Source organism: Curtobacterium sp. MCBA15_004 (assembly GCF_001865055.2).
Classification (GTDB): Bacteria; Actinomycetota; Actinomycetes; order Actinomycetales; family Microbacteriaceae; genus Curtobacterium.
The window spans coordinates 57,054-113,110 of the sequence record NZ_CP126266.1 but is presented as its reverse complement, the minus strand read 5'-3'; the positions used below and the strand labels follow the sequence as shown (position 1 = coordinate 113,110).

Below are 56,057 nucleotides of genomic sequence, written 5' to 3'. Positions count from 1 at the left end.
TTCCTCAGCGCGCTCGAGTACCACCGCTGGCACAGCCCGGTCGCGGGGACCGTCGTGCGCGCCTGGGTGGAACCGGGCACCTACTACTCCGAGGCGGACTCGCAGGGCACCGACGCCGCCGAACCCCAGCTGTCGCAGGGGTACCTCGCGCACGTTGCGACGCGGGCGATCGTGCTGATCGACGCGGACGACCCGGCGATCGGCACCGTGGCGGTCGTGTTCGTCGGGATGTCCGACGTGTCGTCGTGCGTGATCGGCGACGGCGTCGAGGCCGGTGCCCGGATCGGCAAGGGCGACGAGCTCGGGTGGTTCCAGTTCGGTGGGTCGAGCGTCTGCGTGCTGTTCGGTCCCGGCGTCGTCGAGTCGTTCTCCCTCGGGGCGATCCCGCAGGCACCCGACGAGCAGCCGTCGCTCCTGCGCGTCCGGTCGCACCTCGCGACCGCGACCCGCGCCACGGCACCCGGGGCCCGGGGTACGGCCGCTGGGTGACCGCACGCCGCGCGGTGCGTACAAGGGGGACATGACGCGCGTGGCTGTGGTGACCGGTGGATCGGCTGGACTGGGACGGGCGACCGTCCGCGAGCTGGCGGCGCGGGGGTGGGACGTCGCGGTCCTCGCCCGCGGCCGGGACGGCGTCGAGGCCGCGGTCGCCGAGGTCGAGGCCGCCGGACGCCGGGGCCTCGCGCTCGTCGCCGACGTGGCCGACCGCCAGGCCGTCGAGGACGCGGCGACCCGGGTCGAGGCCGAGCTCGGCCCGATCGACCTGTGGGTGAACGGCGTCATGGTCGGCGTGTTCGGCACGTTCATGGAGACCGCCCCCGAGGACTTCGAACGGGCCCTCGACGTCACCTACCTCGGCGTCGTGAACGGCACGCGCGCTGCCCTGTCCCGCATGGTCCCGCGCGACTCCGGGCACGTGATCCAGGTGGGTTCGGCCCTCGGCTTCCGCGGCATCCCGCTGCAGGCCGCCTACTGCGGCGCGAAGCACGCGATCGTCGGGTTCACCGAGTCAGTGGTGTCCGAGCTGCTCGAACAGGGCAGCAGGGTGCGGGTCTCCCGCGTCGACATGCCGGCGCTCAACACGATCCAGTTCCAGTGGGTGCAGTCGACGCTCCCGCACATGGCGCAGCCCGTCGCCCCGATCTACCAGCCGGAGGTCGGCGCCCGGGCGATCGCGGCCACCGCGGAGCGCCCCCGACGCCGCACCTGGGTCGGCGAGTCCACGGTGTACACGATCCTCGGCAACCGGATCAGCGGACGCTTCGCCGACTGGTACGCCGCGAAGACCCTCGTCTCCGGCCAGCAGGCCCCGCAGAAGGACGGCGAACAGCTCGGCGTCAACCTGTACGAACCGGTCCCGGGCGACCACGGCGCGCACGGCGTCTTCGACGACTCGGCGCACTCGTGGTCCCCGCAGACCTGGTGGGTCGAGCACCGTCGGCTCGGCAACGGCATCATCGGCGCGGTCCTCGGCGCTGCCGGTGCCGTCGCGATCGCCGCGGGACGACGCCGGTGAGCCGCTCGGCAGCCGCCACGGTCCGCCGCGGGGTCGAGGGCGTCCGGGTGGCCGTCGGCCTCGTGCACCTCGTGCTGGCCGGGCGACGCGGCGCCGTCCACCGCGGACTGCACGGCGTCCTCGCGGTCCGGCAGCTCGGCCAGGCGACGGTCGTGGCGCGGGTCGGCTCGCCCGAGGCCCACACCGCCAGCGCGGTCGTCGACGTGCTGCACGGCGCGACGATGGTCCCGCTCGCGATCGCTCCCGGGTACCGCCGCTTCGCGGTCGGCCAGGCCGTGCTCGCCGTGGTGCTCGCGGTCGCCGAGGTGGCGGCGGTGGGTCGCGGGCGTCGCTGACCCGACCCGAACGGCGCGATGCGCCGCAGCACGCCCACGTCATCGATGCCCGACCCCCAGATATCCGACATGATGGGCTGATGGTGGGGCGCATCGACGTGAGCGGGTGGGAGCACGTCCGCGTCGAACCGCGAGGCGCGACGAAGAAGGAATGGCTCCGCCATCCGGAGGCGAGCTCCAATGATCCCGCATCCGACTGGCTCTTCAAGGCAGTCGTCGACCATGCGGATGGTTCGCGTCAGGCCGGCGACTTCACGGAGGTCATCGCAGCGCGCGTCGCATCGCATCTCGGCCTCCCCGTCGCGGAGACCGAACTCGCACGTCGTGATCGGGTCGACGGCGTCATCGTCCGGAACGTCCAGCCCATCGGCTTCGACATGATCACCGGTCGGCTCGCCATGCTCGACGCACTTGGGGTCACTGCGCGGGGCTCCGACCGCGACCGGACTGCAACCCGAGGGCACAGTTTGGACAACGTCATCGAGACGCTCGCCGAGTACGACGTGCCACCCGGCGCCGTCTCCTGGGATGGTTGTTCAGCGCAGGACGTCATGGTCGCCTACTTGCTCCTCGACGCGTTGATCGGGAACACAGACCGACACGAGCACAACTGGTCCGTGCTCAGGAATCGAGACCCCTCTGGGCGAGATCACTTGGCTGCCCTCTACGACCTCGGCGCATCGATGGGTTTCCAGCTCACCGACGAGCGCCGAGCTTCGATACTGAGCGCGCCCGAAGGCATCTCTCGGTTCGTCGAGCGTGGACGCGCCGGGCGATTCGACGGTGACCGAAGAACAACACTCCTGGATCTTGCCGTCCGTGCGTCCCATCGTTGCTCCTCCACTGGCCGAGACCGGCTTCTTGCCATGGTCGATTCGATCGCTTCAATGGATCTCGACAGTGGGGTTCTGGACCTGGACGGCATGTCAGAGGTAGCTCGTACGTTTGCCTCGGCAGTATTGAGCACCAACAGAGGGAGGATCAGCCATGCTCCGTGGACATGACGGTGTTCCGACTTCGACGCTCCTCGTCCTCTGGCAGAAACCGGAGAACAGGGCAATGGTGCCGGTGGCCAAGCTCTCGTACGACGCGGACCGCTACTTCTTCGACTATCTGCCCGCAGCGAAGACCGAGGCGAGCTTCAGGCCCTTGATGGGGTTCCGGGACCTCGACGAGCACTACGAGAGTGACGAACTGTTCCCGCTGTTCCACGAGCGCGTGATGGACCCGGCGCGCGACGATTTTCGGAGAGTCGTCGAAGGACTCGACCTCGACCCGGACAGCGCTACGCCCTGGGAACAGCTTTCGCGTTCCGGCGGCGGTTCTGAGGGCGACACTCTCCAGGTGACGCCGATCCCGCACGAAACCGCAGAGGGTTGGGCGTGTCGAACGCTCCTGTCCGGCCTGCGGTACTTCGAGAAGAAGTCCGTTCAGACCCAACAAGGGCGAACGAACCCGTACTCGTCATCCGATCACGAGAAGGTGCTCGCCAGCATCCGGCCCGGTGACCACCTTCGACTCAGGCGTGAGATCGGCAACAGCTACAACCCGAGCGCAGTGCTCGTGTTCACCGAGGACGACCACGTAGTGGGTTACCTGCCCGACTGGCTCGCCCGCTTCGTCGGTCCCGTGCTCGATGAAGAGATCATCACAGCGCAAGTCGACCGGGTGAACCCGAGTCGAGCAGGCTGGCATCTTCGCCTGCTGGTCACCGTCGCCAGCACCGAATCCTTCGACGTAGCCCTGGATCGACTTCGAGGTGGGGCCGCCCTTCAGTACTGACGGGGTCCGGTTCGTTCGCCGGGTGGGAAGGTTCGGGATGGACGGAACTGCGCAGACCGCACAGGCACCGTCCGCTCCCACGCCCGCGGCGTAGCGTCCGTGCCATGAGCAACGACGACGAGAACGTCCAGACCGGCCCCGTCATGGACGGTGCCGACGAGGCGACGAACCACGAGAAGCTGCGCGGACTCATCGAGCAGGTCGACCACGACCACCGCGGCGAGGGCGCCGCGGCGATGTCCGACCACCTCCGCGACCGCATGGACGAGACCGGGGTCGAGGACGAGGACGGCGCGGCCACCGAGGACTGACGCCGGTCGCCGGACGGGAGGCGCGACTCACGTCACCGGCGCGCGGAACGTGCGCAGGGCCTCCAGTCCGGCGTCGTCCACGCCGCAGCGCGCGGTGAACGCAGGCAGGTCGAAGCCGTCGAGGGCGGCGCGGAACGCGCCCTCGACCGTGGTCCCGTGGGCGGCGCAGAGCGCCTCGATGCGCCCCTCCGGGTCCGGGACGCCGACGCTGGCCCACAGGGCCGGCGCGTTCGCGACGGTGGCGAGGTGGTCGGCGACGATCGCCTCCGGCTCGACGTCGGCGAGGGACAGCAGCACGAGCGCGACGATGCCCGTGCGGTCGCGACCACCGGCGCAGTGGAAGAGCACGCCGCCCGGTGGTGCCTCGACGATCGCCCGGAGCACGGCGCCGGTCCGCTCGGGCAACTGCGCCAGGTGCTGCCCGTAGTACAGCGGGGTGCCCACGATCCCGGACTCCCAGAACGGCTCCCAGAAACCGGGCTCGTCGTCGAGGCCGTCGTGGTCGACCGTCACGGTCGTGAGCCAGGACGGGCGGGCACCGCTGTCCTTCGCGGTCTCGGACGGCGCGCGCAGGTCGACCACGGTCCGGATGCCGAGGTCGTGCACCGCCCGCCATCCGTCGGACGTGACCCGGTCGACGCTCTCCGAGCGGAACAGGCGGCCCGAGGGCGTCGTGGACCCGTCGCGGCGGGGCAGCCCGCCGAGGTCCCGGGCGTTGACCAGGCCCTCGACGGCGACGTCCCGCGCCCGGTCGGACGACGGGCCGGGGCCGGGCAGGTCGTGGTCCACGTCAGACCCGCAGCGCCGCCACGTCCGGGTCGAGGTCGCCGAAGCGGTGCGCCGTGATCGACACCGTCTGCTCGCGAAGGTACGGCAGCATCTCGACGAAGCCCGACTCCACCACGGGTCCGTCGTGCACGGTGACGTCGACGCTCGCGCCGAGGGCTTCCTCGAGCGGGAGCGGGTCACCGCCGACGAGCCGGATCCGCGCGCCCGGGCCACCGAACGCCGACGAGGACGGGCGGTCCTGCCCCGACGCGAGCACGAGGTCGATCGCGTCCTGCGGTGCCTCGTCGCCGTCCCAGTCGCGCTGGAACACGGCACCGGACGCGGCGCGGCGCAGGAACTCGTCGTCGGACTCGACGAGGTGGTCCACGACGTCGAGCGGTGAGCGCGCCGAGGCGAGCAGCTGCGTCAGGGGACCCGGCAGCGGCCGTGCGGTGCTCAGCAGGACGTGGGCGTGCGCGGCGGTCGCGGCCACGAGCGTGCGGACCAGGTCACCGGTCGGCGACCCCTCGGCGTGCCGGACGACCACCGACTGCGGGCGCCACCGGATCACGTTGCGCTCCACCACCAGCCCGGCGGTGTCGCGGGAGGTCCCGAAGACGGCCTCGCGGGCGCGCACGTCGCTGCGGGCGCCGGCGCGGACGCGGTCGAACTCCTCGAAGGACAGGCCGCTCCGGGAGGCCTCGACGACGGCCGTCACGCGCGAGGACAGCCCGGTGAGCTGGATGCTCTTGTGCACCGTGCGGGGCGTCGGCTCCCACCGGCCGAGGGCGGCGAGGGCGAGGGGGCCGTCGGGCGGCGTGCCCGGGCCGACCGCCGAGGCCTTCCACCCGCCGAGCGGCTGCCGACGCACCTTGGCGCCGGTGGTCGGTCGGTTGACGAACAGCGCGCCGGCCTGGACGTTCGCGGTCCACTCGGCGATCTCGTCCGGGTCGAGGGCCTGCAGCCCGGCGGCGAGCCCGTGGTCGGTGCCGTTCTGCACCGCGATCGCCTGGGCGAGGGTCTCGGTGCGCACGATGCCGAGCACGGGGACCGGCGCCGCGGTCTGGTGCAGGTCGCTGCCCGGGCGGACGCCGTCGCGGATGCCGGGCGACCAGAGCCTCCCGGTGTCGTCGAGCGGGGCGGGCTGGACGAGCCAGGACTCCCCCGGGCCGAGCTCGGTGAGGTGCCGACGGGCCGCTCCGTCGGGTTCGGCCACGAGCGGACCGACCTGGGCGGACGGGTCCGTCGGCCAGGCCACGCGGAGCGTGCGGGTCGCGTCGACGAGCTGACGACGGAAGCGCTCGCTGTCGCCGACCGAGCCGACGAGGACGACGAGCGACGCCGACGTCCGGCGCTGCCCGGCACGACCGAAGGCCGACGTGACGACGTCCTGCACGGCCTGGTCGAGGTCGGCCGTCGGTGTGACGACGATGCTGCTCGTCGCCGTGGTCTCGGCGCTCAGCGGCAGGCCGGCCCGCCACCAGCGGAAGGAGCGCGCGGTGTCGGTGGTGCCGGTGAGGAGCACGCGGTCGACCGCGGGGTGCGCGACGAGGTCGCGTCCGAGCTGGTCCTCGTCGATGGCGACGAGCTGGAGCAGCGAGTGCGGGACGCCCGCGTCCCACAGCACGTCGGCGAGCACCGCGCCCGTCCGACCCGCGCGCGGTGCCGGCTTGAGGACGACCCCGCTGCCCGCGGCGATCGCTGCGAGGACGCCGCCGGCGGGCGACGAGACGGGCGACTCCCACGACGGCAGGACCACGGTCAGCCGGGGCGGGACGAACCGTCCGCCGTCGCCGTCGAGCTCCGCGAGCCGTCGGGCACCGTCGGCGTGGTGGTGTGCCAGGTCGACCGCGCGGCTGACGTCGGCGTCGGCCTCGGCCAGGGTGGCCGCGGTCTCGGCGACGGCGACCTCGACGAGCGCGGTGCGCCGGGACTCGAGCGCGTGGGCGATGAGGTCGAGCAGCTCGGCACGGTCGGACGGGTCCTGCCGACCCCAGTTCGCACCGGCCAGCGCGGTGCGGGCGACGATCCGCTCGAGCTTCGACCGATCGGCGGTGCGGGCCGCGCGGAGCGTCTGGACGCCGAGCGGAGACCGCGGCACCCGGGCGAGCAGGTCGGCCGCCCACGCACGGTTGCCCGCGGTCGACGGATCGGTGTCGGGGACGTTCGCGAAGGTCGCCTGCCACCGGGGCGCCCCGGGGTCGGCACGGCGGTCCTGCGTCCGGTGGCTCGCGGGGACGGTCGCGGCCGCGGCGGCGACGAGGTCCCGGAGTCGATCGGCATCGGAACCGGCGTCGGCGTCGCCGTGACCGTCGGGTGCCGTCGCGAGGTCGCGCAGGCGTCGGGCGAGGGTCGGGACCGCGGCGTCGAACCGCTCGGGGTCGACCACGGGGACGCAGACGACGACGTCCCCGACGTCGGCCCGGACGGCGTCGACGGCGGGGCCCGGGGTGCCGAGGAGGGTCGACACGTGCACCCCGTCGGTCACCCCGCGGCGCTGGGCCAGGACCCACGCGGCGGCGGTCAGCAGCGGGTCGTCGGCACCGAGACCGATCCGGACGGCGTCGACCCGCTCGGGGTCGAGCGCCGCGTCGACCAGGCGGAGCCACGCCGCGTCGGTGTCGCGCGCGCTGCTCCAGGTCGCCTGCGGCTGGTCGTGGAGGACGGCGTCGACGTGCTCCCGCGGGCCGTCCGCGCCCCGGACGATCCGCACGGTGACGGGCGCACCCCCGCGAGCACGACGCCCCTGGGCCCAGGCGGTGACCGCGTCGAGCGCGCCCGCCGAGTCGGGCAGCGAGGTCGGCAGCACGAGGGTCCCGCCGAGCCCGGCGAACTCGTCACGGTCGAGCACGGCGCGGAAGACCGCGACGGTGAGGGCGAGGTCGCGGTGTTCGCCGACCTCGAGCGTCACGCCGGACCCCGGGCGGCCGGACGAGGTGGTGGACACGGCGGTGCGGTACAGCGGCACGAGGCGGTCGACGGCGCGGGCCACGGTCTCGTCGAACGCCCACGCCGACAGCTGCGGCACGACGACGCGGACGGCCGTGGTGACCTGGTCGACGTCGTCGCGGGCGAGCAGCTCCGACAGCGCCTGGAGCCGTCGGTCGCTCTCCGCGGTGCCGAGCACGGCGTCGCCGAGCGGTGTGACGTCGAGTCGCGCACCGGGCCCGGCTGCCTTCGCGAGCACGCCCCCGAGCTTGGCGGGAGCCGCGTCCACGACGAGGTGTCCCGCGAGACGCCGGAGGATGCGTCGCGCGGTCGGCACCACGGCCCACGGCGCCATCGTCGCGAAGCCGCCGCCGAGCGTCACCGCACCGCGCAGGTACCAGGCGAGCGGCTCCGGGACGTCCTGGCTGAGCTGCTCGAGCGTCCGGGCGGCGACCCGGGGGTCCTCCGGTCGGACGACGCGGTCGAGGAACGCCCGCGTGAAGTGGAGCCCACGCTCGTCACGCAGGACCTCGGCCAGGCGCAGGGCACGCGGGTCGGTCTTGCGAGCAGCGGACGCCGCAGTCCACCGTCGCGCGAGGGCGACGGCGTCGTCGGTGCAGTCCTGCAGTCGCGCGCTCGGCATGCCCCTGATCGTATGCCGCCCCTCCGACCCCACCTCGGAGGCTCCTGGACGAGCCGTCCGGGTCGTCCGAGCGGATGATCCTGGTGAGCACCGCTCGGCTGGTGGATACGCTGATCGGCATGTCGACGGAGGGCAGCGGCGGCCACGACTGGGCCACCTGGGACGCGTACCACGATGCTTGGCGACGACTCGACCGGGCGCTCGACCACGCCGTGCAGGAGGGCGCCGGGATCTCGGTCCCGGAGTTCGAGATCCTGATCGGCCTGCACCGCGCACCCGACCACAAGCTGCGGGTGCGCGACATCTCGAGCGGGATCGGCTGGGAGAAGTCGCGCGTGAGCCACCAGGTCACGCGCATGGTCGCGCGCGGGCTCGTCGTCCGGGCCGACTGTCCGCACGACGGTCGCGGCAGCTGGGTGGAGATGACCCCGGACGGCCGGCGCGCGGTGCTCGCCGGCATCCGCGCGCACACCGAGGCGCTCGGGGAGCTGTTCTGGAGGCCCGTGGGGACGGACGCGGACACGCTGCGGTCCGTCAGTGCGCGCCTCGAGGACGCGATCGGCCCGGACGAGCACGAGGCCGTCGCGGGCTGACCGGTCGACCGGTCAGCGCGAGGATGCGCTCCGCGCGCGAGTCCGGTCCACGCGCGGCTCCGGTCCGCCCGCGAGTCCGGTCCGCGCGGGTCAGAGGGAGACGCCGGCGAGGGCGCCCTGCTCCCCGCGCAGCCGGACCTGGACGCTCCTGATGTCGTCGCGCGGGATGTCGGTCGACGCGGACAGCCCGCGTGCCTCGGCGCCGGCGGCGGACCACGTCGCCACGGTCTGCGTCGTCCCGTCGGACCGCACGACCACGAGGTCGTACATGACCGAGCCGTCCGCCGACCACTCCTTGCCGCCGTACGAGCACCCCCAGTCGAAGCGCGTTCCCCACTGCTCCCCGCTCACCGCGAGGTCGACGTCGAGCCCCTGCGAACCGGTCATCGTGTAGCGGTCCCCCGGTCCGGTCGCGGTGGGCGACGCGGCCGCACGCACCGTACCGGTGCGGTCCCCGGCGGTGCCGACGGCGAGGCCGCCGAGCACGGCGGCGACGACCGCGAGCCCCGCGGTCGCGGCGACCCAGACCCGGCGACGCCGCCGACGGTGGCGGACGCGGTGCGCGACGGCGGCGAGGCTGCTCTCGGGGAGCGGGTCGGGCCTCCCGTCCGGCTCCGCGATCTCGACCGCCTGGTCGGCGGGGAGCTTGGCGAGGAGGCCGGGCAGGCCGACCAACTCGGCGACGGCGGCGGTGCAGCGCACGCACGTCTCGAGGTGCCGCTCGTACTCCAGCCGCTCGTCGGCTGGCAGCGAGCCGAGCACGTAGGCGGCGTCCCACTCGGCGTAGCGGTCGTGCGCGGTCGGGTCCACGCTCATCGGGTCACTCCTCGTTCCTGCAGTGCGAGCCGGAGTGCTCGCAGCCCGTAGTGCAGCCGCGACTTCGCGGTGCCCTCGGGGATGTCGTGCCGTCGTGCGATCTCGGGGACGGTGTGTCCCAGCCAGTAGGCGTCGACCACCACGCGACGGTGGTCCGGGGTCAGCGAGGCGAGGGCGTCCGCGACCACGATCCGGTCGAGCACGGCGTCCGTCCGGTCGGCCTCGGCGCGGTCGACCGGGTGCTCGGTGCCGTGCTCGCGGCGGTTCCGGGCGGACCGGGCGTCGTCGACGACGAGGTTCCTCGCGACCGTGAACAGCCAGGCGCGGGCGCTGTCGGGGGCCCGTTCGAGCACCGCCGGCCGCTGCCACGCTCGGACCATCGTCTCCTGGACGACGTCCTCGACGATCGAGCCGTCCCGCGTCAGGTGCCGGACGTACCGGGTGAGCGCGTCGCCGTGCTCCCGGTACAGGGTCGCCAGCAGCTCGTCCGCGGAACGGCTCGTCATCGTCACTTCGCCAGGTCGAGGGAGAACTCGACGGAGCCCTTCCCGTCCACGGTCACGAACCCGAGCGACGGGGCCTGGACGCCGTAGTCGGCGAAGGTGATCGGCACGGAACCGACGACCTGGACCGTCCCGCCCTTCGCGACGGCGACCTTCGCGTCGGCCGTGACGGGCTGCTGGACGCCGTGCAGGTCCATCGTCCCGGTCAGGGTGACGTCCTGCGCGGTGCCGTCGAGCGCCTTCGAGACGTCGACGGGCTTCGTCAGCGTGAACGTGGCGGTGGGGAACTTGCTCGTCTCGAGCGCCTTGTCGCGGAAGTACGCGTCGCGGGCCGCCTCGGGCGTGCTGATCTCGCCGACCTGCACCGTGACGGTCGCCTTGGTCAGCGAACCACCGGCGACCTCCGCCGTGCCCTCGACGTCCTTCGTGCGACCGACCACGTTCACATCATTCCCCTGCAGGACCTCGTGCACCCGGTAGCCGGCGTACGACGAGCCCTGGCTCTTCCAGGTGCCGTCCGCCTGGTCGGACGCGAGGGAGCCGGCCGACCCGGAGGCGGCGGCGCTGAGCGTGGGCGCGGCCGCGGCCTGCCCGTTGACGGTGTTCGCGTAGATGACCGGGCCGGCGATGGCGGCGGCGGCGCCGATGACGACGACACCGGAGGCGATGCCGATGATGACCTTCGTGCGTGTGCGGAGTCCCATACCCAGACGACGAGACGGGTGGGCGGATCGTTCACCGTCGTCCCGACGAGCGGGTGCGCGAGCGTGTCGCGACCAGGGTGGGCGCCGTTCCGTGGCCGCATCGCGTGGACGTGGAACGGCGCCGCTCCCTGATCGGGGGCGGCGCCGTTCGCGTGTCGTGCTGGTGGTGCTGGTGGTGCGGGGTGTTACTTGATCTGGGCGGTGATCGTGGCGGTCCCGACGAGCAGGCCACCCTTGACGGCGTCGGTCTTGAAGGTGCTGTTGAGCAGCTTCGCGGCGTCGTCGGAGACGTGGACCGTGGTGCCGGTCAGGATCGCGTTGTCACCCTCGAGCTGGAGCGGCTTCAGGGTGCCACCGTGCAGCGAGAACAGGTACGCGTTCGACACGGCGACCTGACCGTTGACCAACACGTCACCGTAGAGCTTCGACGAGCCCGGGTTCACGACGAAGTTCTCCAGCGTCACCGTCGTGTCACCGGCGGAGAGCGTCAGCCCCGAGTCGTCGTGGTTCAGCAGGCCCTGCACGTAGGGGCGGTAGTTGCCGTCCGGCGACCAGTACGTCACCGAACCGGCGGTGATCGGGAACGACACCGACCCGTTCTCGAGCTTCGCGTTGCCCGACACACCCGGGGTCAGACCCAGCGAGGTCAGCGCGTCGGTGAAGCCCTTGTCGAGCGCGACCGCGGTGTTGCCACCCTTGACCTCGGGCACCGAAGCGACCGGGCCGGGGATCTTCGACGACGAGGACGAGACCGTGTGGATGCTGCCGTCGGCCTGCGCGGCGGAGACACCGAACGCGGCACCGCCCAGCACGAGCGCACCCGTGGTGGCGAGGGTGATGGAGGTCTTGAGGCTCTTGCGCATGTCTGCGTTCCTTTCGTTGTCGCGCTCGGCGCGAATCCCTGGATGCGCGCCGAACACACCCCGAACAGGGGTGGAGAACCAGCTACCTGCGGCTGGTGAGCGCTCCGGGTGTTTCCCGGCTTGTGCAGGTGATTCGACACCCCCCACCGAACGGTTTGGACGGATTCCTGGTCGTTACCGTTCTGTGACAAACCCGGGGGACGAGGGTCCGATCACCGCGCGTCGAGACACGCTCGGCGCCCCGCACGCGGGGGACACGGACGGGCGGGCGACGGTCCCGACTGCGGCGCGGACCGGCTCCACCACGTCCCGGTGCCGGACGGCGACCGCGCAGGGGAAGCAGAGCAGGTCGCCCGCACGCACGTCCGCGGGGACGGCGACCCGCTGCGTGCCCGGCGTCCGGCCCGGGCTCGAGACCTCGACCCCGACGACCGGCGCGCAGCTCACCCGTCCGACGAGCCGGACGACCTCGAGCACGGCGCACGCCGGGACCACGGCGTCGAGCGCTCACGGACCGGTGGCGGTGGCCCTGACCGTGACGCGGACGCTCAGGGGCCGGGAACGGTGACGCGGACGGCGCTGATCCGCCCGGCACGCGTCGTCGCGGTCGTGGCCGGGTCGTAGCTGTCGGCCGTGGCGAGGTACAGCGTCCGGCCGTCCTCCCCGCCGAGCGCGCAGTCGATCGCGCAGCGCCCCGGGGCGTCGATCCGGTCGGTGACCGTGCCGCCCTCGACCACGCGGAGGAACTCGCCCGTGTCCACCGAGCAGACCCAGACCGCACCCTCGGCGTCGACCGTGCTGCCGTCGGGCGTGACGCCGTCCGGGAGTGCGGCCCACGCACGCCGGCCGGTCAACGAGCCGTCCGGTTCGATGTCGAACGCCGTCAGCCGACCGCCCCAGGTCTCGCTCACCACGAGGGTCCGCGTGCCGGGCAGCACGTTCGCGCTGTTCGGGAAGACCAGTCCGTCGGCCGCGCGCCGGGCGGAGCCGTCCGGCTCGACGACGTACAGCGGGCCGGGCCGCAGCTCCTCGCCGCCGTACAGGTCGTAGCCGAACGCCCCGACGTAGGTCCGGCCGGTCTGCTCGTCGACCACCAGGTCGTTGAGGAGCGAGGGCTCGACGGCGGACAGGTCGGCGAACACCGACGTCGAGCCGTCCGGTGCGGCGGCGACGAGGGTCCGTGACTCCATCGAGCTGATGACGAGTCGGCCGTCCGACAGCCAGCCGAGCCCCGAGGACTGCCCCTCGACGACGGCCTCGACCCGGGGCGCCTCGGACGAGGCGGGGTCCACCGAGAAGACCTCGCCCGTGTGCATGTCGGAGTACCAGAGCCGTCCGCCGTGCCACCGGTTGCCCTCGGGGAACCGGATGCCGGTGACGATGTCGGTCGCGGAGTCGAGCGTCGTGTGCACGGACCCAGCCTGCCAGCGGCACCCGTCGGCGGCCCGGGAGTGGTCCGCTGCCAGGTGGTCAGACCGTCGCCTCGGTCCCCCGCACCTTGCCGACGACCACGTCGACGATGCCCGCGAGGAGCGCGACCGCCACGAAGCCGAGGGACACCCCGAGCGCGAGCGGCAGCCCGGTCGAGTAGTCGCCGCGGGAGTCGGCGAGCGCCGAGTAGAAGACGCTGCCGACCGCGGCGATGCCGATGGCCGACCCGACGCGCGCGCCGACCTGGATCAGCCCGCCGGCCGAACCACCTTGCTCGACCGGGACCTCGGACAACGTCAGGGTCTGGTTCGGCGAGATGGTGAGCCCCGACCCGACGCCGGCGACCAGGAGCGGCACGACGAGCCACCAGCCGAGGTCCGACTCGTAGTGGTTCGCGACGACCCAGATCACGCCACCCAGTCCGATGAGCACGAGGATCGTCCCGATCACGATCAACTGCCGACCGAACCGGTGCACGATCCGCCCGCCGATCGTCGACGCCACCCCGGACCCGATCGCGAACGCCACCGAGGACAGGCCCGCGAGCAGCGCCGAGTAGTGCAGCCCGGACTGCAGCGCGAGCGTCAGGACGAAGAACAGCGGCGTGAAGCCCGCGAAGTACACCGTGGCGAGGCCGACGCCGAGCGAGAACGACCGGCGGCGGAAGAGCGCGAGGTCGATCACGGGCTCCTTGGTGCGGGCGTAGCGCCGTTCCCAGAGGACGAACAGGACCGCGAAGACGACGGCGGCCACGACGAGCCACCACTTCGCGTTGCTCTTCCACTGCTCGGACTGCACGAACGGCAGCAGCAGCGCGACGACCGCGGCGCCGAGCAGGGCGATGCCCACCGGGTCGAAGTCGTGCTTCCGACCCCGGGCCGACCCGTCGGCCTGCGGCAGGTACTTGAAGGCCAGGAGGATCGTGACGAGTCCGACGGGCAGGTTCACGAAGAAGACGAACCGCCACCCGTTCTCGGTGCCGAACGCCGTGATGAGCAGGCCGCCGACGAGCGGGCCGATCGCCGTGGCGATGCCGACCGTCGCGCCGAAGAGGCCGAACGCGGTACCGCGCTCCTTGCCGCGGAACAGCTGCTGGATGAGCGCGGTCACCTGCGGGGTGAGGAGACCACCGGCCAGGCCCTGCACGAGCCGGGCGACCACCAGGACGATGCCGTTCGGCGCGAAGCCGCACAGCGCACTCGCGACCGTGAAGAGCCCGACGCCGATCACGAACATCCGGCGCCGGCCGGAGGCGTCCCCGAGTCGACCGCCGGGCACGAGGAGCAGACCGAACGCCAGCGCGTAGCCGGACAGGATCCACTGCACCGCCTCGGGCGACGCACCGGGGAGGCCACTCGAGATCGACTGCAGCGCGACGTTCACGATCGACACGTCGAGCAGCACGATCCCCCCGCCGAGCAGGCAGATGACGAGTGCCTTCCACCGGTTCGGGTCGGGCTGGTCGCCCCCGTGCTCGTCCCGCTGCTCGCGAGCGGGCGGAGCGTCCTGCTCGCGAGCCGGGTGCGCGTCGGGGGCAGGCCCGGCGACCTCGGCGGTCGCTGCGTGGTGGGCGTCGTGGTGCGCGACGGTGGGAGCCGCGTCGGGCTCGGCGGACTTGCGGTGTTCGGCTGTCATGACCACTTCACGCTAGGCGCGGGTGGCTGCCGGGATCGCAGACGCGGTTCGCTTCCTGTCCCCCGGACGTGAGCACCTGTACAGCCGAGGGGGTGCGAGGGCGGCCGTCGTGGGTTCGGGTCCGGGACGGACGCCCTCGCGCTACGGCGCCGTCGGGTTCGACGCTGAGGGTCTGGACGAGGCCGACCCGGGAACAGGGATCCGGGCCCCCGCAGCAGGGTCTACGGGGTAGCCCGGCAGACGTTACCTCCGCGCCGCACCGGTACTCCCAGCGGATGCCCGGGCCAGGAGTGCGGCCCCGCGTCCGCTCGAGCCCTCCCCAGCCGCCCGTGCCACGCTCGACCCGTGCACTCCCTCCCCACCGTCGTCATCGCCGGCTGCGGCGACCTCGGCACCGAGACCGGCCTGCGCTTCGCCGCGCAGGGTCACCCGGTCGTCGGCCTCCGCCGCAGCGCCGACCGCGTCCCCGCCCCGCTGACCGGCCGTGCGGTCGACCTCCGCCGCGAGGTCCCGACCATCCCGGACGACACCGGCGTGGTCGTCGTGGCCTTCGCCGCCGGGTCCCGCGACGTCGACGAGTACCGCGCGACCTACGTCGACGGGCTCCGCAACGTGCTCGACGGCATCGCCGCGTCGGCCGCCGACCCGCGCCTGCTCGTCGTGTCCTCCACGGCGGTGTACGACGTCGCCGACGGCAGCGTCGTGACCGAGGCGACCCCGGCGCGCGGTGGTACCCCGACGGCCGCCGTCCTCGTCGAGGCCGAGGCGCTCCTGCGCGAGCGCGCACCCGGTGCCGTGCTCGTCCGTCTGTCCGGCATCTACGGGCCCGGGCGGGAGCGGCTGATCACGCAGGTGCGCGAGGGGGCGGCACGGCTCGCGCCGGGCACGTCGCCGCACACGAACCGGATCCACCGGGACGACGCGGCCGCCGCGATCGTGCACCTGGCGTCCGTGCCGGATCCGGCGCCCACGTACCTCGGCACGGACGACGAACCGAGCCGCCTGGACGACGTCCTGCGGTTCCTCGCCGCCGAGCTCGGACTCCCGGAGCCGACGGTCGGCGAAGGCGACGCGCGACAGGCCGGCGGCGACAAGCGCCTGTCGAACGCGCTGCTGCGGTCGACCGGGTGGGAGCCCCGGTACCCGACCTTCCGCGAGGGCTACCGCGCGGTGCTGGCCGGCGAGGGCGTCCGGCACCCGTAGGGCGCCCGCGCGACCCGACGACGGACGGGAGGCCCGTGGCGGGCCCGCCACGCGCCTCCCGTCCGTCGGGTGGTCGGCTCAGCGACGCTCAGTGCTCGTCGTAGTGGTCCTCGTGGCGAGCGTGCCGGTGGCCGTCGTGCACGAAGTCGACGTGGTCGCCGTGCTCGACGGTCTCGTGCTCGCCGCCGTCCTGCTCGTGGTCGTGGTCGGCGACGTCGTGCTCGGCGACGCGGTGCTCCTCGGCCTCGGCGGCGGGGGTGGTGTCCGGGTTCGACATGGTTCCTCCTTCGTGAGATCAGTTCTCAACAGAAGGCTACGGGAGCGGACCGGGACTGTCCGCGTCGACGCCTGATGAGGCGCACAGCACCGGTCGACGGACCGGGCGGTGTCAGTGCCAGCGGTGGTCCTGGATCGTCATGCGCGGCCCGAACGTCGGCTTCCGGAAGCCCGAGCCCCCGATCAGGCGCACGACCCGTTCCCGGTGCCCGCGCCACGGCTCGAGCAGCTCGAGCATGCCGTCGTCGTCCACCGGGGCGCCCGCCAGCGCCCACCCGACGAGCGCGGGCACGTGGTAGTCCCCGACGCTCGGCGAGTCCGGGTCGCCGTGCGCGCGCTGCGCCGTCTCCGCCGCGGTCCACCGCCCGATGCCGGGGACCGACTGGAGCCGCTGCGCGACCACCGCGCCACCGCGGCCGAGCGCCAGCGTGCGCTCGAGTGCCGGGGCGACCTTGACCGCCCGCATCACCGTCGCCGAACGGCCGGGCTCGATGCCGGCCCGGTGCCACTCCCAGCTCGGGACCCGTGCCCACTGCTCGGGGGTCGGTGGGACGAACATCTCCGCGGGTGCCGGACCGGGTGCCGGCTCACCGAAGCGCCGCAGCAGGTACCGCCAGGCGCGCCAGGCCTGTCGCGAGGTCACCTTCTGCTCCATGATCGCCGGCACGAGCATCGCCACGACCGTGTTCGTCCGGAGCAGGCGCAGCCCCGGTTGGCGGTGCCGCGCCTCGGCCAGGAAGGCGTGGGCGCCCACGTCGAGGTCGGACCAGTCGTCGCCGCGGCCGAGCAGGTCCGGCGCGTGGGTCACCGCCCAGGCGGCACCGTCGCCCCACGCCGACACCGCGACGGCGTCGCTGCCCGCACGGCGGACGAGCACCGAGGCCGCCCCGGCCGGCGTGCGGAGCGCGAGCCACGTGTCGGACCCGACCACCCGGAAGGCGGGGTCACCGGAGCCGCGCTGCAGGGGCCGGAGGGTCGCGCGGACGTCCACCGCGCCTCCAGGCCGGTACACCGTGTCGACCCGCTCGGCCGCGGCGGACCCGCCGGACGGGCCGGGGGCGACGGGGGACGGCAGGGACACACGGGGATGGTAATGCCCCACCACCGTCAGACATGATGGGGAGGTCCCCGCAACCCGACGACGTTGGAGTCTCCGTGCGCATCGGCATCCTCACCTCCGGAGGCGACTGCCCCGGACTCAACGCGGTCATCCGCGCCATCGTGCTCAAGGGCATCGCGATCCACGGCCACGAGTTCGTCGGGTTCCGGGACGGCTGGCGCGGGGTGGTCGACGGGGACATCGTGCCCCTCGGTCGCAAGGACATCCAGGGCATCGCCAAGCAGGGCGGGACGATCCTCGGCACGAGCCGCACGAACCCCTTCGAGGGACCGAACGGCGGCGTCGAGAACATCACGAAGACCCTCGAGCGGCACGGCATCGACGCGATCGTGGCGATCGGCGGCGAGGGCACCCTGGCCGCCGCGAAGCGCCTCACCGACGGCGGCCTGCGGATCGTCGGTGTCCCGAAGACCGTCGACAACGACCTCGGCGCCACCGACTACACGTTCGGCTTCGACACCGCCGTCGCGATCGCGACCGAGGCGATGGACCGCCTCCGCACGACCGGTGAGTCGCACTCGCGGTGCATGGTCGCCGAGGTGATGGGCCGGCACGTTGGCTGGATCGCGCTGCACTCCGGCATGGCCGCGGGCGCGCACGCGATCCTCATCCCCGAGCAGAAGACGAGCATGGAGCAGATCGCGACGTGGGTGCGCGCCGCCTACGACCGCGGTCGCGCACCGCTCGTCGTGGTCGCCGAGGGCTTCGTCCCGGACCACGAGGACACCGCGCACACCGAGCGGGGACTCGACGCGTTCGGGCGACCGCGGCTCGGCGGCATCGGCGAGCGCCTGGCGCCGATGATCGAGGAGATGACCGGCATCGAGACGCGTGCGACGACGCTGGGGCACATCCAGCGGGGCGGCACCCCGACGGCCTACGACCGGGTGCTGTCGACCCGGCTCGGCCTGGCGGCCATCGACTCGGTGGTCGAGGGGCGCTGGGGCCGGATGGTCGCGCTCAAGGGGACCGAGATCGTGCACGTCTCGTTCGAGGACGCGCTGGGCGAGCTGAAGACCGTGCCGCAGGCCCGGTTCGACGAGGCCGCCATCATGTTCGGCTAGGCACGTCCCCCCCCGGGGGCGGCGTCCACCGGTGGTGGTCGCGTCCACCGCTGGTGGACGGGCGGCCGGGAGGCGCGGGTAGCGTCCGACGCATGACGCGCGCAGTCCTCGTCTCCCGTTCCGCACCGCCCACGGTCACGCAGGTCGACCTGGCCGAGCCCGCCGAGGGCGAGGTCCTCGTCGACGTGACGTGCTCGAGCGTCAACTACAAGGACGGCCTGGCCCTGGCCGGCAACCCCGGCGTCGCCCGGGTCGACCCGCTCGTGCCGGGCATCGACGTCGTCGGCACCGTCTCGGCGCTCGGCCCGGGCGTGCACGACGTGGCGATCGGCGACCGGGTCGTGTGCAACGGCGCAGGGCTCGGCGAGACGCGCCACGGCGGCTGGGCGGACCAGGCGGTGGTCCCGAGCGGGTCGCTCGTCGTGCTGCCGGACGGCGTGCAGGACTCCTTCGCGGCGGCGGTCGGCACGGCGGGCTTCACGGCGATGCTGTCGGTCCTGGCCCTGGAGCGGTCGGTGTCGCCCGACGACGGTCCGGTGCTCGTCACGGGCGCGTCCGGCGGCGTCGGCACGGTCGCGATCGCGCTGCTCGCGGCACGCGGGTACCGGGTGACGGCGTCGACCGGCCGACGTGAGCACGAGCGATCCCTGCGGACCCTCGGGGCGACCGACGTGGTCGACCGTGCCACCATCGCCGATCTCGGCAAGCCCCTGCAGCGGGCGACCTGGGCGGGCGCGGTCGACAGCGTCGGCGGTGCCACGCTCGCGAACGTGCTGGCGTCGACGCGCTGGGGCGGTGCGGTCACGGCGTGCGGCCTGGCGCAGGACTCGGCCCTGCCGACGACCGTGATGCCGTTCATCCTGCGTGCCGTGTCCCTGCTCGGCATCAACTCGGTCGAGGCCCCGCTCGCCCTCCGGCAGCAGGCGTGGGACCGCATCGCGACCGACCTCGACCCGGCCCTGCTCGCCGACGTCACGCGCACGGTGGACCTCGAGCGCGCGGTCACGGTCGGCGCCGAGGTCGTCGCGGGGCGGGTGCACGGCCGGACGGTGGTCGACCTCCGCGGCTGACCACCCCCGCAGGCCGACCTCCCGCGGCTGATCTTTCACATCACTGGTGTTTTCACAAACGTTTGCGTATTTCACGCTAGGTTGGGCGGCGGACCACCCGGAACCCACTGGAGGAGCAGCGCATGCCCGTGCCCAAGTCGACCGTCGAGAACTCGCCCCGCAAGCTGCTGCGCGACGTCGTGCTCGAGAAGATGCTCGCCGCGATCCAGGACGGCACGCTCCAGGCCGGTGAACGCCTCAACGACGACGAGCTGGTCGCCTGGCTCGGGGTCAGTCGCACGCCCATCCGCGAGGCGATCGCGAAGCTCGTCGACTTCGGCCTGGTCGAGATGGAGGCGAACCGCTACACCCGGGTCGCCTCCCCCACGCGCGAGCAGTACGACGACGCCTTCCAGCTGCTCTTCGGGTTCGCCGAGCTCGCCGCGCGCTGGGCGATCCCGACCCTCGACGACGCCGCGCTCAAGCAGCTCGGCAAGCTCCTCGACGGCGCCCGGGCACACGCCGACGCCGAGGACCGCAAGCTCAACGACGACATCGACGCGCTGATCGCGTTCCTCGTCGCGCACTCGGGCAACGAGCTGCTCGTGAAGACCGCCGAGGGCATCGTCAACCGCGCGAAGTTCGTGCGGATCGGCCAGCCCGAGTTCGTGTTCTGGGACGTCAAGCACGGACTCGACTCCTTCCGTGCAGCGGCGAAGGGCCGCGACGGCGAGGCAGCCGGCGCCGTGATCCGCGGCATGTCCCGCGCGATGGCCGAGCACCTCGCCGAGGTCCGCGCCGCGAAGGCCTGACCCGGGAACGGGCGCGGGTCCGGCAGCATGGAGCGGTGACCGAACCACGCATCGCAGCCGCCGGACTCCGCGTGACCCGCTCCGGCCGGGACCTGCTGCACGACGTCGACCTCACCGTCCGCAGCGGGGAGCACTGGGCCCTGCTCGGACCGAACGGCGCCGGGAAGTCCACGCTGCTCGCGGTCCTCGGCGCCACGAGCCACCCGACGGCGGGCACCGTCGAGGTGCTCGGTCGGCGACTCGGCCGGACCGACGTCCGCGCGCTCCGCGAGCACATCGGGCACGTGGACCCACGGCACCGGGTCCTCTCGCCCCTGACCGTGCTCGAGGTCGTCCTCACCGGCCTGACCGGGACGACCGACCTCATGCTGCGCTGGGAGCCCACGGCCGAGCAGCTCGACGCCGCACACCGGCTCGTGGCCGACGTCGGGCTCGCCGCACGCACCGACGCGCGCTGGCCGGTCCTCTCGCAGGGGGAACGCGGACGGGCACTCATCGCCCGGGCCCTCGTGGCGGAGCCCGACCTGCTGCTGCTCGACGAACCCGCGACCGGGCTCGACGTCGCCGCGCGGGAGCACCTGCTCGAGACCGTCGACGCCCTGCGCACGCGACGCCCCGACCTGTCGAGCGTGATGGTCACCCACCACCTCGAGGACCTGCCGGCCTCGACCTCGCACGCGCTGCTGCTCCGCGACGGGGCCGTCGTGGCGCAGGGGCCCGCGGACGCGGTCGTCACGTCGTCCGCGGTGTCCGCAGCCTTCGCGTTCCCGCTCACCGTCGACCGTGTCGGTGGGCGCTGGCACGCACGCCGGGCGCCGGGGGCGACCCGCGCCTCCCGGCAGTCGTCCTGACCACGGGGACACCGGGACGGACGGGCCGGACACGGCGACGCGCGGACCGACCGGGCAGGCGGCCCGACCGGCCCGATCGCCCGACCGGGGCGACCGGGCCGACCCGCCCTGCGGGCTACGCCGTCGCGGCGGCCGCGGCCCTCGCGGCGGCGGGCAGCGCGTCGAGCACCCGGCCGACGGCCCGGTCGTCGTGCGCCGCGGTGACGAACCACGCCTCGAACACGCTCGGCGGCAGGGTGACCCCGGCGTCGAGCATCGCGTGGAAGAACGGCGCGTACCGGAACGCCTCCTGCGCTCGGACGTCGTCGTAGTTCCGCGGGGCCTCGTCGAGGAACGCGAACGAGAACAGGTTCCCGGCGTGCTGCACGGTGTGCGCGACCCCCTCGGCGGACAGCGCTGCGCTGGTCGCCTCGGCGATCGTCGCCGCGGTGCGGTCGAGGTGCGCGTACACCTCGGGTGTCGCCGCACGGAGCGTCGCGGTGCCGGCGGCGACGGCGAGCGGGTTCCCGGACAGCGTGCCCGCCTGGTACACCGGCCCGAGCGGGGCGAGGAAGTCCATCACCTCGCGGCGACCGCCGAGCGCGGCGAGGGGCATGCCGCCGCCGATCACCTTGCCGAACGTGACGAGGTCGGGCTTCCACCCGGTGCCCTCGGGGACGGTGCCGTCGGCCTCGAGCCCCCACCACCCCGCCGGGCCGACGCGGAAGCCGGTGAGGACCTCGTCGACGATGAGCAGCGCACCCTGCGCACGCGTGATCTCCGCGAGCGCACGGTTGAAGCCGGGCTCCGGCGCGAGCACGCCCATGTTCGCGGCGGCCGACTCGACGATCACCGCGGCGATGCGCTCCGCGTGCTCGTCGAACGCGGCACGGACGGCGTCGAGGTCGTTGTACGGCAGCACGAGGGTCTGCGCCGCGGTCTCGGCGGTGATGCCGGCGCTGCCCGGGAGGGCGAGCGTCGCGACACCCGAGCCGGCCTCGGCCAGCAGGGAGTCCGAGTGGCCGTGGTAGTGCCCGGCGAACTTCACGAGCAGGTCGCGACCGGTGTACCCGCGGGCCAGCCGGATCGCGGTCATCGTCGCCTCGGTGCCGGTCGACACCATGCGGAGCTTCTCGATCGGCCCGTCGCCGGCGACCTGCACGCGCTCCCGCACGAGCTCGGCGAGCTCGGTCTCGCCCGGGGTGGACGCCCCGAACGACAGCCCGCGGGCGGCGGCCTGCTGCACGGCCTCGACCGTGCCCGGGTGCGCGTGCCCGAGGATCGCGGGGCCCCACGATGCGACGAGGTCGACGTACTCGCGCCCCTCGGCGTCGGTCACGTACGCGCCCTTCGCGGCGGTGAGGAACCGCGGGGTCCCGCCGACCGAGCCGTACGCGCGGACCGGGGAGTTCACGCCCCCGGGGATGCTCGCCTTCGCGCGACCGAACAGCTCGTCGTTCGTCGTGGCGGTGCTGGTGCTGGTGCTGGTGGTCATTCGGGGGCCTTCCCGGTCGAGGCGACGCCGGACACCGCCGCGGTGCTGCCGGACGTGCGCAGGCCGGCCTCCTGGTTGAGCTTCCGCGCGATGTCCACCGCGAAGTAGGTGAGGATGGCGTCCGCACCGGCACGCTTGATGCCGACGAGGGCCTCCATCGCCGCGGCGTCGCGGTCGATCCAGCCGTTCTGCGCCGCCGCGGTGATCATCGCGTACTCGCCCGAGATCTGGTACGCCCACACGGGGACCTCGGAGACGTCGGCGGTTCGGGCGAGCACGTCGAGGTAGCTCATCGCGGGCTTCACCATGACGATGTCGGCGCCCTCCTCGATGTCGAGCAGGACCTCGCGGAGACCCTGCCGTCCGTCGGCGGCGTCGATCTGGTACGTGCGGCGGTCGCCCTGCAGCGTGGACGCGACGGCCTCGCGGAAGGGGCCGTAGAACGCCGACGCGTACTTGGCGGAGTACGCGAGCAGTGCGGTGCCGCTGTGCCCGGCGGTGTCGAGGGCGTCGCGGGCGGCGGCGATCTGACCGTCCATCATGCCGCTCATGCAGACGAGCTCGGCGCCGGCCTCGGCCTGGGCGACGGCCATGTCCCGGTAGCGCAGGAGCGTGCCGTCGTTGTCGACCGAGCCGTCGGCCGCCAGGACACCGCAGTGGCCGTGGTCGGTGAACTCGTCGAGGCACAGGTCGGACTGCACGACGAGGGCGTCGCCGACCTCTTCCTTCGCGATCCGGATCGCGACGTTGAGGATGCCGTCCGGGTCGGTCGCGCCGGAGCCCACTGCGTCCTTCGCGGTGGGCACGCCGAACAGGTTCACGCCACCGACGCCCTGCTCCGCGGCCTCGGTGAGCGCTCGGCGGAACGAGTCGAGGGAGTGCTGCTGCACGCCCGGCATGCTCGAGATGTCGATCGCGTCGGTCGCCCCCTCGCGGATGAACATCGGCAGCACGAGCTCCGCGGGGTGGAGCCGCGTCTCGGCGACCAGCCGCCGCATGGCGGGGGTGGCGCGGAGCCGACGGGGGCGGACCTGGGGGAAGCGTCCGGTCACGATGACCTTCCTGTTCTGGGGTTCGGGTGGAGGGTCTCGACGACGGCGTCGAGGAGGGCTTCGGCGGACCGGCTGCGGGCGACGACGTGCACGGGCAGTCCGGCGGCACGCGCGGCGTCGGCGGTGGACGGTCCGATGCACGCGATGCGCGTGCGCGGGTCGAGGGGGGTCATCCGGCGGACGACCTGGTCGGCGACGCTCCCGCTCGTCACGAGCACGGCGTCCGGTGGTGGGGTGAGGACGAGCGGGTCGTCCCCCGTCCCCACGGTACGGTACGCGACCACCTCCGACACGGCGAGGCCGCGGGCGCGCAGGCCGTCGACGAGCGTCGGCGCGGCGATCTCCGACCGGGGGGTCAGGACGGGTCCGGCGTCGGCGGGGAACGCGGCGACGAGGCCGGCCGCGGACTCGTCCTCGGGCACCAGGTCGACGGGCCAGCCCGCCGCGCGGGCGGCCCGTGCGGTCGCCGCGCCGACGCAGGCCACGCGGACCCCGGCCGGGAGGCGCGGCACGCGTCCGGCGACCACGCGCACGGCCGTCGCGCTGGTCACCACGAGCCAGGGGGCACCGGTGGCGACCCTGTCGGGTCCGCTGCGGTCCGTGGGTGGCGCGTCGCGCCTCCCGGCCGGGTCGTCGCGCGGTCCGTCAGCGCGCTGTCCGCTGGCCTCGCCAGCGGGCGCGGCCGGTACTGCCCCGAGGCGGGCGAGCGCCGCGTCGAGCGCTGCCGGGTCGGCGGGCGGTGCGTCGGTGATGAGCGGGACGACGACCGGCTCGAGTCCGCGGGACCGGGCGGCCTGAGCCACCGACTCGCCCCACGCACCGCCGCGCGGGACGAGGACGACCGGTGGCCGTGCCTCGTCCGCGACGCGAGCGGTGTCGTCCGTGGTGCTCCCCTACTCGGCGGGTGTCGCCAGGCCGGGGCCCGCCGAGTGCTCGCCGTCGGCGGGGGCGTCGGACACCGTGGATGCCAGGTCCGCGAGCTCGGCGGCGCCGTTCTCGAGCAGCTCGGCCGCCACGCGTCCGGCGACGGCGAGGGCCTCGTCGAGGCGGTCCTGCGCGGAGCCGTCGAGGTGCGCGGCGTGCGACGCGGTGCGGTACTCGGCGCCGTCGGGGCGGTAGACCGTCGCGGAGACGAGCAGGAGCTCGGCGTCCACGACCGCGGTCGCACCGATCGGAGCGGAGCAGCCCGCCTCGAGCTTGGCGAGGACCTCGCGCTCGGCCGTCACCGTGAGGCGCGTCGGGGCGTGGTCGAGCTTCCGGAGCGCCGCGAGGAGCCCCTTGTCGGTCTCGTCGCTGCGGATCTCGACCGCGAGCGCGCCCTGACCGGGGGCGCTCGGCCAGAAGCCCAGGTCGAGCAGCTCGGTCGCGGCGTCGAGCCGGTCGATCCGGCCGAGACCGGCGGCGGCGAGCACGACCGCGTCGAGGTCGTCGTCCACCCGACCGAGCCGGGTGTCGATGTTGCCGCGCATGTCGACGACGTCGAGGTCGGGACGCTTCGCCCTGAGCTGCGCGACCCGGCGCGGTGAACCGGTGCCGACCTTCGCGCCCTCGGGGAGCGTGTCGATCGTCCCGGCGTTCCGCGCGACGAGGACGTCACGGGCGTCGGCGCGCTTCGGCACCGACGCGATCGTCAGCCCCTCGTACGGCGCGGTCGGGAGGTCCTTGAGCGAGTGCACGAGCACGTCGACCTCGCCCGCGACGAGCGCCTCGCGCAGGGCACTGGCGAACACGCCCGTCCCGCCGAGGCTCGCGAGCGACGCACGGTTCACGTCGCCCTCGCTCGTCACGGTCACGAGCTCGACCGGACGGCCGGCCGCCTTCGCCAGGCGGTCGGCGACGTCCTGCGACTGCGCGACCGCGAGCCGGCTGGCACGGGTGCCGAGCCGGATCGGCACCGGGCCGTCGGCGGGCGTGGCGACGGGCTCGGGCGCTGTGCGGTCCGGGTCCGTCACGGGGCGACGCCGGCCGCGGCGGGCTTGAACCCGGCGCGGACGTTCTCGCAGCAGCCCGGACGGCACACGTCGTACCAGGGGCCGATGTCGGTCAGGTGCGGGCGCTCGCTCTTCGGCGTCCCGTTCACGCGCTCGAGCACCAGGTCGACGAGCCCCGACACGTACGCCGGGTCGACGCCGGGCGTCTGCGTGCGGAGCGACCAGAAGCCGAGCTCGCCGGCGGTCTCGGTGGCTTCCTCGTCGAGGTCCCACATGACCTCCATGTGGTCGCTCACGAAGCCGAGCGGGACGATGAGCACGGCGCGGGTCGGGCCGCCCTTGAGCTCCTCGTTCATGTAGTCGTTGATGTCCGGCTCGAGCCACGGCTGCGTCGGGGGGCCCGAACGCGACTGGTAGACGAGCTTCCAGCCGGGCTTGGACGTGCCGCGCAGGTGGGCGTGCTCGGGCTGCTCGAGCAGCTCGTTCCACGCCTGCTCGAGGACGACCTCGCCCACCGCGAGGTGCTGCGCCTCGTACGCGCCGTGCTCGTCGAAGCCGCGGTGGTCCGGGCCGGACTTCGCGGCGTCGGTCGACGGGATCGAGTGCGTCGAGAACAGGATGCGGAGCTCGGTCGCGACGTCGAGCCCCTCGTTCTCGGCGATCGCGCGGGCCATGCCGTCGCGCACGCCGTCGACGAACGGACGGACGAAGCCCGGGTGGTCGAAGAACTGCCGGACCTTGTCGACCTGGATCGTGTCGATCAGGCCGGTCTCGGTGAGCACCCGCGCGTAGTCCTCGCGGTACTGGCGGCAGCTCGAGAACGACGAGTACGCGCTCGTTGCGATCGCGACGAGCTTCGTGTACCCCTTGTCGGCGGCCTCGGTGAAGGCCTCCTCGAGGTAGGGCGCCCAGTTGCGGTTGCCCCACAGCACCGGCATGTCGATGCCGCGCTTCGCCAGCTCGGCCTCGAGCGCCGCCTTGAGCGCACGGTTCTGCGCGTTGATCGGGCTGACGCCGCCGAAGTGGCGGTAGTGGTGCGCGACCTCCTCCAGCCGCTCGTCCGGGATGCCCCGGCCGCGGGTGACGTTGCGCAGGAACGGGATGACGTCGTCCTGGCCCTCCGGTCCGCCGAAGCCGGCGAGCAGGATGGCGTCGTACGCGGTCGGGACCTCGACGTGCTCGGGTCCGTCGGCCGCGGCGGGCGTCGCGGCGAGGACCGTGCCCCGCCCGTTCGAGATCTGGCTGGTGTCGGTCACGACAGCACCTCCGGCAGTTCGGCGGTCGTCACGCGACGACCGGTGAAGAAGGGGACCTCCTCGCGCACGTGCAGGCGCGCCTCGGTGTAGCGCAGGTCGCGCATGAGGTCGACGAGGTCGACGAGTTCGGGGCTCTCGAGCGGCAGGATCCACTCGTAGTCGCTCAGGGCGAAGGTCGCGATGGTGTTCGTCAGCACGCGGCGGTACTTCGCGCCGGCGATGCCGTGGTCGCGGAGCATCTTCGAGCGTTCTTCCTCCGGCAGGAGGTACCACTCGAAGGACCGGACGAACGGGTACACCGTGATCCAGGCCTCGGGGTCCTTGCCGCGCAGGAAGGCGGGGGTGTGGCGCTTGTTGAACTCGGCCTCGCGGTGCATGGCCATCACGTGCCAGACCGGCTCGGCGTCCTGGAACAGCCCCGTTCGGCGGACCTCGCGCAGCACGGCCTGGATCGCCTGGGCGTCGTCGCCGTGCAGCCACACCATGACGTCGGCGTCGGCGCGGAAGCCGGAGACGTCGTAGAAGCCGCGGACGGTGACCCCTCGCTCGGCGGCACGGGCAACGACCGCGTCCAGCTCGGCCACGGCGTCGTCACCGACGCGGTGCACCGGGCCGAGCGGCCGGCGGAACACCGCCCAGAGGGCGTACGCCGTGAGGAGGTTCGGGTCGATGCCCGAAGCGGGGTCGGTCTCGTGCGCGGGTTCGTGCGACGCGGTCTCGTGCGTCGACTGGTGCACGTCGGAGCTCATGGTTCCTCGTCCTGTCGGTTGCCTGGGTCGTGGCTGGGCTGCCGCGGACGGAGGACCACCGATGGGCGGTCTACCGCCGTCGGAGCACCACTGCGACGATACTCCCGACCACCGCCACCCCGGCTGCGAGGCCGGCCAGGTAGGGCACCGGCTTCTCGTCGATGCCCTGCTTGACCTTCGACGCGGCGATGCCGAGCTGCTTCGGGACGTTGAGCTTGTCCTCGATGGCGTCGAGCGTCTCGAAGAGCTGGGTTCGCGTCGCGGCGACGCGGTGCTCCAGGTCGTCGTGGTGGTCGGTCACGGTTCCTCCGTCGGTGGTGCTGGTCGGGGTGCTCGGGACCGCGTGCGGTCGACGGCGTCGGAGACCGCGGTCGCGGTCGGCGGGCGGGAGCGCCTGCGGTCCGCGGTCAGGACCGCTTGCGGTCGGCGGCCGCGGGCTTGTTGCCGAGGCCCTTCACCGCGTTGACGTCGTCCTTCACGCTGTCGATCGTGCGCTTCGGCGTCAGGGGCAGCGCCTTCTGGAACCGCTTCCAGCCGACGAAGCCGAGGATCCCGGCGACGATCAGCATCACGACGGCGAGCAGCAGCGCCGCCAGCCACGCGGGCATCACGGTCGCCAGACCCATCACGGCGGCGGTCAGGAGCACGCCGATCGCGTACAGGACGATGACGAGTGCGCCGATGAGCAGACCCGCTGCGAGCCCGATGATCTTCGCCTTGCCGATGAGCTCGGCCTTGAGCAGGTCGATCTCACCCTTGACGAGGTTCTTGACCAGCTTCGGGACGTCCCCCACCAGACCGAACAGCGAGCGCGACCGGCGGTCGCGGGTGTCGGTCATGAGGTCTTGCTGTCCTTCTTCTGGGCGACCTTGCGGACGACCTTCTTGGTCTGCTCGCCGACGAACTCGGCGACGTCCGGGGTCTTGTCCTGGATGAAGTCCTCGGCGACGTGCACGCCCTTCTGGACTCCGTCGCTGTTCCAGACCTTGCCGCTGACGGTCTTGATCTGCTCGTACCGCGCCCGTCCGGCTCGCGATCCCAGGACGTACCCGAGTGCGGCGCCGGCGACGAAAAGGAGCTTGCCTCGCATGTGCGGTTCCTCCGAGGTTTCGGTGTGCGGTGTCATGCGCCGATCGGAATACGTCCGGCGTCCCACCACAGTAGCCCTCGGCCGGTCTCCGGTCCGCTCAGGAATCCAGGAGGCTCGCAGCGGACGCCCGGGCCGCCTGCACGATGCCCGCGAGCCCGCGGCCGGAGGTCGTCTCGCCGATGCCGACGACCCCCTCGGCGAGGCCCGCCGCGGTGAGGTCCGGTCCGTACCAGCGGACGCGCGCTGCGCCGAGCACGCGGTCCGGCGTGACGGGCACGCCGAGCAGGGCAGTGGCGTCGCGGGTGGCGCGGGTGCCGGTCGCGTCCGTGGGGTCGACCGGGAGGCTCGTCCCCGGCTCGGGCGCGCCGGTCCCGCCCGCCGTCTCCTCGCCACGGGCACCGGGTGCGGTCTCCGGAGCGGTCGCGTAGCTGAGTCGGAGCACGTGGCGCCCGGCGGCGGCCTCGGCCAGCCACGGCCACTTCACGGTCGCGTGGGTGAGGGCCTTGGCGGCGACGTCGCGGGCCTCGGGGTGGACGAGCATCCCGGTGCCGCGCGGTCCGGCGTCGAGCTCGGGCTGGTCGACCACGAGCGTGACGAGTTCGATCCCGGTGCGGTCCGGCGCGGCCGTGCGCGCGGGGTCGGCGGTCGAGGACAGCACGTGCTGCGCGGGGAGGCGCTCGCGGGTGCCGTCGGGCCCGACCACCTCGACGGCGTTCCGCTCGACGGCGACCGCCCGGGTGTGCAGACGGACCTCGATGCCGTACGTCCCGGTGTCGGCCACGAGCTCGTCGACCAGGCGGACGATGCCGCCGCGGATGCCCTGCACGGCCGAGCCCGCCGTCGCCTTGGCCCGCATGGCGAGGACGGCGCGGGCGAGCGACCCCTCGCGTTGCAGGGCGGACCGGAGCCCGGGGGCGACACGGTCGGGGTCGAGCTGGTCCGGGTGCGTCGAGTAGACCCCGCCGGCCACGGGCACGACCAGGTCGTCGAGCACGCGGTCGCCCATCCGCCGGCGCACGAGCTCGCCGAGCGAGGACGCCTTCGCACCGACCGGCGAGGGCAGGAGCGCGTCCATCTGGGCACGCAGCCCCCCGCGCTGGCCGACCACGGCGAGCACGTCGGCGGCCATCGGCGTGCCGGGGATGCCGAGGAACCCGGTCTGCGGGATCGGGGCGGTCCGGCCGTCGCGGGTCATCAGCCACGCACCGCGCGGGTCCGGCGACACGACGTCGTTCCCGAGGCCGAGCTCGGTCGCGAGCCGCGCGACGGCGTCGGTCCGGGTCGCGAACGACTCCGCGCCCATGTCGAGGTCGAGCCCCGCGACGGTGTGCCGGCGGAGCATCCCGCCGAGCCGGTCCCCGGCCTCGACGAGCACCACGTGCGCGCCGCCCTTCGCGAGGTCCCTCGCGACCACGAGGCCGGCGACCCCGCCGCCGACCACCACGACGTCGGTCACGCTGCGGCCCCCTCCGTGGTGCCGAGCTCCGTGCCGTCGCCCAGCCCCGTGCCGTCACCGAGGGAGTGCAGCAGCTCGACGACGCGCGTGAGCACGGTCGGGTCGGTCTCCGGGGGCACACCGTGCCCGAGGTTGACGACGTGCGCTCGTGCCGCCCCGCCGCGGCGCACGACGTCGCGCACGTGGGCCTCGAGCACCGCCCACGGTGCCGACAGCATCGCCGGGTCGATGTTGCCCTGCACGGTGACGCCCGGGCCGACGCGGCGGACGGCGTCGTCGAGCGGGATGCGCCAGTCGACCCCGACGGCGTCCACCGCGACCGTGTCGGACGGGTCGCCGAGGGTGGTCATCTCGTGCAGGACCTCGCCGCTGCCGACCCCGAAGTGGATCCGCGGGACGCCGAGGTCGGCCACGTGCCCGAGGGCCGTCGCCGAGTGCGGGGCGACCGACGCGACGTAGTCGGCGCGCGAGAGCGACCCGACCCACGAGTCGAACAGCTGCGCGGCCGAGGCGCCGGCGGTGACCTGCGCGCGGAGGAAGGCCCCGGAGACGCCGGCGGCCCAGTCGAGCAGGCGCGCCCAGGTCTCCGGGTCGGCGTGCATGAGCGTGCGGGCGCGGATGTGGTCCTTCGACGGGCCGCCCTCGACGAGGTATGCAGCGAGGGTGAAGGGCGCGCCCGCGAAGCCGATCAGCGGGGTGTCGCCGAGCTGCTCGACGGTGCGCTGCACGGCCTCGGTGATCGGCGCGAGGGCGTCCGGCTCGAGCGGTGCGAGGGCGGCCACGTCGGCGGCCGTGCGGATCGGAGACCCGAGCACCGGACCGCGGCCGGGGACGATCTCGACGTCGACACCCGCGAGCTTGATCGGCACGACGATGTCGCTGAAGAAGATGCCCGCGTCGACCCCGTGCCGCCGGACCGGCTGGAGCGTGATCTCGGAGGCCAGCGCCGGGTCGAGGCACGCGTCGAGCATCGCGGTGCCGACGCGCAGGTCGCGGTACTCCGGCAGCGACCGACCGGCCTGGCGCATGAACCACACCGGCAGCGTCTCCGGCCGGTCCCCGCGCAGCGCCCGGACGAGCGGCGACTGCGCGGTCCGACCGGTCACGAGCGGGTGGGTGTCGGGCAGGGCGGAGGTCGGCGCGTCGGTCACCGGACGATTCTCCCATCGGAGGCGAGGGTGTCCATGAGCACGCGGTCAGCGAACAGCCCGTGGAGCGATCGCGGGTTACGATGGAAGACGTGCTCATCTGTCTCACGGCGTCGCACCGCAACGCCAGCTTCGACCTCCTGGAGCGACTGAGCATCGGCGCACCGACCGCCGCGAGCCGTCTCGTGACGGACTCCGACGTGCTCGACGGGGCCGTCGTCCTCGCCACCTGCAACCGCTTCGAGGCCTACCTCGACATCGCGGGGGACGACCGCGACTCCGCCGTGTCGGCCACCGTCGACGCCGTCGCCACCGCCAGCGACCTCGTGCCCGCCGAGGTCGCGGGCTCCGTCCAGGTGCTCGGGGGCAAGGACCTCGTGCAGCACCTGTTCGCGGTGTCGAGCGGCCTCGAGTCGGTCGTCGTCGGCGAGACCGAGATCTCCGGCCAGGTCCGCCGCGCGCTCGAGGACGCTCGCGCGAACGGCACCACCACCTCGGAGCTCGAGCGGCTCTTCCAGGAGGCCGCGCACACGTCCCGGGGCGTCAAGACCCGCACCCGCATCGGTGCCGCCGGGCGCTCGCTCGTGCGCCTCGGCCTCGAGCTCGCCTCGTCCCGGATCACCGACTGGGCGCGCACCCGGGTGCTGCTCGTCGGCACCGGCAGCTACGCCGCCACGACCATCGCCGCCCTGCGCGACCGCGGCGCCGTGCATATCCAGGTCTTCTCACCGTCGGGCCGCGCGCCGTGGTTCGCCGCGAAGCACGACCTCGTCGCCGCGACCGACCTGCGCCAGGCGATCGCCGCGAGCGACGTCGTCATCACGTGCACGTCGAGCGAGGTCCCGGTCGTCGAACCCGCCGACCTCGACGACGGCGTGCGCCGCATCGTCATCGACCTCGGGCTCCCCCGCAACGTCGACCCCGACGCCGCTGCGGTCGACGGCGTCGAGCTCCTCGACCTCGAGACGATCAGCATCCACGCGCCCATCGCCGAGCTGAACGCCGAGTCCGAGGCCCGCGCGATGGTCGACGACGCCGTGTCCCGCTTCCGCGCCCAAGCCCTGGAACAGTCGACCACCCCCGCGCTCGTGGCCTTCCGCAAGCACGTGTTCGACATCCTCGACGACGAGATCGAGCGGGCGAAGCGCCGGGACACCGACCCGGAGTCGCTCGAGCAGACCGAGCGCGCGCTCCGGCACCTCGTCGGCGTCCTGCTGCACCGCCCCTCGGTCCGCGCCCGAGAGCTCGGCCGCGCCGGACGCGGCGAGGAGTTCGTCGGCGCGCTCGACGCCCTCTACGGTGTGCGCCCCGAGCCCGAGGCGGAGGTGCCGTCCCCCGTCGTGCCGCTCGCGGAGCGCACCGCGCCCGAGCGGGCCGCGTCGGACCGTAACGACGAGGCGGACGCGAGCTGAGCCTCCAGGCCGGTCCGCCCACGCTGCGCGTGAGCGCGGTGCTGCTGGTCCGCGACCGACGCGTGCTCATGGTGCGCGCGCGGGCGCGCGACGTGCTCTACCTGCCCGGCGGCAAGGCGGAGCCGCACGAGAGCGACGTGCAGGCCGCGCTGCGCGAGGCCCACGAGGAGACCGGCCTGCGCCTGGAGCCGTCCGACGTCGAGCCGTTCGGCACCGTCACCGAACCCGCGCACGGGCAGGCGCCCGGCACGATGGTCGCGATGGCGCTCTTCCTGGTCCGGCCCGGAGGCGCGACCGACTCCGCCTCGCCCGTCGCCTCCGCAGAGGTCGACGAGGTGGAGTGGGTCACCTCAGCAGACGCGGACCGGTGCCCGCCGGCGGGCGTCGAGACGCTCCGCCGGCTGGTCGCCGCCGGCCTGGTGGACTGAACTCCTCGGTCCGAGGAGTCCGGCTGCTACTGGTCCTTGTCGACGTAGTGGCCGGTCTCGCCCGACGGCGTGGGCTCGGCCTCGCCGGGGATGTCCGACTCGACGTACTCGCCCGCGTCGGCGCCGCCCGCACCCTCGGGACGGTCGTCCCCGGGGATGTCGCTCGAGACGAACTCGCCGGCGGGCTCCGTCGAGGTGACGTGCTCGTCGCCCGGGATGACGCTGTCCGTGTAGGCGCCGGCGTGGGTCTCGACCCCGTCCGCCCGGCCCTCGTCGCCGCGTGCCTGCTCGTGCTTGCCTGCCATGTCCGACCTCCGTCGCTCGTGGTGCTGGCTGGTGTTCCCCGCGAGCATCCTCGGCGCGGCTGGACGCTCACCGAGACGTGTCCCCCGGGGCGGGTGTTGCGTGGGGCCATGCGTCACGGGATCGTCCAGCACACCGCCCTCGCAGCCGTGGGGCTGCTCGCCGTCGTCGGTCTGGCCGGGTGCTCGGCCGACACCACGCCGCCGGTCGGCACGGTCAGCCCGTCGAGCAGCCCCAGGGCCTCGGGTGACCCGTCGTCCGCCGTCCCCACGTCGAACGCGGGCTCCGCGGCCGCGACGCCCGCGAGCGGGGCGGGCGGGGGCAGCGCCGCCGGGGACGGTCGGTGCACGACTGCGTCGCTCGCCGGCGGGACCGCGGCGGGCAGCGGCGGGGCCGCGGGCAGCACGATCATCCACCTGACCCTGCGGAACACCGGCTCCGCGGCGTGCACCCTGCAGGGCTGGCCGGGCGTCTCCTTCGTCGGGGACGGCGACGGCGCCCAGATCGGTGCCGCCGCAGGACAGGACCGGTCCTCGGCGCACCCCACGGTCACCCTGCAGCCCGGGCAGACGGCCGTGGCGCCGCTGAAGATCGCGAACGCGCAGGACTACCCGCCGTCGGAGTGCACGCCGACCGCCGCAGACGGGTTCCGCGTGTACCCGCCCGGGTCGACGGCGTCGCTGTTCGTGCCGGCCAGCGGGTACACGGCGTGCGCGTCGGCGTCGGCGGCCCTGCTGCAGGTGCAGGCGCTCGTGCCCGAGGGGCAGGCGACCGACTGACCCGAGTGGCCCCGGCGGCCGGACGGAGCGCTGCGTCACGGGGTCGCGCCGGGCGACGCCGCGTGGGCGCACCGGGCCCGCGCCGCGTGGTCCCGGAGGAGCGCGTCAGCGGTACGACGGGGCGTGCACGGCCTCGAGCACCTCGGTGCCCATCGTCCGCAGGGCCTCGACCACCGCGAGGCGCCGCTGCAGCGAGGCGTCGTCGAACGTGACCGCGACGGCGTAGCTCACCGACGACCCCGGCCCGCGGAGGATGCCCGCCTCCGCCCGGACACCGGTCGACGAACCGGTCACCACGACCGCCTGCAGCCCGTGGTCGAGCGCGCGGTGCGCCAGCGGGTCGAGTCCGAAGGAGCCCGCGACGAGTGACAGGTCGCTCGCGAGGGACAGCCACCCGAGCACCCGGTTCGAGACCGCCTCGTCGACGACCTCGCCGAGCGCGAGCCCCCGCATCAGCCAGCTCAGCTCACCCGTCGGGGCCACCGAGGCGTCCGGGGCGTCGTCCGGTCCGCGGCGGTCGCGGACCCGGTCGATCAGGGCGGTCCGCTCGATGCCCAGCGCCTCGGCACGACGACGGACGGCGTCGATGCCGACGGTGGACAGCAGCGCGTTCATCGCCCACGAGTCCGCCGTCGCACCGACGAGGGTCGCCAGGTCCGGGACCTGCATCGTCGGCTCCTGCAGGAACTGCCACAGACCGGCGCCGGTCGCGGTGTCCCTGGCCATGCGCTGCAACCGGTCGCCGTGCAGGCGGCCGTCCTCGAGCTGCACCGCGGTCTCGATGAGCAGCAGCACGCGGCCCAGGCTCGCCGCCGGCAGCACGAGCGTGTCGTCGACCGCCAGCAGCGCGCGGCCCGTCGAGGTGTCGATCACGGAGGCGCTGACGGACGCACCCTCACGTGCGATCGTGCCCAGCGCCTCCAGGGTGGCCCCGAAGCGCTCGTCCACGCCGCCGCGGTGCCGTCCGCCGCGCGCACGCGCGCCGTCCGCGTCGCCGACCTGGTGTCGGCGACGCGGACGGCGTGGTGCGACCGGGCCCGGGGCGGCCGAGGGGTCGGACCGGTGTCCGGGCTGGTCGGCGTGCTCGGGGGCGGGCGGCCCGTCGGGCTCGGTCATCACCAGATGGCGACGCGCTCGGCGGGGTCGAGGTACATCGCGTCCTGCTCCGTGACGCCGAAGGCCTCGTAGAAGCCGTCGATGTTGCGGACGACCTGGTTGCAACGGAACTCCGTCGGCGAGTGCGGGTCGATCGAGAGCAGGCGCGCGGCCTCCTCCGGACGGATCGCCATGCGCCAGGCCTGCGCCCAGCTGAGGAAGAAGCGCTCGGCACCGCTCAGGCCGTCGACGACCGGCGGCTCCTGGCCGTCGAGCGAGAGCAGGTACGCCTTCCACGCGATCGACAGGCCGCCGAGGTCGCCGATGTTCTCGCCGATCGTCAGGGCACCGTTGACGTGACCGTCGGGCACCTCGGTCGGGACGAGGGCGTCGTACTGCGCGATCAGGGCCTTCGTGCGCTCCTCGAACGCGGCGCGGTCGGCCTCGGTCCACCAGTTCTCGAGCCGGCCGTCGCCGTCGTACTGCGAGCCCTGGTCGTCGAAGCCGTGGCCGATCTCGTGCCCGATGACCGCACCGATGGCCCCGTAGTTCGCGGCGGCGTCGCGGTCGGCGTCGAAGAACGGGAACTGCAGGATCGCCGCGGGGAACACGATCTCGTTGAAGCCCGGGTTGTAGTACGCGTTGATCGTCTGCGGCGTCATGAACCACTCGTCGCGGTCGATCGGCTTGCCGATCTTGCCGAGCTCGCGGTCCACCTGGAACGACGCGACCGCCCGGACGTTGCCGAGCAGGTCCTCCGGGTCGACGGTCAGGGCGGAGCAGTCGCGCCACCGCACGGGGTACCCGATCTTCGGCGTGAACTTGTCGAGCTTGTCGAGCGCACGGGCACGGGTCTCGTCGGTCATCCAGTCGAGGGCCGTGATGCTCTGGCGGTAGGCCTCGACGAGGTTGGCGACGAGGTCGTCCATCTTCGCCTTCGAGGTCTCGTCGAAGTGCTCCTGCACGTAGATCCGACCGACGGCCTCGCCCATCGCGCCCTCGACGAGCGAGACGCCGCGCTTCCACCGCTCGCGCTGCTTCGGGGCGCCGGTGAGGGCCGTCCCGTAGAACGAGAAGTTCGTCGCCGAGAGGGCGGTCGTCAGGTAGGCCGCGGAACCGCGGATGACCTGCCAGCGCAGCCAGTTCTTCCAGGCCGACACCGGCTGCGAGCGCAGGAGCTCGGCGAGGCCGGTCACGAAGGACGGCTCGCGGACCACGACGGTCTCGAACGCGCCGGCCGGGGCGCCGATCGCCTCCCACCAGAGGTGCAGGTCGGCGCCCTCGGCGAGCACCGCGACGTCGTGCCACGGCAGCTTGTTGTAGGTCTTCTGGCTGTCCCGGGTCGCGACGTTGTCCCAGTGCACCGCGGCGAGCGCCTTCTCGAGCGCGATCACGTCGTCGGTGCGGTCCGCGCCGTCGGCGAACCCGGCGAGCGGGAACATCGCGGCGACGAACTCCCGGTACTTCGCGCGGATGTCGGCGAAGCGCTCCTCGCGGTAGTAGGACTCGTCGGGCAGGCCGAGGCCGGACTGCTCGAGGAAGACGACGTACGACTCGGGGTCGCCCGGGTCGTTGTCGACGAAGAGCTGCACGAAGCCGGGCAGCCCGAGCCGCTCGAAGCGACCCACCAGGCGGATGACGTCGTCGGGCGTCTCGACCGCGTCGACCTCGCCGAGCAGCGGGTCGATCGGGCCGGTGCCGAGCTCCTCGAGGCGGTGCTCGTCCATGAAGGACGTGTAGAGGTCGCCGACCTTGCGCTCCTCGGTGCCCGGGGCGGCCTGCTGCGAGCGCTCGACGATCGCGCGGACGGCTTCCTCGGCGGCCTCGGCGAGGACCGTGAACGAGCCGTACCGGGCCTTGTCGTCGGGGATCGGTGTCGCGGCGATCCACGAGCCGTTGACGTGGCGGTAGAGGTCGTCCTGCGGGCGGACCGCGGTGTCGAGTTCGTCGGTGTGGATCCCGGAGCTACGTGCGACGTCGGTCATGCGTTCCACGATAGTCACGGTGCGTCCACGGGTGCGGAGCGAGCCGTGCTCGCGCGGGGTCGCGCGGGGTCGCGGTGTCGGCGGCGGGGTGGGCGTCGGTCGCCGGGGTCCGGCCGCCAGCCGGGGTCAGCGTCGCCCCGGCCGGCGTCGGCGGGCGCGGGCGACCACGAGTCCGCCGGTCCCGAGCGCGAGGAGCGCCACGGCCAGGGCGGTGGGCACGCCGGGCTCCGCTCCGGTCCACGCGAGGGCGTCGAGCGGATGCGCGCCGTGCCGGAGCCGCCCCGTCGCGCCGTGCACCTTCCCCGGGGTCGGCCCGCCGGGCACCACCGCGCCGGGGTCGGGCGACGGGTGGCCGGGGACGCGCGGCAGGACCAGCCGCAGGGAGCCCTGCTCGACGTCGTCCACACGCTGCTGCACGACGACGGCCTCGGCGGGCAGGGCGGACCGGGGCACCACGAGCTCCCACGCGCGACCGATCCGCGCCGAGTACGGCGTCCCGTCCGGGTCGGTGAGCGCGCGGCCGTCGTCGTCGAGCAGCGCCACCGTGCCGCCGGTCTGCCCCGTCCCGGCGATCCGCACCGAGCCGTCCGCCGACGTGGCCGCCTCGGCCGTGACCGGTGCGACGACGGTCACCTCCCGGATCGTCGAACCGACGGGTCGGTCGTCCTCGAGCGCGGTCACCGTGACGGGCAGGGTCCCGGCGCGGTCGCCGAGCGGGAACGCCACGCGCCAGGACGGGTCGTCGCCCGTCGTCACGCGGAGCGGACGTCCGTCGGCGTCGGTCACGGGCCCGTCCTGGTCCCGGACCGTCAGCGTCGTGTCGACCGGGGCACGTCCGCTCAGGAGCACGGTGCCGGTCTGCCGCGAGGCCGTGGCAGTGGTGACCTCCGGCGTCGCGTCGATCGTCTGCTCGCCGAACCACGAGCCGTTGTGCTCGCCGTCGTAGTACTGCGCCCCGGTGAACAGGTGCGACCCTGAGGCCAACCCGGTGAAGTCGAACGCGACGACGCCGTCGGCACCCGCCGTGGCACTGCCCGCGGGCTCGCCGTCGCGCGTGAACTCCCACCGCGCGCCGGGCTTCGCGGGCTTGATCTCGACGTGGGTGGTGCGGCGGAACCGGTCGGTGTCGAGCTTGCCGACGGGCTGCAGGTTCGTGTTGTCGATCGCCACCGGGACCTCGATGCGCTGGCCGGTCACCTGCGAGGTCGCGACGAGCACGGTCCCGGCGCGGGGGACGTGCACCGTCGCGCGCCAGGTACCGGAGGCGTCGGCCTCGGTCCAGCTGGGCTCGACCCCCTCGCCCGTGATCGCCACGCTGCCACCGACGGGCCCCGTGCCGACCATCCGCACGCGCTGCAGGCCGTGGTTGATGGTCTCGACCCCGGCGGTGAACCCCGCGTTGGGCAGAGCCCCGGCGGTGGGCAGAGCCCCGGCGGTGGCCCGGGCCGCGACTTCCGCCGAGCCGTGCGACCGCGGCGCGGCGGACGCCGACTCGACGACCGCGGCCGGGGCGACGACGGCTGCCGACACGACCAGGGCGGTGACGGCAGTGCGGCGCAGCCGTGCGACGGGGACTCGGGGACGGGTGGTGCGGCGAGGGGGCATGGCGACTCCTGACTGGTACGTGGCACACCATATACGAGTCGAGGGGTTGTCCACAGGTGCGCGCACGACCTGTGGCGGAGGGCGCGCAGCCGGTACGGTCATCGCATGGGAATGGGCTGGAAGCTGCACGGGGACGGCGCGACCGTCTCCGCATCGACGATCGTGGCGCCTGACGAGCGCCTCACCTGGGGTCGTACGATCGGCCTCGGTGTGCAGCACGTCGTCGCGATGTTCGGCGCCACGTTCCTCGTCCCGCTGCTGACCGGGTTCCCGCCGTCGACGACGCTGCTCTTCAGCGGTGTCGGGACGATCCTGTTCCTGCTGATCACCGGCAACCGGCTGCCGAGCTACCTCGGGTCGTCGTTCGCGTTCATCGCCCCGATCGCCGCCGCGACGAAGATCGGGGGCATCCCGCTCGCGCTGTCCGGGATCATCCTGGTCGGTGCCCTGCTCGCGCTCGTCGGCCTGGTCGTGCACCTGGCCGGCGCCGGCTGGATCGACCGGCTCATGCCGCCCGTGGTGTCCGGCGCGATCGTGGCGCTCATCGGGTTCAACCTCGCGCCGGCCGCGCGTGACAACTTCACGAAGGCGCCCCTGACCGCGGTGATCACGCTCGCGACGATCATCCTCGTGACCGTCCTGTTCAAGGGGCTCGTCGGTCGGCTGTCGATCGTGATCGGTGTCGTCGTGGGCTACCTCGTGGCGATGCTCTCGGGCGAGGTCGACCTGTCCGCCGTCGCCGCCGCGCCGTGGGTCGGGCTGCCGACCTTCACGGCGCCGTCGTTCGACCCCGGACAGCTCGCCGTCTACCTCGGGTTCGTCCCCGTGGTGCTCGCGCTCGTCGCCGAGAACGTCGGGCACGTCAAGGGCGTCGGGCAGCTCACCGGACGCGACCTCACCCCGCTGACCGGACGCGCCCTCATGGCGGACGGGCTCTCGACGGTCCTCGCCGGTGCCGGCGGCGGCTCCGCGACGACGACCTACGGCGAGAACATCGGCGTGATGGCCGCGACGCGCGTCTTCTCGACCGCCGCGTACTGGGTCGCCGGCATCGTGGCGATCCTGCTCGGCCTGTCGCCGAGGGTCGGCACGGTCATCTCCTCGGTGCCCGCCGGGGTGCTCGGCGGCGCGACCACGGCGCTGTACGGCCTCATCGGGGTCATCGGCATCCGGATCTGGGTCGAGAACAAGGTCGACTTCGCCAAGCCGAAGAACCAGCTCACCGCCGGCATCGCCCTCATCATGGGCATCGCCGACTTCACCTTCGCGTTCGGCGGAGCCACCTTCGGCGGCATCATCGTCGGCACGGTCGCGGCCATCGTCGTCTACCACGTGATGGACCTGATCGGACGGGCACGCGGCACGGAGCCCGCCGCCCCGAAGGCGTCGGACGAGGCGCACGCTGCGACCGGTGCGGTCCCGGCAGAGCCGCGCGTCGACTGACGCACCCAGGCGACGGACGGGAGGCGCGTGGCGGCGACCGGCAGCCCGGTGGCCGAGCGGCTACCGGGACGTCCTCCGACGCCGTACGGTCAGCGGATGGGAGCGATCCGTCTGAGGGGCCAGCTGGTGTGCGTGACCGAGGAGGAAGCGCAACGAGTTCGCGAGCACCTGCCGGAGCACACCCGACTCACGCGGAGCGAGCCGGGATGCGTCGCCTTCGAGGTCGTTCCCACCGAGGATCCCCTGCGGTGGTCGGTCGAGGAACGATTCGACGACCGCGTCGCGTTCGACGCCCACCAGGAGCGCGTCAGGTCCAGCACGTGGGGCAGAGCCACTGCCGGCATCCAGCGTCGCTACTCGGTCACCGAAGCTGCCCACTGAGCCATCGGCTGTCGGACGCTCGAGGCCGCGCGGCTGCGCGCCATGTCGGGATCAGGGAACACGCCATGTTCTCCGTACCCTGGCACCATGACCGACGACCCGATGCGTGACCTCCTCGAGGAGGCAACCACCACCGTCGCGACCGGCGGCGACGTGCGGCGGGCGGTCGGCCTCGTCAGCCTCCTCTCCCTCGTCACCACGAGCGTCGCCGCGGTCACGGCCGCCGTCATCGCCCTCGTCGTGTTCCTCTTCGTGCTGTCGCCGTTCGCCTTCATCCTCGGCTTCGGACTCCTGCTCGGCTGATCAGCCCGGAACGGGCTGACGTGGCCCTGTACGGATCGGTGCTTGCTGCGAGAGAGGGTGTACGCCACTCCTGATCCGTCACCGAACTGACGATCGGTCTTGCTACTCGCACCACGGCGCCCGTCCTGCTGACCGAAGGCGCGCCGACCGGTTGCCGTTCGGTCATCGGACGGCAACTGCTGTCGCAACCGCGCCACCGATGCGTCCGACTCGTCGTCATGGGTGGAAGCGATGGTCGCCTGGCTCCACGGAGCTGGGCGTTCTTCTGGTTCTTGGCTGGCGTTCTTCTCGTCGTCGGTCTGACGCTCCTGGGTGGTGCAGTGGTCGCAGCCCAGGGGCGCCTCATCGGCGGCGACGATGGAGCTGACTGTGTCACGAACCCGACTGCTGTCGGCGCAACGTCCCCCGAGGACATCCGGGTCAGCGTGACCCCGTCGTACTGGCCGCTCGGCACTGACTGCACGCTTTCGAGTTCGTCTGGCCAACGCATGACGTTGCCCGAAACCGATTGGGCGCTGACCGTCGTCGCGTTGACAGGACTCGCGCTCGTCATCACACCCATCGCGCTCCTCCCGCGTCCATGGCGACGCGTCTCCCGTCTGACCGCCCGGTAGCCGCTGGCGAACCGGAACACCGACGGGACATCGGTGAGACGAGGCACCACCGCATCAGGCTCCGCCGCTCCCCGCTGGGGTCGCGCCCCGCCCGCCCTATGCTGTGCCCGTGAACGCAGCGCAGGAAACCGGGCCGTTCTACCACGGCACGACCGCAGACCTCCACATCGGGGATCTGCTCTCCCCTGGGTTCCGGTCGAACTACCGACCCGACGTGATCATGAACCACATCTACTTCACCGCACTCCGCGACGGCGCAGGACTCGCAGCCGAACTCGCCGCCGAGCTCGCACCCGACCGCCGCACCCCCAGGGTCTACCGCGTCGAACCGACCGGCGCCTACGAAGACGACCCGAACGTCACCGACAAGAAGTTCCCCGGCAACCCGACCCGCTCCTACCGCAGCACCGAGCCACTCCGCGTGCTCGACGAGATCACCGACTGGACCAGGCTCACCCCCGACGCCCTCCAACGGTGGCGCGAGACCCTCACGAGCCTCCCTCCCGAACGACGCGGCGAGATCATCAACTGACGTCCACGTCCCTCTGCCTGCCGACTCATGGGCATGTACCAGCTTCGGACGCTCGGACAGCGGTGACCGGGCAGTGCGCCGACCTCGATGGCAGCCCTCCCCACGGCGACTCGAACGACGCGTCGTCGTGAGCGCTGCAGGTGCCGGCGGTGGTCAGAGGCCGTCGCGTCGTGTTGATCTCCACCGGCGGTGGCGGCGGGCCAGGGCGTCGCGTTCGGCCCGCGTCGGGAGGATCACGTCGGCGCCGCCGTCGTAGGGGGCGTAGACCCAGGACAGGTCGTGTCCTCCGATGACGACGTTCGCACCACCATCTGCGACGTCGCGGAGCAGGCCGCCGAGGTCCTGCAATGGGGACGATCGGACCCAGTAGAAGGAGCCGACCGCCGCCAGCTCGTCCGTGACCGCGAAGTCGTGGCTTCGCCGCCACGGCCACCGTCCGAGGATCGCGTCGCGGGTCCATCCGCTCTCGATGGTGCGCCCGTCCCAGTCTTCGGCGATCACCCACACGGGTGTGTCCTCGGCGAGGGTACGGAGGACCGTCGAATGCCGGCGGAGGACCTCGACGTACTCGGCTTCGGTGTCGGCGTACCGTTTCGCTCCCGGGAGGCTCCAGAACCGGACCCACCGGTCCCGGTGAACATCGCGCAGCACATGTCCGAGCGGTTCCTCAGCCCAGTGCTCATCCCATGAACGAGAGAGCGCGATCGCCCGTCGGCTCGCTTCGCCACGGCGGAACGTGGCCCGTCCGTCCAGCGCGCGGCGCAGGATCCGGACGGAGAGGGCGAGGGACATGCCTGCACCGTAGCGCTGGGCTGGTCAGCCACACCACCCGCACCCGATGCGGCCAGCAGACGACGTCCGGGACGCTGCGCTGACGCGCCCAGGAGACGGACTGGAGGCGCGTGGCGGCCCCGCCACGCGCCTCCCGTCCGTCGTCACCCCACCGTCGCGCGCGGCCCACGGTGCGGACGCGACGATCCGTCGCGGCGGGCGCGCGTCAGGCGCGTCAGGGCAGGCCGGCGAGGCCGACCACGAGCTGGACCGCCGCCAGCACGACCAGCACCAGGACGAGTCCCACACTCCCCCACCGCTCGATGCCCGTCCGCAGGGCGGCCAGCGGTCGAGAGGCCCGCGGGCCGGCGACCACCGCAACCAGCACGGGCACCGCGACCGTCGAGGCCGCGAGCGCCACGAACAGGGTCGCGGCGAGCACGGCCTCCACCGGGGACGGCTCCGCGTCGCCGAACGCGAGCCCGGCTGTCAGCGCCAGGACGAGCGCCTTCGGGTTGCAGAACAGCAGCACCCCGAGCCCGAAGCCGTGTCGGGCTCCGAGCCGCTCCACCGCCTCGGACCACCGGGCACTCGACGGCCGCCCGTCCGGGAGCCGCCGGGTCACCCACTGCCAGACCGCGAGGCCGGCGAGCAGCACGGCGGCGGCGAGCGCCACGAGCGCCTGGACGGACGAGCCGCCGGCGGTCTCGAGCGGGAGCCGCTCACCCACGAGCACGGCGGCCACGAGCGCCAGGAGGACCGCCGTGGCCCACCCGAGAAGGCATGCGACCGCGGCGCCGTACCCCCGACGGTGCCCGAGCAGGAACACGACCGCGGCGATCGGGAGCGGGCTCAGGGCGATCCCGACGGCGCCGGGGACGAGGGCGGTCAGGTCCACGCTCGGAGCGTACCGCCGCCACAATGGTGCGGTGCCCCCTCCTCCCGTGTCACCCGTGCGCGCCGAACAGCGCGCCGTCGACCGGGACATCGTCCGGCTCGCGGTCCCCGCGCTCGGCGCGCTGGTGGTCGAGCCGCTGTTCCTGCTCACCGACACCGCGCTCGTCGGGCACCTCGGCGCGACCGCCCTCGCCGCCGTCGGCATCGCGAGCGCCGTGCTCACGACGGTCACCGGGCTGCTCGTCTTCCTGGCCTACTCGACGACGCCCGCGGTGGCCCGTGCCCTCGGCGGCGGCGACCGTCGCGCCGCGGTGCACGCCGGCATCGACGGGATGTGGCTGGCCCTCGTGCTGGGCGTCGTGCTCGCGCTCGTGGGGTGGCCGCTCGCCGGACCGCTCGTCGGGCTCTTCGGGGCCTCGCCCGCGGTGTCGGCGGCGGCGACCGCGTACCTGACGGTGTCGCTGATCGGGCTGCCCGGGATCCTCGTCGTGACCGCGTCGACCGGGTTGCTCCGCGGGCTGCAGGACACCAGGACCCCGCTCGTCGTCGCGACGGTCGGGTTCGTGGCGAACGGCCTGCTCGACGCCGTGCTCATCTACGGCGCGGGCTGGGGTGTCGAGGGATCGGCAGCCGGCACGGTGATCGTGCAGTGGGCGATGGCCGCGGTCTACGTCGGCATCGCGGTCCGCGCCGCCCGGGCGTCCGGTGCACCGCTGCGGCCCGGTGCGTCCGGGGTCGCCCGCGCACTGCGGTCGGGCGCGTGGCTGTTCCTGCGCACGGCCTCGCTGCGGGTGGCGATGCTCGCGACGGTGGCGACCGCGACGGGCCTCGGGACGACGGGCCTCGCGACGACGCAGGTCGGGCTGACGGTGTTCTCGACCCTGGCCTTCGCCCTCGACGCGCTGGCGATCGCCGGGCAGGCACTCGTCGGGCACGGCCTCGGCGCGCGGGACCCCGACCGGGTCCGGCTCGTCACGCGGCGCCTGGTGCTGCTCGGGATCGCGGGCGGCGTGCTGCTCGGGCTCCTGACCGCAGGCGTCAGCGGGCTGCTCGGCCCGGTGTTCTCGGACTCCCCCGCGGTGCAGGACGCGCTCCCCACCGTGCTCGTCCTCGTCGCGGTCGGGATGCCGATCGCCGGCTACGTCTTCGTGCTCGACGGCGTGCTCATCGGCGCCGGTGACGCCCGGTACCTCGCGGTCGCCGGCGGGGTGAACCTCGTCGTGTACCTCCCGCTGCTCTGGTGGGTCGGGGGGACGCTCGCGGGGCTCTGGGCGGCGTTCGCCCTCGGGTACATCGGCATCCGGGCGGTGACGCTCGGGGTCCGGGCGCACCGGGCCGGCTGGGTCGACCAGGCGATGGCGCGGTGAGCGGGACCGAGGAACGCGCGGCGACGCCCGGGGTCGCGTCGTCGGCGGTGCTCGCCACGGTCGGCATCGGCGTGCAGGGCGTCGCGAAGCTGCTCGTGACCGTCGTGGTCGGACGGGTGTTCGGCACCGAGACCCTCGGGCAGGTGACGGCGCTGCTGTCGCTCTCCGTCTTCGCTGCGCTGCTCTGGCCGAACGCGGCCGGCAACACCGCCTCGCGGTACCTCGCGATCGCCCTGCGCGGCCGTCGGTCGGACGCGGCAGTGAACCGGCTGCTCGGCGCGACCACGGTGGTCTCGAGCGTCGTGCTCGCCGCGGTCACGGTGCCGGTCGCCCTCGCGTGGGGCAACGGACCCGGCGCGGTCGTCGGCGGGGTCGCCGTGGTCGTCGGGTACGGCCTGTACTGCACCGCCCGCGGCGCCCAGCTGGGCTACGGCCGCGCGCCGCGGGTCGCGTTCTGGGACACCGTCACGAGCATCCTCGCGCTCGTCCTGCTCGTGCTCGCCTGCGTCGGCGACCTCGAGCCGCTCGTGCTGCTGCCGCTCGCCGTCGGGTACACGGTGTTCGCGATCGCCTGCTGGCCGCGGGGGAACGGCTTCACCGAGCCCGTCGAGCCCACGACCGGGGTGCTCGGGTTCGCCGCGTGGAACGTGCTCGCGGTCGTCACGTCGAACGGCCTGCTGCAGCTGACGATGATCTCGGCGCAGGTGTCGTCGTCCGCGCGGGAGGCCGGGGTGTACGCCGCGGCCTTCACCCTGGCGACGCCGGCGTCGATGCTCGGCCAGGCCCTCGGGCAGGTGCTCGTCCCCGCGTTCGCGCACCGCACCGACGGCGGCTCGCTCCGGTCGCGCGGGGCCCTGACGCTCGTGGGCGGGTTCGCCGCCGCGACCGCGGTGGTGTTCGGGCTCGTCGCGCTGCTCGCCGGGTGGTTCCTGCCGCTGGTCTACCCCGCCGAGGGTGCGGCCGCCGTCGCGGACCTGCGGTACCTGATGGTCGGCGTGTGGGTGTTCACGGTGGGGCTCGTGCCCGCGGCGCTCCTGCTCGCTGCTGGTCGGTCGCGGCAGGTCGCACTCGCCTCGGTCGCGGGCTTCGTCGTCGGTGCGGTGCTCATGGTGGTGCTCGCGCCGGCGGTCGGGGTCGCCGGCGGGACGACGGGGTTCCTCGTGGGGAGCGCCGTGAACCTGGTCGCGGTGGTCGCGCTCGGACTGCGGCGGGGCTGACCCTGGGACCGGTCCCGGGTCACCGGCGCACCCGACCCGGTCAGGGTGCCGCGTCGAGCGGCGTCGAGCCGGAGCGAACCGGCCCCGTGGTGTCGCCGATGCGCAGCTCCGAGGTGAAGGCCGCCGGACGCGGTTCCTCGCCCTCGAGCATCGCGAGCGCCGCACGCGCAGCGGCCCGCCCCTTCTGCTCGAACGGCTGCACCAGGGTGGTCAGCTGCCGGATCGGTGAGCGGTGCAGCAGGCTGTCGTCGACCGTGATGCCGTCGAAGCCCACGACGCTGACGTCCTCGGGCACGCGGAGCCCGGCGTCGAGCGCGGCCGAGACCACCCCGACGGCGAGCAGGTCGCTCTGCGCCACGACCGCGGTCGGGGCCGCGGCACCGGCGGCGAACAGGGACTCCCCCGCGATGCGGCCCTCCTCGACCGCGCTCCCGGCGGCCTCGAGGGCGGGAGCGTCCGGGTAGACCTCGCGGACCCCGCGCAGCCGCTCGAGCGTCGTGTGGGCGACGCCGGCCGCCTCGCGCGCGGCGTCGACCGGGCCGCGACGGCGTGCGGCGTCGAGCGGCAGGGTGACGACGGTCACGGCCGTGTGCCCGAGGTCCCGGAGGTACGCGGCGGCCCGGCGGGAGGCGTCGCGGTTGTCCAGGTGGATCGGGACGGCACCCTCGATCTCGTCCGCCTCGATGGCGACGACGGGGATCTGCCGCCGCCGGAGCACGGCGACCGCCGGGTCGATCCGCACGTTGCACCCGACCAGGACGACCGCGTCCATCGGGGCGTCGACGATCGGCCCGGTCCCGCGGTCGTCGTCGAGCGGGCTGCGGACGAGCAGGAGGGACGCTCCGGCCTCACCGGCGACGGCCGCGATGCCGTCCAGCGTCAGGACGTTGACCGGGTCGCGGAAGGCGTCGCTGAGCCGTTCGTCCATCACGACGCCGAGCACGCCGGAGCGACCGCGGCGGAGCGAACGCGCCCGGGGGTCGGGTCCGCCGTAGCCGAGCTCGGCAGCGGCGGCCAGCACCCGGGCCTTGGCGTCCTCGGACACCGGCCCGGCGCCGCTGAACGCGAGCGAGGCGGTGGACGGCGCCACCCCGGCGGCACGTGCCACCGCGGCCAGGGTCGGGCGCACGGCCCGACGCTCCGGGTCGCCGAGACCGCGGTCGCGCCCGCGGGCCAGCGGCGGTCGCGACGCGCCGGTTCCTGTTGCCGGTTCGTCCATCGCCCGTTAGCGTAGCCACCGAACGTGGTCGAATCGATTCGACCAGCCGCGACACGCAGGCCGCCGAGCCTGTTCGAGCACGATCGGAACCACCCATGACGACCACCGCCGCCCCGACGACCCGGACCTGGATCGTCGCCGTGTTCGCGGCCTTCACGGTGTCCGGGCTCGCGATCGCGACCTGGCTCGGACGCATCCCGAGCGTGCGGGACTCGCTCGGGGCGTCGACGTTCGAGATGGGCCTGCTCGTGCTCGGCATGGCGGTCGGCTCGATCGGCGGCCTGACGTTCGCCGGGCACGTCGTCGCCAAGGTCGGCGCCAGGCGCGGCGTCCAGGTGGCGGCCGTCTGCCTGGCCGTCGGGGTCGTCCTCGCGGGCGTCGCGGTCACCGCGGGCTGGGGCTTCGCGGCGATCTGGGTCGCCCTGGTCGCCTTCGGGTTCGGCAACGGGCTCTGCGACGTCTCGATGAACGTGTCCGGGGCCGCGGCCGAGAAGGCCGGCGGGCGCACCATCATGCCGCTGTTCCACGCCGCGTTCAGCGTCGGCACCCTCGCCGGTGCGGGCCTCGGCGCCCTCGCCGAACGGTTCGCGGTCCCGGTCGTGCTGCACTTCGCCGTGCTCGGCGTGGTCGTCGCCCTCGTCCTGCTCGCCGCGGCGTCGCGCTTCGGCGACGAGCACCGGTTCACGGAGCACGAGGCCACCGACACGAGCCCCGTCCCGACGCAGCTCACCCGTCGCCAGGTCTGGACGCAGCCGTCCACGCTGCTCATCGGCGTGATCGTGCTCGGCATGGCGCTGGCCGAGGGCTCCGCCAACGACTGGCTCCCGCTCGCGATGATCGACGGACACGGGCTCGACAACGCCGCCGGCGCCGGGGTGCTCACGGTGTTCCTCGCCGCGATGACCGTCGGCCGCGTCGCCGGCAGCCCGCTCATCGACCGGTTCGGCCGCGTCCCGGTGCTGCGGGTCAGCGCCGTCGTCGCGGTGGTCGGGCTCGGGCTCCTCATCTTCGTCGACGTCATCCCGATCGCGATCGTCGGCGTCGTGCTCTGGGGCCTCGGCGCGAGCCTCGGCTTCCCGATGGGCATGTCGGCCGCGGCGGACGATCCCCGGTCGGCCGCGCTCAAGGTCAGCGCCGTCGCCACCATCGGGTACGTGGCGTTCCTCGCGGGCCCGCCGCTGATCGGCTTCCTGGGCGAGCACGTCGGCCTGCTCGGCGCCCTGCTCGTGGTGTTCGTGTTCATCATCGCCGCGGGGCTGGCCTCGGGTGCCGCGCGCGAGACGGGCGCGGCGGCCGAGACGATGCGGCAGCGCCGTGCCGGGCGGGACCAGCCGACGGACCGGACGGGCACCGCCGGGGGCGAGCCGCGCCTCCAGACCGAGCAGCAGGAGAGCGCGACGCGCGACCCCCGTTAGGATCACCGGGTGCGTCTCGTCATCGCCCGCTGCTCCGTCGACTACGCCGGACGCCTCTCGGCCCACCTGCCGCTCGCGACCCGGCTGCTCATGCTGAAGGCCGACGGCTCCCTGCTCGTGCACTCCGACGGCGGCAGCTACAAGCCGCTCAACTGGATGAGCCCGCCGTGCTCGATCGAGATGGGCGAGCCCTCCGCGGAGCAGGCCGAGGCCGGCATCACGCAGGTCTGGACCGTCACGCAGAAGAAGACGCAGGACCAGCTCATCGTGAGCCTGTACGAGGTCGTCGCCGACGAGACCCACGACCTCGGGGTCGACCCGGGCCTGGTCAAGGACGGGGTCGAGGCGCACCTGCAGCAGCTCCTGGCCGAGCAGATCGAGCTCCTCGGCGAGGGGCACACCCTGGTCCGCCGCGAGTACATGACCGCGATCGGCCCGGTCGACATCCTGGCGCGGGACGACGCCGGTGCGAGCGTCGCGGTCGAGATGAAGCGCAACGCCAACATCGACGCCGTCGAGCAGCTCACGCGCTACCTCGAGCTGATGAACCGCGACCCGCACCTGCGGCCGGTCCAGGGCGTGCTCGCCGCGCAGACCGTCGCGCCGCAGGCCCGCACCCTCGCCGAGGACCGCGGCATCCGCGTCCTGGTGCTCGACTACGACGCGATGCGCGGCATCGAGGGCGGGCACACCCGCCTGTTCTGAGCGACGCGCGCCGCGCAGGGGCGCACGTCACCTCCACGACCGGGTCGGACGGGAGGCGCGGCGCGGCTCCGACCGCGCCCTGCGGCCCGGCTCCGGGTCGCGTCCACCGCCGCGACTAGGGTGGGCAGGACATGACGCGCCCGTACACCGCCATCCTGTTCGACCTCGACGGCACCATCAGCGACTCCGCTCCGGGGATCCTCGAGAGCATGACGCACACCTTCCGCACGGTCGGCGTGCCCGTCCCGGACACCGCGACGCTGATGTCCTTCGTCGGACCGCCGATCATGGACACCTTCCGCATCGCCATGGGCATGGACGAGGAGCAGGCGGACCACACGCTGGCCGTGTACCGCGAGCACTACCTGTCGCACGGTGCGCTCGACTCCGCGATGTTCCCGGACGTCGACGTCGTCCTCCGCACCCTGCACGAGGCCGGTCTGCCGATCTCGACCGCGACGAGCAAGCCCGAGACGCCGGCGACGCTCATCCTCGACCACTACGGCCTGCTCCCCTGGATCGACGTCGTGACCGGCGCGAGCGACGACGAGGTGCGCAGTGCCAAGGCCGACGTCGTCGAGGAGGCCCTCCGCCGCCTGGCCGCCCGCGGCGACGACGTCAGCCGTCCGGTGCTCGTCGGCGACCGGATGCACGACGTCGAGGGCGCGCAGGTGCACGGCGTCCCGGTCGTGTTCGCCGCGTGGGGCTACGGCGCCCCGGAGGAGGCCACCGGCACCGTCGCGCAGGCCGCGACGCCGCTCGACCTGCTGCCGATCCTGCTGCCGGACGACCGAGCACCGCGATGACCACCGCCGTCCGTCGAGGGGTGCAGGGGGCCGCCTGGGTGCTGCCGGCCGCGATCGTCCTCATCGCCCTGAACTTCCGCGGGCCGATCGTCGCGCCCGCGCCCGTGATCGGGGAGATCCGCCTCGACCTCGGCCTGACCGCGACGGTCGCGGGGCTGCTGACGACGATCCCGGTGCTGTGCTTCTCGCTCGCGACGCCGTTCGCGAGCTGGCTCATCGCCAAGGCCGACCCGGAGCGGGCGGTCTCGCTGTCGCTCGTCATCGTGCTCGTCGGCACGGTACTGCGCTCGGTGCCCTCGGCGACGGCGCTGCTCGTCGGCACCGCGGTGATCGGCATCGGCATCACGATCGGCAACGTCGTGGTCCCGGTCGTGATCCGACGGGACACCTCGCCGGAACGCGTGGGCCTGGTCACCGGGGTGTACACGTCCGCGCTCAACGTCGGGTCGATGACGACGTCGCTCGGCACCGCCCCGATCGCCGCCGTGTGGGGCTGGCCGGTCGCGATCGCGGTGTGGGCCGGGTTCGCGCTCGTCGCCGGCGTCGCGTGGTCGTTCGCCGTCGGACCGCGCGCCGCGTGGCGCCGTCCGGAGCGGGTCGAGCCGGTCGTCGAGACCGGTCCGGTCGAGCTGCTCTCGACCGTCACGACCGACACGGGGAGCGTGCACACGGTCGACGCCCGGGCCCCGCGGACGACGACGCCCGAGCCGGTGCGGCCGGCCCGACGGCTCATCACGTGGGGACTCACGCTGGCCTTCGGTGGCCAGGCGTTCTCGTACTACGCGCTCACGGCGTGGATCCCGACGCTGCTGCACGACGAGATCGGGTTCTCGGCGGAGTCCTCCGGCGCGAGCTCGTCGGTGTTCCAGATCCTCGCGGTCGTCGGTGCGCTCGGCGTCCCGGTGCTCGCGTCCCGGTGGCGGCCGCGGGCGATCATCGCCCTCGTCGCGTTCCTGTGGCTCGCGATGCCGCTCGGGCTGCTGTTCGCCCCGCAGCTGTGGCTGCTCTGGTCGGTACTCGGCGGGGCGGCCCAGGGCGGTGGGATCACGGTCGTGTTCATCATCATCGTGCGGATCGTCACGAGCGGCGACGACGCCCGCCGGATGTCGGCGTTCGTGCAGGGCGGCGGGTACCTGATCGGCTCCGCGGGACCGCTCGTCGCCGGGTCCCTGCACGGGGCGACCGGGGACTGGACGGTGCCGCTGCTCGTCGTGCTCGCGTCGGTGCTGATGCTCGGCGTCGCGGGGACCCTGGCCGCCCGCCGGGTGCCCTGACGCCCGACGCGACCGCCCCTGCACCGCACCTGGCCTGCCGGACGCACCCCGCGCCTCCCGGCCGCCCCGTCGCGGGCCGCACCCGGCCTGCCGGACGCACCCCGCGCCTCCCGTCCGCCGATGGAGCAGCAACTGTCGGGTCGGGGCCCGCCACCCGACGTCTTCTGCTCAATCCATGGTGCCCGGCCCGGCGGCGGACGCGCGGCGACCCCGCGCGCGTCCCCCACGCCGCGTCAGCCTGCGGCCAGCACCTCGCGCAGGGTCATCGGCCGCCGCCCGGTCACCCGCTCGACGTCGCCCGACACCCGGGCGAGCGCGCCCTCGGCGATCGCCGTGTACGTGCTCACCCACGCGTCCGCCTGCCACGGCGCCGGTTCCCACCGCGCCCGGGAGGCGTAGGCCTCCTCGAGCGTCTCCGGGCGGTACGAGACCTCGCGCCCGCGCACCTCGGCGACGATCGCCGCCGCCTGCGCGAGGGTGATCGCCGCCGGCCCGGTCAGCTCGTACGTGCGGTCGAGGTGCGCCGACGGGTGCAGCAGCACCTCGGTGGCGACCCGTGCGACGTCCGCCCGGGCGACCGCGGCCATCGCACCGTCCGCAGCCGGACCGCGGATCACGCCGTCCTCGCCGACCAGGTCCTCGACGAAGTCGAGGTAGAACGAGTCCCGCAGGAACGTGTGCGCCATCGAGGTCGCGCGGATCGCCTCCTCGGTCGCCCAGTGATCGCGCCCGAGGGTGAAGGTCGCGTCGGGCGCGGCCCCGACGAACGACGTGTACACGACGTGCCGGACGCCCGCGGTCGCCGCGGCCCCGACGAAGGCGCGGTGCTGGGCGAGGCGGTCCTCGGCCTCGGCGCCGGAGACCATGAGCAGCAGGTCGACGCCCTCGAGGGCGGCCCGGCTCGCGTCGACGTCGGCGAACGACGCGACGGCGACCTCGGTCCCGGGCAGCTCCGGTGCGCGGGCGGGGTCGCGCACGAGCATCCGGAAGGGCGTGCCGGCTGCGGCGAGCGCGCGGGCGACGGCGCCGCCGATGTTGCCGGTCGCGCCGGTGATGGCGATGGTCATGGTCGGTCCCGTCGGTCGTGTGGTGCGGTGGTGGTCGGGTCAGATCAGGTCAGGTCAGGTCGGGTCGGTCGCGCCGGTTCCGGTCACGTCAGGACCGTCCTGGAGGCGCGGTGCAGCCCCGCCACGACCCTCGCGGCGTTCACGCCGTCGACCTCGACCGCCCAGGCACGGGCCGACTCCGGGTCGCGTCCGTGCCGGACGTGCCGTCCGACCAGTCGGTCGACGCGGACGTCGTCGGCGACGACGCACGCCCACGTCTCGGTGAACAGCGTCGCCAGCGCCGACCACGGCTCGTCCTCGTCGAGCAGGTAGTTGCCCTCGGTGACGACGAGGCGTGCGGCCCGCGGCACGGCGATGCTGCCGGCGACCGGATCGTCGACCGTCCGGTCGAAGTCCGGCGCCCAGACGACGGGCTCGTCGGCGGCGACCAGGCGGCGGACGAGCGCGACGTAGCCGGCGCCGTCGAAGGTGTCGACCGCACCCTTGCGGTCGCGGCGTCCGAGGGCGTCGAGTGCGCGGTTCGCCAGGTGGAACCCGTCCATCGGCACCTGGACGGCGGTGCCCGGTCCGTGCTGCGCGTCGACCGCGGCGACGATCCGGCGGGCCAGGGTCGACTTGCCCGCACCCGGGGCACCGACGATGCCGAGCACGACACGGCCACCGGCACCGGCGAGCTCCACGGCACGGGCGACGGCGTCGTCGGTCGAGCTCTCGGCGGTCACGCGGTCATCCTCGCAGACGCGGTGTCGGGCGGCCCGGGCGGAGTCAGTCGCGGTCGCCGAACAGGCCGAGTCCGTGCTCGGTCAGCACGTCGTAGGCGTCGCCGAAGGTCTCGGGCACGGGGGCGCCGGGCTCGTACTTGGCCAGGAGCAGGCCGAGCAGCCCCTTCCCCGGTGCCGTGACCGGACGGTCGCGCTCGGCACCGCGGGGACGACGGCGGCGGGCGGCGGCCTCGGGGTTCGTCGGGACGTAGGGCGCGGTGACCTCCGGCCAGAGCTGCGGCTGCCGCGGGACGCGCCGGTTCAGGACGTTGTGGATGCCCTCGGCGTCGGCGTCCCGGTGCGTGAGCGGCTCGAGGCCGTGCTGCTGGCAGAGCGTGTGCGCGATCGAGCCGTGGTGCATCGGGGTGTTCACGATCGTGCCGGGCTCGGTGTACGCCGACACGACGAAGGTGGGGACGCGGCCGCCCAGCCGGTCGAACCCGAAGCCCATCTCCCCCGGCTCCGCGGTGCCCGTCGGCGGGGTGGCGGTGGGCGGCGGGACGTGGTCGTAGATCCCGCCGTGCTCGTCGAAGGTCACGACCAGCGCGGTGTTCACGGCGTTCGAGCCCGTGGTCGAGCGGCTGGCCCGGATCGCGCCGTACACCTCGGCGAGCAGGGCCTCGGCGGCACGGACGTCGCTCATCGCGCTGTCGAACGTCGCGCCGTCGGCCTCCGGTACCACCTTCGGGCGGGAGACCGGCGGGTGCATGTCGTTGTGGTCGAACATCATCCGGGGCTCGACGAACGCGTAGTCGGGCAGGTTCCCGTTCGCCGCGTCCTCGTGGAACTGCGCCATGCTCCGGAAGTTGGTCTTCCAGTACCGCTCGATCGAGGGGGCGTGCAGGAAGCCGGTGAGCGAGACGACCTGGTCGGCGTCGAAGTAGACACGCCAGCTCTTGCCGGCCTCCTCGAGCCGGGTGAAGAGCGTCGGGACGTCCGGGGCGTCCAGCCACTTGGCGGGTCCGTCCGGCTGACCGTTCGTGACGAAGCCGTGCGACGTGCCGGCATGGAAGAACGACCGGTTGCAGAACGTCTGCGACGGCACCGCGCAGAACCAGTGGTCGTAGACCGCGAACGACTTCGCCAGGGTCGAGAAGACCGGGAGCATCGCGGGCGAGAAGCCCCCCATCACGCGCTCGTACTCGTCGCGCGTGGGCTCGACGCCGCGCTCGAGCCGGTAGTTCACCACGTAGTCCCGGACGAAGCCGGACATCGTCGGGCGGCTCGTGTCGGCCGGTGCGTTGTACGGCGGCGCGTACCCGTTCCGGCCGGGATCGGCGTTGCCGGGCGGGTCGACCGTGCCGAACCACTGCGTGTTGACGTGCGGGTAGAACTCGCCGGGGTCGGGGTCCGGCTGGCTCATCACGTGGTCGGTGCTGCCCTCGTAGACGTGTGCCGCGACGACCGTGCCGTCCGGGGCGGTGTTCTCGTGCGTGCCGCGCTGCAGCCCGGCGAAGGACTGCCCGGGTCGGAGCTCGGCGTCGGTGTACAGCCGGCCGAACACGTGGTCGAAGCTGCGGTTCTCGAACATGAGCACGACGACGTGGTCGAACCCGGGCTCGGCGCGTTCGGGGAGCGGCGCGAAGCCGTAGCGCTCGTCGGACCCGCGTGCCGCCGCGACCCCCGCACCGACCGCACCCGCACCGACCGCGGCACCGGCGGCCCCGATGCCCGCCCGCCGGAGGAACGACCGTCGGCTCTGGTGCGGTCCGTCCGCGGCGCGCCCGTCGCCGCGGTGCTCGTCAGCTGCCATGGCACGTTCCTACCACCGGGCGGTGCGGACGTGGCGTGCAGCCGCCGGGCCGGCTCCGGGAGGGCACTCGGTGTGCGGCCGGGCCGTCGGTGTGCGGCGGGGCGCCGTCGGTGGTTGCCTGGTGCGGTGATCGACGCGACGAAGGCGTTCAGCGGGTTCTCGGTGCGGGACGTGCCGACGGCCCGGAGGTTCTACGAGGGGGTCCTCGGGGTCCCGGTGCGCGAGGAGCACGGCATGCTGTCGCTGCTGCTCGGCGACGGACACCGCGTGCTCCTGTACCCGAAGGGCGACGCCCACGAGCCGGCGTCCGCCACGGTGCTGAACTTCCCGGTGCCGGACGTGGACGCCGCGGTCGACGAGCTCACCGCCGCCGGCGTCGCGTTCCTCCGCTACGAGGGCCTCACCGACGAGCGCGGGGTGAACCGGCACGGCGGACCGCTCATCGCGTGGTTCACCGACCCGTCGGGCAACGTGCTCAGCGTCGTCGAGGAGTGACGTCGAGGCGCTCCCACTCGTCCCGCAGGGGTCCGGGGGGCAGCGCCGCGGTCACCTCGGCCGCGAGGCGG

At 73.6% G+C, this 56,057-nt stretch carries 58 protein-coding genes (2 of these 58 cut by a window edge); 26 read left to right on the top strand and 32 right to left on the bottom strand.

All coding sequences use genetic code 11. From position 1 onward, the window contains the following. The 6 genes from QOL16_RS00560 to QOL16_RS00535 form a co-directional block, all read left to right on the top strand. Window positions 1-489: the 3' end of a phosphatidylserine decarboxylase family protein gene (locus QOL16_RS00560; protein ID WP_071281962.1), read on the top strand. It extends 807 nt beyond the left edge of the window; only the last 489 of its 1,296 coding nucleotides appear in the window; its start codon lies beyond the left edge, outside the window; it ends in the stop codon at window positions 487-489. A 31-nt stretch (window positions 490-520) separates the two neighbouring features. Next, on the top strand, window positions 521-1,516 hold the full coding sequence (locus tag QOL16_RS00555) for an SDR family oxidoreductase (RefSeq protein WP_065961693.1): 996 nt from the start codon (window positions 521-523) through the stop codon (window positions 1,514-1,516). Then, the gene (locus QOL16_RS00550) at window positions 1,513-1,851 is read left to right on the top strand and encodes a hypothetical protein (protein WP_071281960.1); all 339 of its coding nucleotides are present in this window, start codon (window positions 1,513-1,515) and stop codon (window positions 1,849-1,851) included. Before QOL16_RS00555 ends, QOL16_RS00550 begins: the two co-directional genes overlap by 4 nt. A gap of 80 nt (window positions 1,852-1,931) precedes the next feature. Next, a complete protein-coding gene (locus QOL16_RS00545; RefSeq protein ID WP_071249373.1) occupies window positions 1,932-2,855 on the top strand; it encodes a HipA domain-containing protein in 924 nt (307 codons plus the stop codon). 64 nt (window positions 2,856-2,919) lie between these two features. Continuing rightward, window positions 2,920-3,633, top strand: a complete 714-nt coding sequence (locus QOL16_RS00540) for an HIRAN domain-containing protein (protein WP_175473024.1) — start codon at window positions 2,920-2,922, stop codon at window positions 3,631-3,633. A gap of 104 nt (window positions 3,634-3,737) precedes the next feature. Then, window positions 3,738-3,944: a hypothetical protein gene (locus tag QOL16_RS00535; RefSeq protein WP_071281956.1), complete on the top strand. Its 207-nt coding sequence runs from the start codon at window positions 3,738-3,740 to the stop codon at window positions 3,942-3,944. A 27-nt stretch (window positions 3,945-3,971) separates the two neighbouring features. Here QOL16_RS00535 and QOL16_RS00530 read toward each other — a convergent pair whose 3' ends face one another. Next, on the bottom strand, window positions 3,972-4,733 hold the full coding sequence (locus tag QOL16_RS00530) for a tyrosine-protein phosphatase (RefSeq protein WP_139266267.1): 762 nt from the start codon (window positions 4,731-4,733) through the stop codon (window positions 3,972-3,974). A 1-nt stretch (window position 4,734) separates the two neighbouring features. Then, window positions 4,735-8,283, bottom strand: coding sequence for a proline dehydrogenase family protein (locus QOL16_RS00525; RefSeq protein ID WP_071281953.1), 3,549 nt, complete (start codon window positions 8,281-8,283; stop codon window positions 4,735-4,737). 83 nt (window positions 8,284-8,366) lie between these two features. Between QOL16_RS00525 and QOL16_RS00520 the strand changes: the two genes are divergently transcribed. Next, complete coding sequence (locus QOL16_RS00520; RefSeq protein WP_305411186.1) at window positions 8,367-8,876, top strand: MarR family winged helix-turn-helix transcriptional regulator; 510 nt, start codon at window positions 8,367-8,369, stop codon at window positions 8,874-8,876. Window positions 8,877-8,966: 90 nt separating this feature from the next. Here the strand turns inward: QOL16_RS00520 and QOL16_RS00515 are convergent, their stop codons facing one another. From QOL16_RS00515 to QOL16_RS00490, 6 genes are all read right to left on the bottom strand, one after another. Further along, complete coding sequence (locus QOL16_RS00515; protein ID WP_083230161.1) at window positions 8,967-9,692, bottom strand: anti-sigma factor; 726 nt, start codon at window positions 9,690-9,692, stop codon at window positions 8,967-8,969. Next, entirely contained in the window at window positions 9,689-10,198 is a 510-nt protein-coding gene (locus QOL16_RS00510; protein WP_065961683.1) for a sigma-70 family RNA polymerase sigma factor, read from the bottom strand. The genes QOL16_RS00515 and QOL16_RS00510 overlap by 4 nt, the downstream gene beginning before the upstream one ends. A gap of 2 nt (window positions 10,199-10,200) precedes the next feature. Next, a complete protein-coding gene (locus QOL16_RS00505) occupies window positions 10,201-10,899 on the bottom strand; it encodes a YceI family protein (RefSeq protein ID WP_065961682.1) in 699 nt (232 codons plus the stop codon). Between the two features lie 185 nt (window positions 10,900-11,084). After that, complete coding sequence (locus tag QOL16_RS00500) at window positions 11,085-11,762, bottom strand: hypothetical protein (RefSeq protein ID WP_305411184.1); 678 nt, start codon at window positions 11,760-11,762, stop codon at window positions 11,085-11,087. Window positions 11,763-12,310: 548 nt separating this feature from the next. After that, entirely contained in the window at window positions 12,311-13,174 is an 864-nt protein-coding gene (locus tag QOL16_RS00495) for an SMP-30/gluconolactonase/LRE family protein (protein WP_065961574.1), read from the bottom strand. A gap of 58 nt (window positions 13,175-13,232) precedes the next feature. Further along, the gene (locus tag QOL16_RS00490) at window positions 13,233-14,828 is read right to left on the bottom strand and encodes an MFS transporter (RefSeq protein ID WP_083395202.1); all 1,596 of its coding nucleotides are present in this window, start codon (window positions 14,826-14,828) and stop codon (window positions 13,233-13,235) included. Window positions 14,829-15,173: 345 nt separating this feature from the next. Between QOL16_RS00490 and QOL16_RS00485 the strand changes: the two genes are divergently transcribed. Beyond that, window positions 15,174-16,031: an NAD(P)-dependent oxidoreductase gene (locus tag QOL16_RS00485; RefSeq protein WP_071248320.1), complete on the top strand. Its 858-nt coding sequence runs from the start codon at window positions 15,174-15,176 to the stop codon at window positions 16,029-16,031. Between the two features lie 88 nt (window positions 16,032-16,119). On the opposite strand, the gene QOL16_RS00480 is transcribed toward QOL16_RS00485, so the two are convergent. Both QOL16_RS00480 and QOL16_RS00475 read right to left on the bottom strand, forming a co-directional pair. Next, window positions 16,120-16,308, bottom strand: a complete 189-nt coding sequence (locus tag QOL16_RS00480; protein ID WP_065961569.1) for a zinc transporter permease — start codon at window positions 16,306-16,308, stop codon at window positions 16,120-16,122. A gap of 111 nt (window positions 16,309-16,419) precedes the next feature. Continuing rightward, entirely contained in the window at window positions 16,420-17,382 is a 963-nt protein-coding gene (locus QOL16_RS00475; protein ID WP_071285848.1) for a DNA-3-methyladenine glycosylase, read from the bottom strand. Window positions 17,383-17,462: 80 nt separating this feature from the next. Here QOL16_RS00475 and QOL16_RS00470 point away from each other — a divergent pair, with 80 nt between their 5' ends. The 4 genes from QOL16_RS00470 (at window position 17,463) to QOL16_RS00455 (ending at window position 21,203) form a co-directional block, all read left to right on the top strand. Then, the gene (locus QOL16_RS00470) at window positions 17,463-18,491 is read left to right on the top strand and encodes a 6-phosphofructokinase (protein WP_065961567.1); all 1,029 of its coding nucleotides are present in this window, start codon (window positions 17,463-17,465) and stop codon (window positions 18,489-18,491) included. Between the two features lie 92 nt (window positions 18,492-18,583). Further along, window positions 18,584-19,561, top strand: coding sequence for an MDR family oxidoreductase (locus QOL16_RS00465; RefSeq protein WP_065961566.1), 978 nt, complete (start codon window positions 18,584-18,586; stop codon window positions 19,559-19,561). 122 nt (window positions 19,562-19,683) lie between these two features. After that, window positions 19,684-20,352, top strand: coding sequence for a GntR family transcriptional regulator (locus QOL16_RS00460; protein WP_065961564.1), 669 nt, complete (start codon window positions 19,684-19,686; stop codon window positions 20,350-20,352). A gap of 35 nt (window positions 20,353-20,387) precedes the next feature. Further along, window positions 20,388-21,203, top strand: coding sequence for an ABC transporter ATP-binding protein (locus QOL16_RS00455; protein ID WP_071285676.1), 816 nt, complete (start codon window positions 20,388-20,390; stop codon window positions 21,201-21,203). A gap of 115 nt (window positions 21,204-21,318) precedes the next feature. Here QOL16_RS00455 and hemL read toward each other — a convergent pair whose 3' ends face one another. The 11 genes from hemL to hemE all read right to left on the bottom strand — a co-directional run bounded on the left by hemL (window position 21,319) and on the right by hemE (window position 31,362). Next, window positions 21,319-22,677 (bottom strand): glutamate-1-semialdehyde 2,1-aminomutase, encoded by a 1,359-nt coding sequence (gene hemL, locus QOL16_RS00450; RefSeq protein ID WP_071285678.1) that lies wholly within the window; start codon window positions 22,675-22,677, stop codon window positions 21,319-21,321. Further along, window positions 22,674-23,729 (bottom strand): porphobilinogen synthase, encoded by a 1,056-nt coding sequence (gene hemB / locus QOL16_RS00445; protein WP_290439175.1) that lies wholly within the window; start codon window positions 23,727-23,729, stop codon window positions 22,674-22,676. The genes hemL and hemB overlap by 4 nt, the downstream gene beginning before the upstream one ends. Then, window positions 23,726-24,532 carry a uroporphyrinogen-III synthase gene (locus QOL16_RS00440; RefSeq protein ID WP_065961521.1) on the bottom strand — a complete coding sequence of 269 codons (807 nt, stop codon included), beginning with the start codon at window positions 24,530-24,532 and terminating at the stop codon, window positions 23,726-23,728. The genes hemB and QOL16_RS00440 overlap by 4 nt, the downstream gene beginning before the upstream one ends. Before the next feature lie 90 nt (window positions 24,533-24,622). Then, a complete protein-coding gene (gene hemC / locus QOL16_RS00435) occupies window positions 24,623-25,681 on the bottom strand; it encodes a hydroxymethylbilane synthase (protein ID WP_071285766.1) in 1,059 nt (352 codons plus the stop codon). Beyond that, window positions 25,678-26,916 (bottom strand): ferrochelatase, encoded by a 1,239-nt coding sequence (locus tag QOL16_RS00430; protein WP_171898742.1) that lies wholly within the window; start codon window positions 26,914-26,916, stop codon window positions 25,678-25,680. The genes hemC and QOL16_RS00430 overlap by 4 nt, the downstream gene beginning before the upstream one ends. Then, on the bottom strand, window positions 26,913-27,665 hold the full coding sequence (gene hemQ, locus QOL16_RS00425; protein WP_083395195.1) for a hydrogen peroxide-dependent heme synthase: 753 nt from the start codon (window positions 27,663-27,665) through the stop codon (window positions 26,913-26,915). The genes QOL16_RS00430 and hemQ overlap by 4 nt, the downstream gene beginning before the upstream one ends. 70 nt (window positions 27,666-27,735) lie before the next feature. Then, entirely contained in the window at window positions 27,736-27,966 is a 231-nt protein-coding gene (locus tag QOL16_RS00420; protein ID WP_065961519.1) for a DUF3618 domain-containing protein, read from the bottom strand. 106 nt (window positions 27,967-28,072) lie between these two features. After that, window positions 28,073-28,504 carry a phage holin family protein gene (locus QOL16_RS00415; protein ID WP_071248300.1) on the bottom strand — a complete coding sequence of 144 codons (432 nt, stop codon included), beginning with the start codon at window positions 28,502-28,504 and terminating at the stop codon, window positions 28,073-28,075. Next, window positions 28,501-28,755, bottom strand: coding sequence for a hypothetical protein (locus tag QOL16_RS00410; protein ID WP_065961589.1), 255 nt, complete (start codon window positions 28,753-28,755; stop codon window positions 28,501-28,503). Before QOL16_RS00410 ends, QOL16_RS00415 begins: the two co-directional genes overlap by 4 nt. Window positions 28,756-28,852: 97 nt before the next feature. Then, window positions 28,853-30,211, bottom strand: coding sequence for an NAD(P)/FAD-dependent oxidoreductase (locus QOL16_RS00405; RefSeq protein ID WP_254780336.1), 1,359 nt, complete (start codon window positions 30,209-30,211; stop codon window positions 28,853-28,855). Next, window positions 30,208-31,362, bottom strand: a complete 1,155-nt coding sequence (gene hemE, locus QOL16_RS00400) for a uroporphyrinogen decarboxylase (RefSeq protein WP_217637650.1) — start codon at window positions 31,360-31,362, stop codon at window positions 30,208-30,210. The genes QOL16_RS00405 and hemE overlap by 4 nt, the downstream gene beginning before the upstream one ends. Before the next feature lie 89 nt (window positions 31,363-31,451). On the opposite strand from hemE, the gene QOL16_RS00395 reads away from it, so the two are divergent. Beyond that, entirely contained in the window at window positions 31,452-32,771 is a 1,320-nt protein-coding gene (locus tag QOL16_RS00395) for a glutamyl-tRNA reductase (protein ID WP_071285768.1), read from the top strand. A 29-nt stretch (window positions 32,772-32,800) separates the two neighbouring features. After that, the gene (locus QOL16_RS00390; RefSeq protein WP_216093113.1) at window positions 32,801-33,199 is read left to right on the top strand and encodes an NUDIX domain-containing protein; all 399 of its coding nucleotides are present in this window, start codon (window positions 32,801-32,803) and stop codon (window positions 33,197-33,199) included. 26 nt (window positions 33,200-33,225) lie between these two features. On the opposite strand, the gene QOL16_RS00385 is transcribed toward QOL16_RS00390, so the two are convergent. Then, a complete protein-coding gene (locus QOL16_RS00385; RefSeq protein ID WP_065961514.1) occupies window positions 33,226-33,504 on the bottom strand; it encodes a hypothetical protein in 279 nt (92 codons plus the stop codon). Window positions 33,505-33,612: 108 nt separating this feature from the next. On the opposite strand from QOL16_RS00385, the gene QOL16_RS00380 reads away from it, so the two are divergent. After that, on the top strand, window positions 33,613-34,281 hold the full coding sequence (locus QOL16_RS00380; protein WP_071285770.1) for a DUF4232 domain-containing protein: 669 nt from the start codon (window positions 33,613-33,615) through the stop codon (window positions 34,279-34,281). Window positions 34,282-34,386: 105 nt separating this feature from the next. Here QOL16_RS00380 and QOL16_RS00375 read toward each other — a convergent pair whose 3' ends face one another. From QOL16_RS00375 to QOL16_RS00365, 3 genes are all read right to left on the bottom strand, one after another. After that, on the bottom strand, window positions 34,387-35,397 hold the full coding sequence (locus QOL16_RS00375) for a serine hydrolase (protein ID WP_083230148.1): 1,011 nt from the start codon (window positions 35,395-35,397) through the stop codon (window positions 34,387-34,389). Then, a complete protein-coding gene (locus QOL16_RS00370; RefSeq protein WP_071285772.1) occupies window positions 35,397-37,361 on the bottom strand; it encodes a M13 family metallopeptidase in 1,965 nt (654 codons plus the stop codon). Before QOL16_RS00370 ends, QOL16_RS00375 begins: the two co-directional genes overlap by 1 nt. A gap of 126 nt (window positions 37,362-37,487) precedes the next feature. Continuing rightward, complete coding sequence (locus QOL16_RS00365; RefSeq protein ID WP_071285774.1) at window positions 37,488-38,966, bottom strand: hypothetical protein; 1,479 nt, start codon at window positions 38,964-38,966, stop codon at window positions 37,488-37,490. A 105-nt stretch (window positions 38,967-39,071) separates the two neighbouring features. Here QOL16_RS00365 and QOL16_RS00360 point away from each other — a divergent pair, with 105 nt between their 5' ends. From QOL16_RS00360 to arr, 4 genes are all read left to right on the top strand, one after another. After that, window positions 39,072-40,409 carry a uracil-xanthine permease family protein gene (locus QOL16_RS00360; RefSeq protein WP_071285777.1) on the top strand — a complete coding sequence of 446 codons (1,338 nt, stop codon included), beginning with the start codon at window positions 39,072-39,074 and terminating at the stop codon, window positions 40,407-40,409. A gap of 96 nt (window positions 40,410-40,505) precedes the next feature. Beyond that, window positions 40,506-40,790: a putative quinol monooxygenase gene (locus QOL16_RS00355; protein ID WP_065963257.1), complete on the top strand. Its 285-nt coding sequence runs from the start codon at window positions 40,506-40,508 to the stop codon at window positions 40,788-40,790. Window positions 40,791-40,877: 87 nt separating this feature from the next. Further along, window positions 40,878-41,093, top strand: a complete 216-nt coding sequence (locus QOL16_RS00350; RefSeq protein WP_071248282.1) for a hypothetical protein — start codon at window positions 40,878-40,880, stop codon at window positions 41,091-41,093. Between the two features lie 723 nt (window positions 41,094-41,816). Next, window positions 41,817-42,239 (top strand): NAD(+)--rifampin ADP-ribosyltransferase, encoded by a 423-nt coding sequence (gene arr / locus QOL16_RS00345; RefSeq protein ID WP_083230294.1) that lies wholly within the window; start codon window positions 41,817-41,819, stop codon window positions 42,237-42,239. A 153-nt stretch (window positions 42,240-42,392) separates the two neighbouring features. On the opposite strand, the gene QOL16_RS00340 is transcribed toward arr, so the two are convergent. Together QOL16_RS00340 and QOL16_RS00335 are read right to left on the bottom strand one after the other, a co-directional pair. Then, a complete protein-coding gene (locus tag QOL16_RS00340) occupies window positions 42,393-43,031 on the bottom strand; it encodes a hypothetical protein (RefSeq protein WP_217637651.1) in 639 nt (212 codons plus the stop codon). 214 nt (window positions 43,032-43,245) lie between these two features. After that, entirely contained in the window at window positions 43,246-43,908 is a 663-nt protein-coding gene (locus tag QOL16_RS00335) for a GAP family protein (protein WP_071285780.1), read from the bottom strand. 55 nt (window positions 43,909-43,963) lie between these two features. On the opposite strand from QOL16_RS00335, the gene QOL16_RS00330 reads away from it, so the two are divergent. Beyond that, window positions 43,964-45,274: an MATE family efflux transporter gene (locus QOL16_RS00330; protein WP_071285783.1), complete on the top strand. Its 1,311-nt coding sequence runs from the start codon at window positions 43,964-43,966 to the stop codon at window positions 45,272-45,274. Further along, the gene (locus QOL16_RS00325; protein ID WP_071285786.1) at window positions 45,271-46,491 is read left to right on the top strand and encodes a lipopolysaccharide biosynthesis protein; all 1,221 of its coding nucleotides are present in this window, start codon (window positions 45,271-45,273) and stop codon (window positions 46,489-46,491) included. Before QOL16_RS00330 ends, QOL16_RS00325 begins: the two co-directional genes overlap by 4 nt. Before the next feature lie 40 nt (window positions 46,492-46,531). Here the strand turns inward: QOL16_RS00325 and QOL16_RS00320 are convergent, their stop codons facing one another. After that, on the bottom strand, window positions 46,532-47,710 hold the full coding sequence (locus QOL16_RS00320) for a substrate-binding domain-containing protein (RefSeq protein ID WP_083395197.1): 1,179 nt from the start codon (window positions 47,708-47,710) through the stop codon (window positions 46,532-46,534). A 95-nt stretch (window positions 47,711-47,805) separates the two neighbouring features. On the opposite strand from QOL16_RS00320, the gene QOL16_RS00315 reads away from it, so the two are divergent. The 4 genes from QOL16_RS00315 (at window position 47,806) to QOL16_RS00300 (ending at window position 51,910) form a co-directional block, all read left to right on the top strand. Further along, window positions 47,806-49,125: an MFS transporter gene (locus QOL16_RS00315; RefSeq protein WP_083395198.1), complete on the top strand. Its 1,320-nt coding sequence runs from the start codon at window positions 47,806-47,808 to the stop codon at window positions 49,123-49,125. Between the two features lie 9 nt (window positions 49,126-49,134). Beyond that, window positions 49,135-49,830 (top strand): endonuclease NucS, encoded by a 696-nt coding sequence (nucS, locus tag QOL16_RS00310; RefSeq protein ID WP_071248274.1) that lies wholly within the window; start codon window positions 49,135-49,137, stop codon window positions 49,828-49,830. 131 nt (window positions 49,831-49,961) lie between these two features. Beyond that, complete coding sequence (locus QOL16_RS00305; protein WP_071285789.1) at window positions 49,962-50,636, top strand: HAD hydrolase-like protein; 675 nt, start codon at window positions 49,962-49,964, stop codon at window positions 50,634-50,636. Next, window positions 50,633-51,910 (top strand): CynX/NimT family MFS transporter, encoded by a 1,278-nt coding sequence (locus tag QOL16_RS00300; protein ID WP_071285791.1) that lies wholly within the window; start codon window positions 50,633-50,635, stop codon window positions 51,908-51,910. Before QOL16_RS00305 ends, QOL16_RS00300 begins: the two co-directional genes overlap by 4 nt. A 233-nt stretch (window positions 51,911-52,143) precedes the next feature. Here the strand turns inward: QOL16_RS00300 and QOL16_RS00295 are convergent, their stop codons facing one another. The 3 genes from QOL16_RS00295 to QOL16_RS00285 all read right to left on the bottom strand — a co-directional run bounded on the left by QOL16_RS00295 (window position 52,144) and on the right by QOL16_RS00285 (window position 55,491). Continuing rightward, the gene (locus tag QOL16_RS00295) at window positions 52,144-52,977 is read right to left on the bottom strand and encodes an NmrA family NAD(P)-binding protein (protein ID WP_071285793.1); all 834 of its coding nucleotides are present in this window, start codon (window positions 52,975-52,977) and stop codon (window positions 52,144-52,146) included. Between the two features lie 83 nt (window positions 52,978-53,060). Continuing rightward, window positions 53,061-53,699, bottom strand: a complete 639-nt coding sequence (locus QOL16_RS00290; protein ID WP_065963237.1) for a nucleoside/nucleotide kinase family protein — start codon at window positions 53,697-53,699, stop codon at window positions 53,061-53,063. 43 nt (window positions 53,700-53,742) lie between these two features. Continuing rightward, window positions 53,743-55,491 (bottom strand): alkaline phosphatase family protein, encoded by a 1,749-nt coding sequence (locus QOL16_RS00285; RefSeq protein ID WP_071285798.1) that lies wholly within the window; start codon window positions 55,489-55,491, stop codon window positions 53,743-53,745. Between the two features lie 126 nt (window positions 55,492-55,617). Here QOL16_RS00285 and QOL16_RS00280 point away from each other — a divergent pair, with 126 nt between their 5' ends. After that, window positions 55,618-55,986: a VOC family protein gene (locus tag QOL16_RS00280; RefSeq protein WP_065963232.1), complete on the top strand. Its 369-nt coding sequence runs from the start codon at window positions 55,618-55,620 to the stop codon at window positions 55,984-55,986. Here QOL16_RS00280 and QOL16_RS00275 read toward each other — a convergent pair. After that, window positions 55,967-56,057: the final stretch of a hypothetical protein gene (locus tag QOL16_RS00275; RefSeq protein ID WP_071285801.1), read on the bottom strand. 368 nt of this gene lie beyond the right edge of the window; the window shows 91 of its 459 coding nt (coding positions 369-459); its start codon lies off the right edge, out of view; it ends in the stop codon at window positions 55,967-55,969. The two genes, QOL16_RS00280 and QOL16_RS00275, sit on opposite strands and share 20 nt — an antisense overlap.

Bases quoted from the DNA above. Each gene is read 5' to 3' on its own strand.
- QOL16_RS00525 (WP_071281953.1), bottom strand. From the start codon at position 8,283: ATGCCGAGCGCGCGACTGCAGGACTGCACCGACGACGCCGTCGCCCTC.
- QOL16_RS00305 (WP_071285789.1), top strand. From the start codon at position 49,962: ATGACGCGCCCGTACACCGCCATCCTGTTCGACCTCGACGGCACCATC.
- QOL16_RS00380 (WP_071285770.1), top strand. From the start codon at position 33,613: ATGCGTCACGGGATCGTCCAGCACACCGCCCTCGCAGCCGTGGGGCTG.
- hemQ (WP_083395195.1), bottom strand. From the start codon at position 27,665: ATGAGCTCCGACGTGCACCAGTCGACGCACGAGACCGCGTCGCACGAA.
- QOL16_RS00460 (WP_065961564.1), top strand. From the start codon at position 19,684: ATGCCCGTGCCCAAGTCGACCGTCGAGAACTCGCCCCGCAAGCTGCTG.
- QOL16_RS00370 (WP_071285772.1), bottom strand. From the start codon at position 37,361: ATGACCGACGTCGCACGTAGCTCCGGGATCCACACCGACGAACTCGAC.
- QOL16_RS00375 (WP_083230148.1), bottom strand. From the start codon at position 35,397: ATGACCGAGCCCGACGGGCCGCCCGCCCCCGAGCACGCCGACCAGCCC.
- QOL16_RS00410 (WP_065961589.1), bottom strand. From the start codon at position 28,755: ATGCGAGGCAAGCTCCTTTTCGTCGCCGGCGCCGCACTCGGGTACGTC.
- QOL16_RS00465 (WP_065961566.1), top strand. From the start codon at position 18,584: ATGACGCGCGCAGTCCTCGTCTCCCGTTCCGCACCGCCCACGGTCACG.
- QOL16_RS00365 (WP_071285774.1), bottom strand. From the start codon at position 38,966: ATGCCCCCTCGCCGCACCACCCGTCCCCGAGTCCCCGTCGCACGGCTG.
- QOL16_RS00545 (WP_071249373.1), top strand. From the start codon at position 1,932: ATGGTGGGGCGCATCGACGTGAGCGGGTGGGAGCACGTCCGCGTCGAA.
- QOL16_RS00350 (WP_071248282.1), top strand. From the start codon at position 40,878: ATGACCGACGACCCGATGCGTGACCTCCTCGAGGAGGCAACCACCACC.
- QOL16_RS00300 (WP_071285791.1), top strand. From the start codon at position 50,633: ATGACCACCGCCGTCCGTCGAGGGGTGCAGGGGGCCGCCTGGGTGCTG.
- QOL16_RS00555 (WP_065961693.1), top strand. From the start codon at position 521: ATGACGCGCGTGGCTGTGGTGACCGGTGGATCGGCTGGACTGGGACGG.
- QOL16_RS00385 (WP_065961514.1), bottom strand. From the start codon at position 33,504: ATGGCAGGCAAGCACGAGCAGGCACGCGGCGACGAGGGCCGGGCGGAC.
- hemL (WP_071285678.1), bottom strand. From the start codon at position 22,677: ATGACCACCAGCACCAGCACCAGCACCGCCACGACGAACGACGAGCTG.
- QOL16_RS00285 (WP_071285798.1), bottom strand. From the start codon at position 55,491: ATGGCAGCTGACGAGCACCGCGGCGACGGGCGCGCCGCGGACGGACCG.
- QOL16_RS00535 (WP_071281956.1), top strand. From the start codon at position 3,738: ATGAGCAACGACGACGAGAACGTCCAGACCGGCCCCGTCATGGACGGT.
- QOL16_RS00490 (WP_083395202.1), bottom strand. From the start codon at position 14,828: ATGACAGCCGAACACCGCAAGTCCGCCGAGCCCGACGCGGCTCCCACC.
- QOL16_RS00320 (WP_083395197.1), bottom strand. From the start codon at position 47,710: ATGGACGAACCGGCAACAGGAACCGGCGCGTCGCGACCGCCGCTGGCC.
- QOL16_RS00505 (WP_065961682.1), bottom strand. From the start codon at position 10,899: ATGGGACTCCGCACACGCACGAAGGTCATCATCGGCATCGCCTCCGGT.
- QOL16_RS00340 (WP_217637651.1), bottom strand. From the start codon at position 43,031: ATGTCCCTCGCCCTCTCCGTCCGGATCCTGCGCCGCGCGCTGGACGGA.
- QOL16_RS00355 (WP_065963257.1), top strand. From the start codon at position 40,506: ATGGGAGCGATCCGTCTGAGGGGCCAGCTGGTGTGCGTGACCGAGGAG.
- QOL16_RS00415 (WP_071248300.1), bottom strand. From the start codon at position 28,504: ATGACCGACACCCGCGACCGCCGGTCGCGCTCGCTGTTCGGTCTGGTG.
- QOL16_RS00480 (WP_065961569.1), bottom strand. From the start codon at position 16,308: ATGTCGAACCCGGACACCACCCCCGCCGCCGAGGCCGAGGAGCACCGC.
- QOL16_RS00510 (WP_065961683.1), bottom strand. From the start codon at position 10,198: ATGACGAGCCGTTCCGCGGACGAGCTGCTGGCGACCCTGTACCGGGAG.
- QOL16_RS00515 (WP_083230161.1), bottom strand. From the start codon at position 9,692: ATGAGCGTGGACCCGACCGCGCACGACCGCTACGCCGAGTGGGACGCC.
- QOL16_RS00360 (WP_071285777.1), top strand. From the start codon at position 39,072: ATGGGAATGGGCTGGAAGCTGCACGGGGACGGCGCGACCGTCTCCGCA.
- QOL16_RS00500 (WP_305411184.1), bottom strand. From the start codon at position 11,762: ATGCGCAAGAGCCTCAAGACCTCCATCACCCTCGCCACCACGGGTGCG.
- QOL16_RS00295 (WP_071285793.1), bottom strand. From the start codon at position 52,977: ATGACCATCGCCATCACCGGCGCGACCGGCAACATCGGCGGCGCCGTC.
- QOL16_RS00315 (WP_083395198.1), top strand. From the start codon at position 47,806: ATGACGACCACCGCCGCCCCGACGACCCGGACCTGGATCGTCGCCGTG.